A 55777-nucleotide genomic window follows, 5' to 3' on the forward strand; every position below is an offset into this window, starting at 1 on the left:
ACCGCTGATCCGAACTCAACGGACCTTCTCACGAAGGTCTAGGCGCCCGGTTCGTACCCACCCACCCCCCCCCCCCCCCCCCCCCCCCCCCCACGACCCTAGGGCCGCAGCCCGAACGACGGCCGGCCCACCAGCTTCGGCAGCACGGCGTACGCGTCCGGCACCCAGTCGCACAGCCGCGCCCGGGTTTCGCGCGGGTCGATGACGTCGTCCACCGAAAACCGCTCCGCCGTGCGGAACGGCGAGCGCACCGCGTCGAGGCGGGCGCGGATCTCCTCGATCCGCGCCTCGCGGTCGTCGGCGGCGTCGAGTTCGGCGCGGTAGGCCGCTTCGATGCCGCCTTCGACCGGCAGGGAACCCCAGTCGCCGGACGGCCATGCCCAGCGGCGGACCAGGCGGTGCCGGTTGACCTGGCCCGCGCCGCCGACGCCGAACACGCGCCGGACGATCACCTCGGCCATCGGGATCCGCGTCTGGTAGACCGCCGTCACCGCGCGGGCGCCGTGGCGGATCGCGCCCGCGCGTTCGGCGGCCGCGCCGATCACCATGCCCGCCTGGTCGGTCAGCGACACCAGTGGCAGGTGGAAGGTCTCGCAAAGGTCGACCAGCCGCGTCATGACGTCGGCGCCCTCCGGCGTCAGCGTCGCGCCGCGGTACGGGTCGGTGGCCAGCACACCGACCGGGTGGCCGTTCAGCCGCGCCAGTCCCGCGTAGGCCGAGCCGCCCGACACGGCGTAGTCGAACACCGAGCCTTCGTCGAAGACGCCGTCGAGCAGCGGCCGCAACCGGTAGGGATGACGCCGGTTGCGCGGCACCAGCGACAGCAGCGCCTCGTCGGCCCGGTCCACGGGGTCCGCCGTGGACGACACCGGCGGCAAAGAGTCCACTGAGGACGGCAAGTACGACAGGAACTGCTTGGCGACGACGAAAGCTTCCGCCTCCGACGCCACGATCCGGTCGACCGCGCCGCTGCGCCGGTGGACGTCGGCGCCGCCCAGCTCCTCCTTGGTGAGGTCCTCCCCCGTCGCGTGCTTGACCACCGGCGGGCCGGCGACGAACAGCTGGCCGGCGCCTTCGACCAGGACGTTCAGGTGCGACATGACCGCCCGCGCGGCCCCGAGCCCGGCGACCGGGCCCAGGCACAGCGCGATGACCGGCACCGTCGAGAGGTTGTCCACCACGAGGTCCCAGCCCGGGTTGACCGGGACGTAGGTGAACCCGTGCTGCTCCAGCATCTTGACGCTGCCGCCGCCCCCGGTGCCCTCGATCAGCCGCACCATCGGCAGCCCGAGCTCGTTCGCCAGGCGCTCGGCGTGGACCTGCTTCTCCATGATCGCGGCGTCGGCGGCGCCGCCGCGGACGGTGAAGTCGTCGCCGCCGATCGCCACCCGGCGGCCGTCGAGCTTCGCCGTTCCGATGACGAAGTTGGCCGGGGTGAACGACTCCAGTGACCCGTCCACATAGGACGCCGTGCCGGCGAGCGCCCCGATCTCGTCGAAGCTGCCGGGATCGACGAGGGCCGCGATCCGCTCGCGGACCGTCGACCGCCCGGCGGCCTGCTGGCGGGCCACCTTCTCCGGCCCGCCCATGCGCTCGGCCAGCTCACGCCGCCGCGCGATCTCGTCGACCTCCGGCTGCCAGTTCATTCGGCTTCGAGGGCCGCTTCGACCTTGCGCTGCAGCTTGTTCATCCCGCCGAGCCAGCGGTCGGTCTGCGTCGCACGGGCCGCGTAGTAGCCGGCGACCTCGGGGTGCGGCAGCACCAGGAACTGCTTCGACTCGATGGCCGCGAACAGCGCGTCCGCCACCTGCTCGGGCTCGATCGCGGACGCGCCCATCAGCAGCTGGCCGGCGGTGCCGGTGCTCTCCAGCATGGCGGTGCGCACGCCCTGCGGGCAGATCGCCTGCACGGTGATCCCGCGGTGCCGGTAGGTCGCCGACAGGTACTCGGCGAACGCGAGCGCGCCGTGCTTGGTCACCGAGTACGGCGCCGAGCCGAGGCTGGTGAGTAGCCCGGCGGCGGAGACGGTCGCGATGAAGTGACCCCGGCCGCGCTCGAGCCACGCCGGGAGCAGCTGGTTCGCCGCGCGGACGTGGGACATGACGTTGACTTCCCAGGTGCGCGCCCAGACCTCTTCGGGGCTTTCCGCGCCGCCGAAGGGCGCGATGCCCGCGTTGGCGCAGAAGACGTCGATCTCGCCCAGCGTCGCGCGGGCGCTCTCGATCAGCTTCGCGACGCCGTCGACGCTCGCGACGTCGCCGGTGAACGCCGTGCCGCCGACCTCCTTCGCGACTTCGCCGGCCTTGTCGCCGTCGAGGTCGGCCACGACGACCTGGGCGCCTTCGGCGGCGAAGCGACGGGCCAGCGCGGCACCGATGCCCCCGCCGCCCCCGGTGACGACGACGCCGGTCACAGGCCACCACCCAGGGTCACGCCGCCGTCGAGGACCATCGTCTGGCCGGTGATCCAGCCCGCGTCGTCGGACAGCAGGAACGCGACGGCGCCGGCGATGTCGGCCGGCACGCCGAGGCGCTTCATCGGGTAGGCCGCGGCGACCTCATCTTCACGGCCTTCGTAGAGCGCGGTGGCGAACTTCGTCTTGACGACGGCGGGCGCGACGGCGTTGACGCGGATCTTCGGCCCCAGCTCGGCACCGAGCTCGACGGTCAGCCGGATCAGCGCGGCCTTGCTGACGCCGTACATGCCGATGCCGGGCGACGCGCCGAGGCCGGCGACCGAGGCGACGTTGACGACGGCACCGCCGTGCTCCCCCATCCAGGCGTCGCGGGCGCGCTTGGTCCAGCCGAGTGGCGCGAGGACGTTGACGCCGAGGATCTTCGCCGCGGCGGCGGGGTCGATGTCGAGGGTGGGCCCGTAGGCGGGGTTGATGCCGGTGTTGTTGACCAGGTAGTCGAGCCGGCCGAAGGTCTCGATCGTTTTGGCGATCGCCTCGTCCTGGTGGTCGGTGTCGTCGGACTTGCCGGGCACGAACATGGCGACGTCGGGCCCGCCGAGGGAGTTGACGGCCTCTTCGAGGGCCTCGGGCTTGCGCGCGGTGATGCACACCTTGGCCCCGCGCTCGACGAGCGTCTTCGCGATCCCGAGGCCGATGCCCCGGCTGGCCCCGGTGACGATCGCGACGCGATCCTTGAACGAGTTCACGGCTGTGTGTCTCCTTCGCGGTGTGGTACCCGGCACATGCTAAGCGGTCGGTCAGGTGCTCATTATGCGCGATGGGACCATGCTCTCAAGCAGACCCACGTCACACCGGACGACGACCGAGCGTGAGCCCCGGGTACTCAGCGCCAGAACGGCAGGCAGACCCAGTATGCGGCCGCCACGACGGGGACGAGCAGGAACAGCACGGTAGCGGGAACGCCGGTCATCCGCCTCGACGGCAGACGGCCCGCCTCGGCGACGAGCCGTTCGCCCATCCGCAGCCGGATCCTCGGGGAGGCGATCGCGGCGGACCAGCTCGCTTCGAGCCCGGCCTCGATCTCTTCGATGCGCTTGCTGCTGATCTGCCGGACGGCCCGGATCCGCCACAGCATCGCGATCCAGCCGAGGGTCACCAAGAATCCGAAGAACGAGAACAGCACGAGCACGGCGGGCGGCAGCCGGGAGACTTCACCGGAGGCCGCGGAGACCGCGATCAGCGCGCTGTTCAGCGTGATGAGCAGGCCGCCCGTGCGGAAGTAGATCTGGTCTTCGTGGAAGTAGTGCGCGGAAAGCAGTTTGTACTCTTCCAGCAGCCAGGCTTCTTCCCGTTCCGGCAACGGTGACGTCATGTCCCGTCAGTCGCGGACCCCGTCCCGGCGGTAACACCACGCACTCGTTCGGAGCAGCGAACAGCACGACGGGGGCGCTGCCCGTTCAGGCAGCGCCCCCGTTCGATCCGGTCCTACCGGGCCTTGTGCTCGGTCTTGCCCTTGGCCGCGTGGCCGTTGGTGCCGTTGACCGGCTTGGGAGCCGGCGGCTTCGGGGCGTCGGCCGGCTTCGGCGCCGGTGCGGCAGCCGGAGCCGACGCGGGAGTCGGAGCCGCGGCCACCGGCTTGGCCGGCGTCGGCGGCACCGCCTGGTCCGCCGGGGTCACGACCTTGTCCGCCGGCACCGGAGCCTTCTCCTCGGTCTCCTCCACCAGCGGGTTCGACCGCTTCGCCTGCACGACGGCCACCACCGCGGCGGCCACCGCGCCCAGCACCAGCAGCCACGGCCAGCGGGCCCGCCGGGAGCGGTCCCCGCGCGCCACGCTCTTCGCTTCCTCCAGCGCCACGGCCAGGTCACGCTTCGCCGTCGCGACGGCCTTGCGCCGCTTGCGGTTCGACTCGCCCGTCGAGCCCGCCACCGTCGCGATCGCCTGCGCCGCCTTGCGACCGGGGTCGCGCAGCTTCACCGCGCGGGACAGCACCTCGTCGCGGGCGGCGACCGAGTGCTTCAGCACGTCCCGGCGCGAAGACCGGGTGCTCTTGTCGAAGTCCTTGGTCGCCGAACGGCCGACCTTCGCGAGCTCGTCCGCGCTTTCGGACAGCTTGCGGTCGGTGATCTCCACCGCCCGCGCGGCCGCGGCCGCCCCCACTCGTGCCGCTTCCGCGGCGAGATCCCGAACGCCGGCGGCCGCCGTCTTCACCGATCGCCCGACCGGAGCATCGCCCTGGCTCATGTGATCACCTCTCACTAGTCCGCAGGCAGGGCCTGCTCAGCCTCACACCCCTGGGCTACCCACCAAACGGCCTTCCGGAACCTCCGGCCACTCGTCGGTGTCGGTCAGGCCCGCACGTCGGGCAGGCTCTGGCCGCGCTGGAGGCGCCACGCGTCGCCGGCTTCGTCGTGATCCGTGGAGCTGCTCAGGCCGGCCCACTTCGCGTCGGTGTCGACGCGGTGCCGCCACGCCTGGCGGCCGAACTCGTAGGCGTCGCTGCCCGCCAGCAGGCGCAGCGGCGGCTCGTCGAGGCCCGCGACGGTGAGCACCAGGTCGGCGACCTTCCGCGGGTCGCTGTTCGCGTGCCGCTCGAAGTCGGCCATCGCGCGGGCGGACGCGCCGACCGTCGCCTCGTACGGCTCGCTGATCGGCGGCGTGGTCATCGACGCGCCGGCCCAGTCGGTGCGCATCCCGCCCGGCTCCAGAACCGTGATCTTGATGCCCAGCGGGGCGACCTCGGCGGCGAGCGCTTCGCTGAACCCGCCGACCGCCCACTTCGCCGACTGGTACGCCGTCATCCCGGGGCTGCCGACGCGGCCGCCGACGGACGAGATCTGGATGATCCGGCCGCCGCCCTGCGCGCGCAGCACCGGAACCGCGGCCTTGGTGACGTACACCGTGCCGAGGAAGTTCGTCTCGATCTGCCGGCGGAAGACGTCGAGCGTCGTGTCCTCCAGGGACACCCGGTCGCCCTGGCCGGCGTTGTTGACCACGACGTCGATCCGGCCGAACGCGGCGACGCCGGCGGCCACCGCGGTTTCGGCGGCCGCCGCGTCGGTGACGTCGAGCGGCTCGACGTGGACGCGGTCGCCGTAGCGGGCCACGAGCGCGTCCAGGGCGCGCGGGTCCCGGGCGGTCGCGACGACGCGGTGCCCGGCGGCGAGGGCCCGCTCGGCGATCTGCCGGCCGAGGCCGCGCGACGAACCGGTCACGAAGAAGACTGAACTCATCGGAAGCTCCTTTGTTAACGCAATGCCCTTGCGTTAAGGCGAACGTACGCCCGCTGCAGCGTTAAGTCAAAGCGGTTGCGTTATCGTGGACGCGTGCCTCATCCCCGCCAGCGCGCCCGCTCCGACCAGGACAAAGAGGTCCGCAAGACCGCTTTGCTGACCGCCGCGCGCGAACTCGCGGTCGAACGCGGCGTGCGCGAGGTCACCCTCACCGAGGTGACGAGCCGGGTCGGCCTGCACCCGTCGGCGCTGCGCCGGTACTTCGAATCCCGCGAGGAGCTGCTGCTCGAACTGGCGGAGCAGGGCTGGGCCGAGTGGCGGGAGCGGCTGCTGGCGGACCTCGAAGGCCGCCGGCTGGGCCCGGTCGAGGTCGCCGAGGTCGTCGCCGGGTCGCTGGACGCGCTCCCCCTGTTCTGCGACCTGCAGACGCACGTCGGTCTCAGCCTGGAGGGCGCGGTCCGGCTGGAGCGGGCGCGCGGCTACAAGACCGCCGCCTCGGAGGCGTTCGACGCGATGACGGCGGCTCTGGTCGAGACCGGCGCCGGCTTGGACGCCGACGGCGCCCGGACCCTCCTGACGGCGGCGATGAGCTGCGCGGCGTACCTCTTCCAGCTGTCCCGGCCGTCGCCGACCTTGCGCCGGCTGTACGACGAGGTGCCGAGGTGGGCGCACAGCGCGCTGCGGTTCCGCGAGCAACTGACGACGCTGCTGCGGGCGGTCGCCCTGGGCGTGCAGCGCCCGGCCGAGGGGCCGTGAAGGTCAGTGATCGGGCTGCCCCTTGCCCTTCACCGGGCCGTTCCCCCGGGTCTTGCCCTTGGCTTTGCCGTTCTCCGCGGCCGCGGAGTGCACCGCTTCCGGCGTGGGCGGCTGGGGCCTCGACACCGCCGCCGGCCCCGGGGGCGCCGCGGCCCCGCCCTCCTGGGACCCCATCAGGACGGTCGACGCGGGCGGTGAAGAGGCCACCGACGACGGCGCCGGGCTGCTCGGGACGACCGACCCGGCGACGGGCTCCCCGCCCGCACCGGGCCCCGCGGCGTCCGGCCGGGTGAGCAGCACGCCGAGCACGACCGCGACGGCCGCGGTCGCGAGCCCGCCGGCCGCGACCAGCTTCCGCCGGCGCGGCGCGGGCGCCGCCACCGTCGTGGCCGGCTGCCGCAGCAGCCGCACGACCTCCCCGGCCGTGGGGCGCTGCGCGGGTTCACGGACGGTCATCCGTTCGAGGACGTCGGCCAGTGGCGAAGGCAGCCCGGCGGGGACCCGCGGCGGCCGGTGCAGCCGGGCCGTCGCCGACTCGGCCAGGGTGCCGGGGTACTCGCGTTCCGCGGTCAGGCATTCCAGCAGGATCAGCCCGAGCGCGTAGACGTCGGCCGCCGGGCCGGCCTGCTCGCCGACGACCTGCTCCGGGGCCAGGTACGCGGCCGTGCCGGTCACCAGGCCGGTGCCGGTGACGTGCGTGGAGTCCAGCTCGTGGGCGATGCCGAAGTCGGAGAGGAGCGGGCCGTCGCCGCCGAGGAGGACGTTGGCGGGCTTGAGGTCCCGGTGCACGATCCGCCGGTCGTGGACGTGCGCCAGCGCTTCGGCGAGCTCGGCCGCCAGCTCCGTGACCTGCTCGGCCGGCATCGGCCCGGCGAGCAGGCGCTGCGCGAGGTTCTCCCCGGTCACCAGCTGCATCACCAGGTAGGGCCGGTCGCCTTCGGTGCCGCTGTCGTACAGGGCGACGACGCGGGGGTGGTCGATGCTGGCCTGGATGGCCTTCTCCCGTGCCCGGCGCAGAACTTCCACGGCCACCGCGCCCCGCTCGTACACCTTGACCGCGACGTCGCGGCGCAGCCGCTGGTCGAAGGCCTGGTAGACGCGGGCGGTACCGCCGCTGCCGATCAGGCCGCCGACCTCGTAGCGCCCGGCGATCACCTCCGGCGGTTCGTCGCGGGCCCACCACGGCCGCCCGTCGCCGGGCACGTCCAGCGAGTACCGGGGCGAAGTGGGGAGGCCGCTTTCGCCGGTGTGCTCACCGAGCATGGGCGACCGGCCGTCTGTCCGCTGTTCCGGAGAGCACGGGAAGCAACCTCCGCAGGCTGAGTGCGAACGCCGGCCGCGAGGCTCGGCACTGGGCTACGGCTGCTGGGCTGAACCGCGGAACGTGCCGGAACTTTACCTTCGGCCGGGCGCCGACGCAGGTCCTGTGCGGATCCCGACAACGCCGTTTCAGCGGTGCGCCGGCCGGGAAACCTGCTGCCCGAGGTGGGTCCGCGGGTCAGCTCGCCAGGTCCACCGACCGCGCGACATGGTCTCCCTCTCGAGGGTCAGCGGCCGAGGACGGCGCGCAGCGCGGGCTGGAGCCGGTCGCCGTGCGCGCGGACGAGGTCGTCGCACAGCTCGAAGATCCGCTCGACGGGCAGCGTGGCCGCGGTCGCCGGGTCGGTCATCGCGGCGTGCCGGATGTGCAGCGGGTCGTCTTCGACGGCCGCGCGCACGACGAGGTCGTTGGCGCTCAGGTAAGTCCGGTTGAGCGCGGCGAGCTGCGGCGGCAGCGCACCGATCCGGGTCGGCCGGACGCCGGTTCCGTCGACGAGGCACGGCACCTCGACCACGCCGGCGGCGGGCAGGTTCTCGATCAAGCCCCGGTTGACGACGTTGCCGTAGACGGTCCGCGGGGTGCCGGTCAGGACACTGTGGACGATCTGCGGCGCGTACTCGCCGGTGCCTTCGACGGGCAGCGGCTCGTCGGCCGCGACCGCCCGCCGGGTCCGGTCGTACTCGGCTTCGTTCTCCGCGACGATGTCCAGGTAGGCACCGATCGGCAGCCGCAGGCGCTCGATTTCGGAGTCGTGCTTGAGGTACCAGGGCACGTACTCGGCGGAGTGCTCGCTGGTCTCGGTCGGGTAGTAGCCGAGCCGCCGGAGCATGTCGAACCGGACGCGCCGCCGCAGCTGCTCGTCGGACGCGGCCAGCTCCCGCAGCCGCGGGTAGAGGTCGGCGCCCGCGTGCTCGAACCGCAGCACCCAGGCCTGGTGGTTGACGCCGGCCGCGACGTAGGTGACCTCGTCGAACGGCACCCCGACCAGCTCGGCGAGCCCGTGCACGGTCCAGTACACCGAGTGGCACAGGCCGACGACCCGCGTCAGCCCGGTGGCCTCGCCCAGGTACTGGACGTTCATCGCCATCGGGTTCGTGTAGTTCAGCAGCCACGCCTCCGGGCAGACGTCGGCGATGTCGGCACCGAGCGCCTTCAGGAAGGGGAACGTCCGCAGCGCGCGGAAGATCCCGCCGATGCCGAGGGTGTCGCCGATGGTCTGGCGCACGCCGTAGCGCGCGGGGATCTCGAAGTCGGTGCGGGTCGCCTCCCCCATCCCGATCTGGACGATGTTCACGACGAAGTCCGCGCCCGACAACGCTTCCCGGCGATCGGCGTGCGCGGTGAGCACCGGCTTGACGCCCCGCACGGAGGCGATCTGCCGGGCCGCGGCCAGCGCGGTCGCCAGCCGGTCCGGGTCGATGTCGTGCAGGGCGACGTGCACGCCGGCCAGCTCCGGGTAGGCGAACAAATCCGCGAGCAGGCCCTGGGTGAACACGACGCTGCCCGCGCCGACGAGGGTGATCTTGGGGGTCATCGAAATCCGATCCGGTGTGGTCGAAGGGGAGGGCGGACGGGTCAGCCCTTGAGCCCGCTGGAGGTGATGGACTGGACGAACGTCTTCTGCGCGCCGAGGAAGGCCAGCAGCACGGGCAGCACGGTGATGACGTTGCCGGCCATCACCGCGGCCCAGTTCGTGTGGTGCTGGCCCTGGAACGTCGTGAGCCCCAGCTGCAGCGTGTAGGTCGTGTCGTGGTTGAGCACGATCAGCGGCCAGGTCAGGTCGTTCCACGTACTCAGGAACGTCAGCACGGCGACCGTGCTCAGCGCGGGCCGCGACAGCGGCAGCACGATGGTGAACAGCACGCGCAGCCGTGAGCAGCCGTCGATCCACGCCGCCTCTTCGAGTTCCCGTGGCAGCGAGAGGAAGAACTGGCGCAGCAGGAACACCGCGAACGGCGTCACCAGCGACGGCACGATGAGCGCGCCGAGGGTGTCGATCAGGCCGAGCTTCTTCATCACCAGGAACGTCGGGATCATGGTGAGCTGGAACGGGATCGCCATCGTCGCGACCATCAGCGCGAGCAGCGCCCGCGAGCCGGTGAACCGCATCCGCGCGAACGCGTACCCACCCAGCGCGCCGAACAGCAGGTTCGACACGACCGTCACCGCCGAAACGATCAGCGAGTTCGTGAACCAGCGCACGAAAAGCGCGTTCTCGAGGACGTAGCGGTACCCGGCGAAGTCCACATGGGACGGCCAGAGCGCGGGTGGGAACCGGTTGATCTCCGCGTTGCTCATCACGGAGCTGAGCAGCAGCCACACCAGCGGCGCCGCGAACATCAGCGCCAGCGGCACGAGCAGCAGGTGCCACGGGCTGAAGGGCAGCCGGGGCCGGCGCGGCACGGGCAGCACGCGGGTCGCGGGTACTTCGAGCCGGGCCGTCATCGAAGGGCCTTCCCTGGCCGGCGCAGCACGCGCAGGACGAGCACGACGACGAGCAGGGCCAGCGCGAGCACGTAGGCCGAAGCCGCACCGTAGCCGGCGGTGAAGTTCTTGAACGCCTGCTCCCAGACGAAGTAGACGATGACCGTGGTGGAGCCGAGCGGGCCGCCCTTGGTCGTCACGTAGACCAGGTCGAACACCTGCAGCGACGTGATCAGCTGCCACAGCACCAGGAACACCGTCACCGGGGTGATCGCGGGCAGCGTGACGTGCCGGAGCACGCGCCAGGTGCCGGCACCGTCCAGCCGCGCCGCCTCGACCAGCGAGGGTGGAACGTCCTGCAGCGCGGCCAGGTAAACGACGACGCAGAACCCGGTGCCGCTCCACAGCGTGATCCCGACCAAGACCAGCAGCGCCTGCGCCGGGTCGGTCAGGAACCCTTGCGGGGACACGCCGAGGTGGTGCAGCAGCGAGTTGGCCGCGCCGAACTGCGGGTCGAGGATGAAGGAGAACAGCACGCCCTGGGCCGTCGCCGACAGCACGAACGGGACGAACACGAGCGTCCGGTAGACCCCGGCCAGCCGGATGCGCCGGTTCAGCGCCTGGGCCAGCAGGAACCCGAACAGGATGCTGAGCGGGACGTAGAGCACCGTGTACAGCACGGTGTTCCAGACCGCCTGGGCGAAGTGCGGGTCCTGGGCGAGGGCGGCGTAGTTGTCCACGCCGGTCCAGCGGCTCGGCGTGACGAGGTCGTCGACCTGGAAGGACAGCACCAGCGACCAGGCCACGGGCACCACGCCGAGGCCGAGGATGATCAGGACGGCGGGCGAGACGTAGGCCCAGGCGGACGCGGTTTCGCGGCGCCGTCGGCTCTTGGCGGGGTTCCGGGCGGGCGTGACGGTGATGGGCCTCGGCAGTCCGGGCATGGCGGCTCCCTATCGCGGAATGATCAGGGCGGCGTTCGCGGCCGCGGCGCAGTCGCGCAGCGCGTCGGCCGGCGTCGCCTGGCCGAGCAGCACGGCGACGATCGCGGTGCCGACGGCCGCCGACACCTGGGGGTAGGCCGGGTGCACCGGCCGGACGCGGGCGTTCTCCAGCGCGTCGACGAACACCGGCAGGCCCGGGGTCTCCGCCGTTTTCTCCTGCCACGCGGGCAGTTGCTGCGTCCGGCGGCTGAGCGGGAGACTGCCCGCGCCCTCGTCCCAGCGGACGTCCTGGGCCGGGTCCGCCAGCCAGGACAGGAACGTGCGCGCCGCCTCGACGCGCTCCTCGCCGTTGTCGAAGAGCGTCCAGGTGTCCGGGCCGGAGATGGTGATCGGGCGGCCGCTGAAGCTGGGCAACGGAACGATCGCGTAGTCGATCCCGGCGTCGGCGATGTCGGGCAGCTGCCACGGGCCGGTCGGGACCATGCCGATGTGGCCGGCCTCGAACGCCTGGTACATCTGCTCGCTGCCGGTCTTCGGGTCGAGGTAGACGGACTTCGCCGCGGCGAGGTCGCGGACGACCTCCAGGGCCCGCACGCCCTGCTCGGTGAACCCGATGCCGCGCCCGCCCGCGCCGATGACGTCGCCGCCGAGGTCCCACACCATCGGCCACAGCCGCCACACGGTGTCCTCGTCGCCGGTGGCGGGCCAGGCGGTGCCGAAGGTGCCACTGCCCGGGTCGGTGAGTTTCCCGGCCGTGGCGACGAAATCGGCCCACGTCCAGCCCGCGGCGGGCACCGGGATCCCGGCCTGCTCGAACAACGCCTTGTTGCACACCACGGCCAGCGAGTCGAGCAGCGCCGGGACCGCGCGGACGCGGCCGTTGACGGTGACCGCTTCCCGGGCCGGAGCCCAGAAGCCGGGGCCCGCGTCGACGAGGTCGGTGACGTCGACGACGCTCGGGCTGCGCGCGACGCTGGCGAGGTCCGAGCCGAAGACGTAGGCGATGTCCGGGAACGACCCCGACGCGAGCGCCGCGGTGACCTTCTGGAGCATCGCGTCCGAAAGGACGCCACCGCCCAGGTCGATCCGGATGCCGGGGTGTGTCCGGTGGAAGTCCGCGACGAGCGCGTCGAGGACCTTCTTGCCGGTGTCGGTCTGGCCGTGCCAGATCTCGACGGTCACCGGGCCGCCGGTGCTGCGCGCCGGGCCGCAGCCGGCCACGGCCGCGCCGAGGGCCAGACCGCCGGCGCCGCGCAGGAATCCGCGCCGGTCCATCAGCAGGTCTTGCGGACGTAGCCGGCTTCGCCCTCCGGGACGACGTCGTGGTCGCGGCGGACGATGCTCAGCGAGCCGCCCCAGCGGTCGCAGGCGTTGGCCAGGCCGGCGTCGGTGTATTCGATGACGATCACGTGGTCGCCGAACGCGGGCGTGAACTCGTCGCAGTTGTCCTGCTCACCGCATTCTTCGGCGACGGCGAAGTCGAGGCCGTTCGCCTGGCGCTGCCCGGCCAGCTCGGAGGTGTTCTTCTGCCCGATCGCCAGGCCCTTCGCGTGGGCGTGCGCGGACAGCAGGCGGATGTAGGCCTGGGCGTCGCTGTCGGACAGAAGTCCTTCGGAGCGCGTGAAACTGTCGTAGTTGTCGGGCTCGATCGCCTGGTAGCCCCGGGCCGCGCAGTCGTCGACCCAGGCGTTCACCTTGGCCGCGACCCGGGTTCGCTTGTCCGCGGTGCGCAGGTCGAGCAGGGCTTCGTCCCAGTCCTCGTCGACGACCACCTTGCCGTTCGCGTCGCGGAGCAGGAGGTCGTCCCACTCCCCCTCGGCGCCGGGCTGCGCCTGGAAAGCGTTGACGTAGCAGATGTTGTAGACGCCTTGAGCGGGCGAGGCGGTGTGGTCGCGGCTGACGACCTGGACGTCTTTCGCGGGGGTGTACGCGCCGCCGATCTGGTAGTCGAAGCCGGCTTTGACCGGCGGCGGCGTGACGGTGGCCACCGGTGCCGCGGAGGCGGAACACGCGGTGCCGCCGAGGACAGCGGCCGCCAGGGCGGCGCCGGCGAGGAACTGAACGCGGGAAGAGGGCATCATCGAACTCCGGATGATGGTGGGCACGACCCCGCCTCGGACCACGTGCGCGTCCTGGCGACTCAGTCCGGGCTCGCGGCGGAGGCCGACATACCGGCTGGGCGTACCTCTGACGTCGGGGCGTCCGTTCCGACGTGCTCAGCAGTAAAGCGAGCAGGACCGGGCATGTCAAGTGCTCGATTGTGCAGGAAGTTCGCCCTTATTGGACAGAATTGCGCGCCAGGCGACGCCTGGTAGAAACAGTACGTCCGATTTCCGCAGTTCCCGGGGGTGTGATGACGGCCAGCGCGCCGGGGCCGGTCGAGGCGCAGTTCCGGGCGTCGGTCACCCGGTTCGCCGGGCCCGCGCGAGCCGTCGCCACAGCGGTCGTCGGCGTCTTCGGCGTGGTCGCCGCGCCCGGCGGTGTCCTGCCCTTCGGCCTGCTGGCGTTGAGTCTGGTTGCGAGCGCCGCCGACGTCTTCGGTGGGCGGCGCACGTCGTTCGTCTTGTGCGTGCTGCGCGCCGGTGCGGTGGGCGCGTGCCAGCCGTGGATCACGTCGGTGCCGGGCTCGGCGAGCCTGTGGGCGGTGAACGTCCTGACGATCACCGCGATCACCTGGCAGTGGGAGCACCCGCCGCGGCTGACCGGGCCGGCGCTCGTGGTGCTGCTCGCCGTGGGGACGGTCGCCGGCGGCGGGGACTGGCTGCCGGTGGCGCTGCGGGTCGTCGTGGAGAGCGTGCTGGCGCGGCTGGCGTTCGTGCTGCTCGTCCGGTCGACGGCCCGGACGGACGCCGCGCGCGCCGAGCAGGCGGCGCTCGAACAGGCGGCGGCCCTCGAGCGGGACCGTCGCCGTCGCGAGCGCGAGTACTTGGCACTGCTGCACGACACGGCGTCGGCGACGTTCCTGGCGGTCGCGTCCGGCGCGGCGACCGACCCCGGCGCGGTGGCGGGGTATGCGGCCCGTGATCTGGCGATCCTGACCGGTTCGCACCGGGAGGAGGACACGCCAGTCGACCTGGAAGCGGGTCTGCGGGCGACCCTGGTCGGACGCTCGCTGCCGGTGGACGCGGTGTGGGAGCCGGTGCCGCTGATTCCGGCTTCGGCGGCTTTGGCTCTGGTGCGCGCGGCCGAGGAGGCGCTGCGCAACGCCGAACGCCACTCGGGTGCGGACTCCGTGGCGGTGCGGTTGTCGGCGGTGCCCGCCGGGGTGGCGGTCACGATCACCGACGACGGCTCCGGCTTCGACCCGGCTTCGGTTCCCCCGGCTCGGCGCGGGGTCCGGGGGTCGGTGGTGGAGCGGATGCGCGCCGCCGGGGGCACCGCGGAGATCAGCTCGAGCCCCGGCGCCGGGACGACCGTGACGCTGAGGTGGTCTCGTGCGTGAGACGGCGGAAGACCCCGCGGACGGAGCTCAGGGCTCCGGCGAGGCCACGGTGTCGGTGACGAGGCCCGGTTCGGCCGGCTCGCGTGGGCCGAAGGGGACCTTCAGCCCAGCGGTACGGATGCGACTTCGCCGGGACCCCGCGGGCGGGGGTGGGGCGGTGGCCGGTTCGGGATTCCCGGGCGCCGCCGGCCCTTCGGCGCACCCTGCCACGCCCAACGCGGCCGCCGCTCCAGCCGATCCCGCCATCCGGCTCGCTACAGCAATCCGGATCGTGCTGCTCGGCGTGACCGCCATCATCCAGCCCGGGCTCGGGCTCGCTCCCCTTCTCCGCCACCACCCCGCCTACCAACCGCCCGTCGTCGCCGACCTTGCCTACGGTGTCCTCGCCGGGGTCACCGCCCTCTGCGCCCTCTGGGTGCTGCGGCGCAAGCCGATCCCCGCGGCCGTCGCCGCCGGTGGGGCATTCGTCGTGCTCCTCGCCTCCTCCGCCGCGACCGCCGCCCTGCCACCGGACTCCTTCTTCCGCGAGCCGCACTGGTCGTTCGGGCTCGTCGGGTGGCACCTGCTCGTGCTGCTCGCCGACCGGCCGCCCGCCCTGCTGACCGCGCTCGCCGCGCACACCGCCGCCAGCGTCACCCAGTTCCTGCTCGGCGGGACACCCACGCGCACCGAGCTCGGCGACGCCGCGATCGTGCTGTTCGGCGTGACCGTCTTCCAGCTCGCCATCGCCGGGCTGATCCGGCTGCTCGACCGCCGCGCGGGCGAGGCCGCCGCGGCCGCCGCCGAGCGGGAGCGCCTCGCCACCCGGGCCGCCCTCGCCGCGCAGGCCGGGCGCGACCTGCGCACCGGGTTCGCCGAACAGCTCGGTGCCACCCTTCCCCTGCTGGCCGGGCTCGCCGACGGCACCGTCGACCCCCGCACGCCGGACGCCCGCGCCCGCTGCGCGCTGGCCGCCGCGCAGCTGCGACGCCTCTTCGCGGAGAACGACGACGTGCCCGACCCGCTCGTGCACGAGGTCACCGCCTGCCTCGACGTCGCCGAGCGGCGCGGGGTCGCCGTGACGCTGGCCGTGAGCGGTGATGTCGTCGAAGTCCCGGCCGAGGCCCGCCGTGAGCTGACCGGAACCGTGCTCACCGCGCTGGCCGCCGCCCGCACCCGGGCGCGCGTCAGCGTGCTGCGCACTCCCGAACTCGTGCGCGTCGCCGTCGTCGCGGACGGCCGTGCCGAGCCCGAAAGGCAATCGCGGATGGAGGCGCAGTGGCGACCCGAGTGACGGCCGTCGTGGTCGACGACCACCCGGCGGTGCGCGCCGGCGTGGCGTACTGGCTGGCGGCCGGCGACCCGCCGATCGACGTCGTCGCCGAGGGCGAGGACGTCAAGGCCGCCTGGCTCGGCGCGGGCGCGACCGCCGACGTCGTGATCTTCGACCTGCACCTGGGCGGCCCCGCGCCGGCGTTCGGCGACCTGCGGCGCCTGGCCGAGGCCGGGCGCCGCGTGGTCGTCTACTCGATGCGCTCGGACGACGACGTCGCGCTGCAGTGCCTCGAGCTGGGCGCGCTCTGCTACCTGACGAAGGCCGAAGGCGCCGGGCACCTGGTGGAGGCGACCCGGGCCGCGGCGCAGGACCGGCCCTACACCCCGCCGTCGCTGGCCGGGGCGCTCGCCGGGGACCGCTCGGAGACGCGGCCCGCGCTCTCGGCGCGGGAGGCCGAGGTGCTCGTCGAGTGGTTCCAGTCGGAGTCGAAGGAGTTCGTCGCACACCGGCTGGGGATCTCGGCCAGCACGGTGAACTCCCACCTGGAGCGGATCCGCGTCAAGTACGCGCGCATCGGCCGCGAGGCGCCGACCAAGGCCGCGCTCGTCGCCCGGGCCATCCAGGACGGCCTGATCGGCGTCGACGATCTGTGACCTCGGCGTGGTGCGAACGGACCACACCGCCGGTGGCGCGGCCGGGTTAGCGTCCGGCTGACGGAGCCGCGAGGGCGCCCCGTACGGGTCGCCGCGACTGTTCGGGGACGGCCGCGGCGCCCGGCTCCGCCCCGGCCGGAACCTGTCCGGCGGGCTTTCCGAGGAGATCCATGAAGCACGTCCGCACCACCGCCCTGCTCGCCGCCTGCGCCGCCACCCTCCTGCTGTCCGCGTGCGGCGAGGAGTCCGGCCAGGCCGCGCCCGCCGCCCCGACCAGCGCTCCGGCGTCGGACTCGGCGTCGGCCTCCCCGGAGTCCTCGACGGGCGCGGCCGTGCCCGCCGGCGACGTCACGAAGCCCGGGACCGAACTGAAGCTCGGCGAGCGCGCGGTCGTCCCGTTCAAGTACGGCACCACCAAGTCCGGCACGATCGCGATCACCGTGACGGCGATCGAGAAGGGCGCCAACGCCGACCTCGCGAAGTACGGTGACAAGGCGAAGGGCATCACGCCGTACTACCTGCGCGCGACGGTCGAGAACGTGGACGGCGCCGACCTGTCCTACTCCTCGGTGACCCTGCGCGCCCTCGGCGCCGACGGCCGCTCCACCGGCGTGATCATCACCGGCAGCACCGACCAGTGCAAGTCCGGCACGGCGGGCAAGGACTTCGGCAAGGCGGGCGCGAAGTTCGAGACGTGCACGCTGCAGGGCGCCCGCGAAGGCAGCGAAGTCGGCGCCGCGACGTACGACAAGGGCGACGGCTACGACAAGTCCCCGGTGGTCTGGAAGAACTGACCCGCGCTCCGCCGGAGAATCCGCACCGCAATCGCTTGCCCGTACGGCATTCCCTTCCCGCGGCACCACTTCGAATTCCCCCGTCGCCCCGGATCCGGGCCCGGACCGCACTGTCGACGAATTGTCGACGGGTCGTGGAACCGTGGTCCGGTAGCAGAGGAGTCCGGCTAGGCGAGGGAGTTCCCGATGAGCATGCCCGTGCTCAGACCGTACGGTCTCAACGGCGAGGCCGGAGACCCCGTGACGACCGAAGCGGGCGCGATGTCGCCGTTCGCGCCGGTGACCCTGTCCGGTGGCGCCGAGCCGCGGCCGGCGCCGCCGCCCGGGCAGGTGCTGCATTCCCCGTTCGCCGAGGCCGCGTCCGCGGTGGGTGCGGCCGACCTCGGCGCCGAGGCGGCCGGGGCACTGCTGGCCGAGCTCGACGACGTCCGGTTCGCCGAAGCGCTGGAGCTGCTGGAGGACGAGGTCGCCGCGCGGCACCTCCAGTCGGTCGGCACCTGGTCGAACGAGTCCGCCGCGCCCGTGCTCGCCACCGCCGACACCGCGCAGTGGATGGCGGAGCTGGCCGAAGAGGCCGACCGCATGCTCGGTGCCCTGGAAGAACACTTCGGGGACCGGTCGGCGGATTCCGTGCAGACGAGCGAGATCGACGCGGTCGCCGGCTACCGCGAAGCGGACGGCTTCACCAATCCGCTGACCTCCCAGCAGCTTTTCCTCGGCGGTCTGCTGGACAAGGCGAAGAAGCTGGCGAAGGGCGTGGGCAAGCTCGCGAAGAAGGGGCTCGCCTTCGCCGGGAAACTCGCGCTGGGACCGCTGTTCGGGATTCTCCGCAAGCTCGTCCGGCCGCTGTTGCGCAAGGTGCTCGACAGCGCCATCGGCCGGCTGCCCGAGTCACTGCGCCCGCTGGCCACGCAGCTGGCGGCCAAACTGCGGGGCAGCGGCGAACTGTCCGAGGAGTCGTTCGCGGAGGAGTTCGACCGCGAGCTCGCCGCGGCCGTGACCGGCGATACCGGTTCGCTGCCCGCCGAGCACGCGGAGTTCACCGGCGACGACCCCGGACCGGGCCACGATCTGGACGACGCCCGCGCCCGGCTGGCGCGCGAGCTGGCCACCGCCGACCCCGGCGTGCCGCCCACCGAGCAGCTGGAGCAGTTCATCCCCGTGGTCATGGCGGCGCTGCCGCTGATCCGGACGGGGATCGGCATCATCGGCCGCGACAAGGTCGTCGACGCGATCGCCGGCCCGCTCTCACAGCTGATCGCGGGCATGGTCGGCGCGGACGCGGCCAAGCTGCTGTCCCGGCACATCGCCGGCGCCGGGCTGGGGCTGCTCGGGCTCGAGGCCGGCGGCGACGGAACCCTCGGCGGCGAAGCCCTCGTGGCCGCGACCGAGGACACCGTGCGGCAGGTGATGACGCTGCCACCCGAATCACTGGGGCACGAGCTGCTCGTCGAGACCGAAGTGCAGGACGCCTTCGCCGAGGCGGCCGCCCGGCACCTGCCCGCGGCGGTGCTGCGCCCCGAGCTGGTGGAACCCGAGCACGCGGTGTGGGTCATGATGCCGCGCGCCACCAAGCCCTGCTTCCGCTACAAGAAGTACGGCCGCGTCATCCCGGTCCGGCTCACCCGGCCCGTCGCCCGCGCGGTCGTCCTGGCCGGCGGCGAGACGCTCGAGCGGCGGCTGCTCGAATCCGGTGTGCAGGCGTGGCCGGTCGAGGGCGAAGTGGAGCTGTACGAGCTGCTGCCCGGCGGCCGGCCGGGGCACCTCGCCGCGTACGAGTCGGCCGACGGCGCGGCCGAGTTCGAAGAGCTGACGCAGACGGCGGCGACGCTGCTGACGGGCAATCCCCGCTTCGCCGGGACCCACCGGCACGGCGGGCACGGACAGCACCGCCGGGCGGGCAGCCGCTACTTCCGGTTCCGCCGCCAGGGACGCCCGCTGCACCGCGGGCACCGGCAGAGCTTCGTCGTGGGGTTCGACCTGACCGCGCCGCAGCCGGTGCTGCGGGTGAACCTGCTGATCGGCGAGCGGGACAGCCACGAACTCGCGGCCCAGCTCCAACGCCGGCAGCTCGTCCAGGTCGTCTCGACCGTGCGGCGGCTGCTCGACGACGCCGCACTCCAGGCGATCACGACCCGGCTGGAACGGCTGATGACCAAGCACGGCATCACCGCCCAGGCCGGCGTCGGCAGGCAGCTCGCCCAGCGGCTCGCCGACGGGATGCTGCGGACGGTGTCGGAGCAGCTGCCGGCGTCGGCGCAGACGCTCGCCCAGGCGGCTCAGGATCCCGCGCCCGGGGCGACGTTGACCTTCACGTTCTCCTTCGCCGACCGCGCCGCGGTCGCCGCGGGCACGCCGGCGGGCGATCCGGCCGTCAGCATCCGGCCGGGAATGCACCGTGACTGACCTCGCGGCGGACCGGCAGACCGAGTCCGAGCTGGTGCACTGGCAGCTCGCGGTCGAAGCGCTCGCCGATCTCGACACGATGGCCGCACCCGAGGCGTGGCAGGCACTCGAGGACTACCTGCAGCGCCAGGTCCGGGGCCGGCTGTCGGAGGTCGTCACGGTCCTGGTCGCCGAGGGCCGGGCGCTGCACCGCAGGCTCGGCGCGGGCGGCGATCCCGCCGAGGTGAGGCAAGCGGTGCTGCGGTTGCGCGCCCGGTACCTGCAGGTCGAGACGATCCTCGACTTCTACGGCGACGCGGTGAACAGCCGGACGAACCCGGCCCTGCGCGCGCTGCTGCGCGGGTACGACACGCTGGCGGGCGACAGCATGGCCGCCGTCCTGAACCGGCTGGGCATCGAGTCCCCGCCGGCGCTGATCTACCTCGATCGCGGGCTGGGCGCGGCGATCCTGCGCGCCGGGATCCGGCTGTGGGACCACAGTCACCCGTCGCCGGCCGCGGCGATCAAGCTGACCCGGCACAACCTCGCCTACCCGACCGCGCTGCTGCACGAGACGGGCCACCAGGTGGCGCACCTGACCGGCTGGACCACCGAGCTGGCCGACGCGCTGGGCACCGTGCTCGCGCCGCGCTCTAGGGAACTGGCCGAGCTGTGGCGGGGCTGGGCCGGTGAGATCGCCGCCGACGTCCACGCCTTCGCCCAGGCCGGGTGGGCGCCCGTGGCCGCGCTGGCCAACGTCGTCGACGGTCCCCCGCAGGCGGTGTTCCGGATCCGGTTCACCGATCCGCACCCGTTCCCGTTCCTGCGGGTGATGGTCAACGCCGAACTGTGCCGGAGCTGGTTCGGGGCCGGGCCGTGGGATGACGTCGCCGCCGTTTGGCGGCAGCGGAACCCCCTCGCGGACGCCCCCGGTGACGTGGCCGCGCTGACCCGCCTCAGCGTCGCCGCGTTGCCGGACATCGTCGACGTGTGCACCCGCCGGCCGATGGCCGCGTTCGGTGGCGCACCGCTGTCGGCGCTGCTCGATCCGCGCCGCGTGTCCCCGGCCGCACTGGAGTCGCTCGCCCGGCAGGCCGGCCCGTCGTTGCTGACTTCGGCGTACCTGAGGCGGCGCGAACCGTTGCGGATCCTCGCCCACCTCTCCACCCGCGCGGTGCTCGAACCGGCCGCCGCGGCCGAGCACCAGGCCCGGCTCCTGGCCTGGGTCACCGATGTCGGTGCCGACGCCGCACCGCGCTCCCACCACCAAGCCGCTTGACCCGGAGGGGAACAGGAAAACGCCATGACCAATCCGAAGACAGCCGAATCCCGCGTCGCCGCGGGACGGCCGAAAGCGGCCGCCGCGCCGGCGGCCAAGACCGAGAAGCAGCCCGCCACCAAGTCCACAGAGGACAGTCCGGCGGCCGGCCCCGCGCACAACGGGCAGAACCCGGTGCTCGACCAGCTGGTGTCGCTCACCCGCTCGATCAGTGCCCTCGTCCAGCAGAACGTCGAGTCCGGCGACGACCAGCTCACCACCGCGGACACCGACGCCGCGGAGCAGGCACGAGTCGTCTTCGCCTACGACTTCCTCGGCGTCGTGCTCGGCCGGCACGCGCCGAGCGTGTTCCAGCTGACGACCGTGACCGTGGTGCGCGACTTCGGCACCCTGACCTTCACCGGCCTCGGCCCGGCGACGGCGGCCAAGATCCGGGCCGCCGACAACACCGTCCGGTTCCTGGAAGGACTGCGGGACGGCATGCCCGTCACCATCGACCAGGGCCCCCAGGCCATCTCCGACAACCTGCGGATCGACTCGATCATCACGTTCACCGCCCGCGGCGGCACGCCGGTGGCGATCGGGCCGTGCCTGGGTCCGGTCGGCGGAGTCATCGGATAGACAACGGGAGAAACCATCATGTTCTTTCCACTGGCCAAAGCACTCGGCAACCAGAACGCCGAACTCGGGGCGCAGCGCGTGTTCCGCCTCCACCCGACGCAGATCGCTTCCCTCCTCGACGAAATCTGGGATTCGGCGCGAAGAACGCCCCAGATCCCCGATCCGTCCGGGGAAAAGGACCTGGTCTTCTTCGCCCGGTTCTTCGACGACACCGTGCTCGACGCGCTGGACCTGCCGACCCAGCCGGGCGACGACCCGTTCTTCTCGACCGACGGGCTCGACGCCTTCCTCGCGCCGTCCGGCGTCAACACCACCGGGCCGTTCGAGTGGAGCGGCCGGCCGAACGAACTGTTCTGCCCGCCGCTGCTGTGGCACCACCTCGCCTACGCCTACGTCCTGGAGAGCACCGGCATCGTCGAGATCTTCGCCGAAGTGGTCCGGCGGCTCGTCGTCGGCGAGACGATGGGAGTCCTTTCGCCGGACAGCATCGCCTGGCTGCGGGCCACCGAGCAGCTGTTCTTCCGCGACCTGCCGACCTTCTCGGTGGCGAGCGTGCTCAGCCAGGTCCGCCCGTTCGACCGGACCAACCGCCGCAACGCCTACTGGCGGATGTTCGGGCTCGACCTCGCGCACGCGGTGCCGCCGCTGTGGGCCGGCTCGGGGCCGCTGTCCGACTGGAAAGAACTGACCGGTCCGGTGAACCACGACTTCCGGCAGAAGTGGAGCGAGCTGCTCCGGCAGATCTGGATCGGCGTGGAGAACCGGGCCAACAACAGCGGCGCCAACCCGACCGACCCGAGCTACATCGCCCTGCTTTCCCGTGCGCTCAAGGACCTGCTCGGCAACCGCCGCCGCGGCGGCGCTCTCGCCCGCGAAGAGTTCGCCTACGTCGCGATGCTGAACTGGTTCCACCTGACCGTGGACAGCGACACGTCGCTGATCGTCGACCTGCAGGCGCAAGCGAGCAGCTCGGCCGACCGGCTGGGAGCGCTGGGCCAGAAGGTGGGGATCACGCCGGCGTTGCGCTCCCGGGAGCTGTTCGACCTGGCCGAACCGATGTCGACGCTGCTGCGCGGGATCGAGCTCGGGCTGTTCGACACCGAAACGACCGCGGCCACGCTGTTCACCGGCGGGACGAACATCTTCAGGGACGTCCTCGACACGATCAACAACTGGCAGTCGGCCACCGGCGAACGGGTCAAGGAAAGCCCCGCGCGTGCCCTGCCGACCGGCGGGCAGCCGCTGCGGGTGCCGGTGCCGGCGGCGTCGCCGGCCGCGATGGCACCGCTGAACGGCTCGGCCCCGGCCTTGAAGGGGTGAGCGCCGTGCCGGCCGAGAGCCAGACGACCTGGGCGTGGACACCGCCCGATCCGCTGGCGGAGGGAGAGGACTCGGGTTACGAGCCCGAATGGCACGACGAGCCGGGCGGCCCGCTCGCCGAGGAGCCGGAGCGGCGGTGGGCGGGCGAGCTGATCAGCCCGTTCGCGGCCGCTCCCGAGGTGCCCGAGGCCGAGCCGGTGGCGCACGAGGAGGCGGACCCGGGTCCGTTCTCCGTCGAGGGCGAGCTCCTGCTGTGGGCCACCGAGCTGGCCCAGGCACCCCAGCAAGTCCGGGCGGCGTTCGACCGGGAAGAGCAGACGCGAGCTGTGCGCCTGCTCGTCGACAGCGGGGTCCGGGACGAGCGGTGGCTGACCGACCTCGTCTTCCACGCCCGGCACCGCGAGCTCGGCGGCCGGTCGATCGGGCCGGACGAACCCGCGCTGGCGGAGGAGTGGCGGGCCATCCACGACGAGGAGGTCCGGCCACGGCTCGCCGGCGATCCGGTGGAGCGGCTCGAAGGCGAGGGGGGCATGTTCGGCGCTCTCGTGAGCGATGTCCTGGCGACGAACGCCGTGCACGCCGCGTTCACCGGTGGTGAGCGCGACGAGAACAAGCTCACGGACATCGGCTACCGGGCGTTCCCGGGCACCGCCGCGAAGATCACGAAGAACGATCCTCCCGAGTTCAAGGACCGGTGGACCCGGATCAGGGACCGGATCGTGCGCCCCTTCCTCCGCCTGAAGAAGACCGGGCTCGACCGGCTGGTGCCGCGGGGAAGACCGCCCGGGCGCGCGTGTTGCCTGCTCTTCGGTCCCGCTGTCCTCGACCTCGCGGGCCTCGGCACGCACGGGGCCGCCCCGGGCGAGCCGCTCGGGGAGGTCTACACGCGCAAACTCGGCTTCGTCGATCTCGGCCACGCCCGCGAGACCGCGGACGTGACGCTGTGGGCGCTGACGCAGCTGCAGAACCAGGCGACCGCGGGCACGACCGTCCAGCTGTTCCACGGTTCGGCGCGCCTGCTCCACGAGGTACCGCTCGAACGACGGCTCGCCCTCGCGCGGCAGCTGGCGTACGTCGACTCGGTCGAACACGAGATCGCGACTTTCGGCGTCGCCGGCCCGGGCATGGACAACTCGGCGTTCTCGCCGGAAGACCTGCCGTCCAATCTCTTCGGCACGCTGGTCGCCGACGCCGCCTTCCGCGCCGACGGTGGCTCCGACGCGGCGATCACGCAGCAGTTCAAGCAGCTGCTGCAGGCCGCCGGTGCGCAACCCGTGGCGGTGGCGACGACGGTGCAGCACGCCGCGGCCGGCCGGGGCTGGTGGGGCCCCTCGACGCTGTGGTGGGCGGATGCCCCGCTGCGAAAACGGAACTTCACCGCGGACCCCTGGCTCATCGACGAGCACGGCGCGGCGCGGATCGCCCAGGGCGCGCTGCCCGCGGCGCCGCCCCTGGTCGGCGCCGACTTCGAGTACGAGTCGGCGGCGCACCTCAAGAACAGCGACTTCGCGCAGAAGATCGCCGCCATCCGCGCGCAGGTCCCGGCATCGGGCAGGACCCCGTGACCGCCGCGTTCTCCGTGGCGGGTGAGCTGGAGAGCTGGGCGGACACCCTGCTGCGCCTGCCGGCCGGGGCGCGGGCGGCGATCCGGGCCGGGCACGCGGAGGAGGCCGTCCGCCTGCTCGTCGCCGGAGGGCGGCGGGACGAGGGCTGGCTGACCGACGTCGTCTTCCACACGCGCCACCCCGAGCTGCGGGGGCGGGCGATCCGGCGCGGGGAGGCCGCCCTGGCCCGGGAATGGCAGGTCATCCGCACGAGCATCGTGCACCCGCTGCTGGCGGCCCCTCCCGCGCCCGCTCCGGCCGCGCCGCCCCCGGTGGTCTCCGCGGCGCCGGCCCGATCGGTGGCGGACTGGCGGCAACGCGCGCTGCGGTCCGCCGGGATCGACCCGGCGCGGTGGGACCCGGACGCGGGGTTCACCGCCACCAAGCCGATCGTCGAGCGGGTCTACGCCTACGACATGGGGTTGTTCAACCACGACGAAAAGCTCTTGTGGGCCGGGATGGCGAAGCTGGCCGGTGGTCAGGTGTACCGCGGGCTGACCGTCACCCAGGCGACCATGGACGCCGCCGCGATGACGGCCGACCAGGTCGTCTCGGCCGACATCCTCATCGGCTACGCCTCGACCGTGCAGGTGAAGCTGCTCGTCGGACAGCGGGCGATCTTCGACGACCTGGCCTGGCAGCACCAGGCTTTCGTGGAAGGCGGCCTGCCGGCGCTGGAGGCGGCTTCTCCCGCCGGTTTGATCGATGCCTGGCGGGACATCGCCTCCGGCGATCCCGGCCGGGTCCGGCGGGGCAACCGGGCGCTGCTGCGGCGCGAGCAGGAAGTGGTGCTGGCGCCGTTCTACGCGTCGATCCGCGACATCCCGGACTTCGACCAGATCCCGAAGCGCATGTCCGCCGACGCGCTGTCGCCGATCCCCGGCGGGAAACCGTTCCGGGAAGTCGTGCCGGGTGGGGACATCACGGTGTTCGCGGACCGGTGGAAGTGGATCGAGACCGACATGCTCCCGGCCTACGAAGGGCTCACGCCGGCACGTCGCCGTCAGCTGGTCAACACCCCGCTGGCCGACCTCGCCGCCCACCGCTGGCCGCCCGGCTGACCATCTGGGCGTCGCGCCTCGTCGCCTCGCGCTGCCTGCGATGGGCCGCCATCCGCACCGGTGAGTTCGCGGCGCCATCCCCCGCGTAACCGCCGATGCGTTGCACCACCTCGAAAAACACGCGGCCGCCGAGCACCACGGTGAAGAAGTGCAGCAGCTCACCACGCTCGTCGCGGTCGTAGAGCACCGACTGCTGCCGCAAAGCCGTCAGCAGGGAGGGATCCGGAGCCAGCCGGGCGTCGAGGTCGTCGTAGTAGTTGCCGGGGATCTCGAGCAGCGGTGCCCCGAGCTCGCGCATCCGGCGTGCGCTCGCCAGCGCGTCGCCGGTGGTCAACGCGACCCGTTGCGGCTCCCGCACCCCCGGCGCCCACTCGCCCCGCCGCAGCAGGGCCGACTCGAGCGCGATGCGGACCCGGCCGGACGGGTCGGCCACCGTGCGGCTGCGCACCAGGCCGAACGGCGCCGCGAACTCCGTCACCGGCTCCGGCTCCAAGCCGAGGACCGCCCGGTAGAACAGCGCCGCCTCGTCGAAGTGGTCGAACGGCTGGGTCAGGGCCAGGTGGTCGATCCCGGTCACCCCGGCCGCCTCCCCCGCCGCCGGGGTCTCCGTGAAGTCGCCGAGCCAGCTGTCCGCGGTGTCGGCGCCGGTGCGGCAGAAGAAGACCGACGTCCCGTCGGGCGCCGCGATCGCCGACAGGTCCGCCTCGTCCGCGCGGTGGCTGCGCGGCAAGATCGGGGCGAGCAGCCGCTGCGCACGCCGGGCGGACGCGACCGGGTCGGCGCTCTCGACGGCGACCGCACCCACCGACGCGCCCCCGGCACCGGAACCGTTGAGCAGGATCCGCGCGTCCCCCTGCCGCCACAACCGGACGGGCTTCGAGCGGTGGTGACCCGTTTCGGCGAAACCGAGTCCCCGCAACGCGTCCGCCAGTCCGGGTTCCGTTTCGCCGTCGACCGCCAGCTCGACGAACGCGTGCCCGGCGAGCGCCGGGGCGGGCGGCAGGTCCACGAACCCGAGCGTTTCCTGCAGGCCGAGCAGCGACCGCATCGCGTCGACCGCCGCCGGTCCCGGGTCGGCCTGGCGGAAGACGTCGTTGAACACCTCGAGCGACAGCGGCCCGCGGTAACCGGCCGCCAGCACGTGCCCGGTGAACGCGGTCAGGTCGAACGCGCCCTGGCCGGGGAAGAGCCGGTGGTGCCTGCTCCACTGCAGGACGTCCATCTGCAGCCGCGGCGCGTCGGCCAGCTGCAGGAAGAACAGCTTCTCCCCGGGGATCGTGCGGATCGCGGCCGGGTCGCTGCCGCGCGACAGGATGTGGAAGCTGTCCAGGCACAGCCCGAGCGCGGGGTGGGCGGCGCGGCGCACGATGCGCCACGAGTGCTCGTAGGTGTTGACGAACCGGCCCCACGCCAGCGCTTCGTAGGCGATCCGGATGCCCCGCGCGGCGGCGCGTTCGGCGAGCAGGTGCAGCTGCTCGGCGGCGAGATCGTCGTCGTCGACCGCGTCCGGCGACACCGACGAGCACACCAGCATCGTGCCGGCGCCGAGCTGGTCCATGACGTCGAACTTCAGCTCCGCACGCCGGAGGTTCCTCGCGAGCACGTCCGGCGGCACCGCCTCGAAGTCCCGGAACGGCTGGTACAGGTCGATCGACAGGCCCAGCTCGGCGCAGTGCTCGCTGATCTCCTTCGCCGACCACGACGAGGCGACGAGGTCGTTCTCGAAGATCTCCACCCCGTCGAAGCCGGCCCGGGCGGCCGCGGTGAGCTTGTCCTCCAGGGTCCCGGACAAGCAGACCGTGGCGATCGAACGGCGGGCTTCAGTCGAGGACATCGGCGGGCTGCCTTTCCGGAGAAGTGGTGAGGACGGCGAAGTGGCGCAGCATCCGCGCGGCATCGGGTTCGGTACCGGTGAACAGGCCGAAGGCTTCGGCGGCCTGGAACACCGCCATGCGGCCGCCGTCGAGCACCCGGGCCCCGGCGGCGCGCGCGGCGCGGACCAGCTCGGTTTCGAGCGGGCGGTAGACCACCTCGGCGATCCACAGGTCCGGGCGCAGCAGCTCGGCCGGCACCGGGAGGCCCGGGTGGGCGGCCATGCCGGTCGGGGTGGCGTGCACGAGCCCGTCCGCAGCGGCCACCGCCGTCGCGAGGTCCGTTCCGGCTGACGCACGCTCGGCCCCGAACCGGCCGGCGAGGGCGGCGGCGAGCTCCACGGCGCGGCCGGCGTCGAGGTCGAAGACCCGGACCCGGCCCGCCCCGGCCGTGAGCAGGCCGTGGGCCACCGCGGCCCCGGCGCCGCCCGCGCCGAGCAGTACGACCGAGCCGAGTTCGACGTCGGGGAGTCCGGTGCGGAGTCCTCGCGCGAAGCCGGACCAGTCGGTGTTGTGCCCGACCGCGCGGCCGTCCTCGAACACGACGGTGTTGACCGCGGCCAGCGCGGCGGCCTCCGGGGACAGCTCGTCCAGATGCTCCAGCACGACCTGCTTGCACGGGTGCGTGATGTTCAGCCCGCGGTACCCGGCTTCGCCAGCCGCGGTCAGCAGCGGACCGACGGCGGTGGCCGGCACGCCGAGGTCGTCGAGGTCGATGCGGGTGTAGACCAGGTCCAGCCCGAGCCGGCGCGCTTCGGTTTCGTGCAGCGGCGGGCTCAGCGACGGCCCGATGCCCGCGCCGATCAGTCCGGTGAGCACCGTGTCCGGGGTCGCCCGCGCGGCGTGCGCGCGGATCGCGTCGGCGGCTGAAGACAAGGTCACGAGCACTCCCGTAATGTACGAACCAGTACGTTATTTGTACCTCATGGTGTCGCCGCCGTGAAGGGCCCGGATCCGCGGCGACGTCCTACAGTGGGCACATCAGCTGAAGCGAGGAAGGAAGTCCGTGGCAGCACCATCGTCGGACGCAGTGGCCAGCGGCGGACCCGGGCGCATCCGCGACGCGGACCGCACGCGCGCCGAGATCCTCGACACCGCCGCCCGCGAGTTCGCCGAGAAGGGCTTCGACGGCGCCCGGGTGGACGAGATCGCCGCGAAGACCCGCACCACGAAGCGGATGATCTACTACTACTTCACCAACAAGGATCAGCTGTTCGTCGAGGTGCTCGAACGGGCCTACACGGTCATCCGCTCCCTCGAACAGGACCTCGACGTCGACCACCTCGACCCCGCCGAGGCGATCCGGCAGCTCGCCGGGCTCACGTTCGACCACCACGAGTCCCACCCGGACTTCGTGCGGCTGGTCAGCATCGAGAACATCCACCGCGCCGAGCACATCGCCCGGTCGACCGCGCTGTCGAACCTGGCGAACCCGGCTCTCGACGTGCTCACCCGCATCCTCGCGCGCGGCCGCGAAGCCGGGCAGTTCCGCGACGACGTCGACGCGCTCGACGTGCACATGGCCATCAGCGCGTTCTGCGTGTTCCGGACCGCGAACCGCTACACGTTCAACGCCATCTTCGACCGCGACATGCTCGACCCCGCCTTCCGCGACCACCACCGGCGCATGGTCGCCGACCTGCTCGTCAGCTACCTGACGACGCGCTGAGCCGCACGATCCGGTCCGCCACCGGCGGGTACCGGGCGAGCACGGCCGGATCGTGCCCCGGCACCACCAGGCCGGCTCCGGCGAGTTCCCTGACCCGGTCGAAGGCGCCGTAGACGCCGGTCGTCGAGTGCAGCAGCGGCGCCGGGCGATCGTCCTCGATGTTCTCGTGGAAGTGACTGGCGTCCGACGCCAGGACCACCGCGCCGGCCGCGGTTTCGACGCGGACGACCTGCATCCCGGCGGTGTGCCCGCCGACCAGGTGCACGCTCAGCCCGGGCACGACCTCGGCGTCGCCCTCGACCAGGTCGACCGGCCCGGCCCGCACGTGGTCGAGGGCCACTTCGTCGAGCAGCCACCGCTCCCGCTCGATCCGCTTCGCCCACGGGCCGGTCCAGTAGTCCATTTCGGACTGCTGGACCACGAACCGCGCTCGCGGGAACTCGGCGACGGTGCCGCAGTGGTCGTAGTGCAGGTGCGTGAGGACGACGTGCCCGACCGTCTCCGGGGCGACGCCGAGGTCGGCGAGCAGCCTGACGGGCTCGACGTACTCGAGCCCGTCCACCTCCCGCGCCCGCTCCGCCCGGATGCCCGCGTCGACGAGCACCGTGTGCTCCGGCGACACCGCCAGCCAGACGTAGTAGGCGGTCGGGTGGGGTTCCGCGGAATCCCGGTCGTAGCCGAGGAAGTGCTCACCGCGGTACCCGATGCGCCGGCCGTAGCCGAGCGCGTAGACCTCGAATTCGCTCACCGCGGCACGCCGACCTCGCTCCGAACCGGGTCCTCGAGGCCCAGCCGCGCGGTCGGCACCCGGTAGGTTTCCTTCCCGGTGGCCACGGCGATGATGTTGACCAGGCACAAGGCGGCGGTGAAGACGGCGACGCCCAGCCACGCGCCCCGGCCCGTTCCGGTGACCCCGACCGCGATGGTGGGCAGGAACCCGCTGATCGCGAACCCGATCTGGGTCCCGATCGCGGTGCCCGACAAGCGCACCCGCGCGGGGAACATCTCGCCGTAGAACGACGGCCACACGGCGCTGGTGGCGGTGTAGACGATGCCGAACATCCCGATGCCGACGACGAAGATCCAGAGGTAGCTGCCGGCCGCGATGGCGCCCAGGTACGGGAAGATCAGGATCGCGCAGCCCAGCGACCCGGCCATGAAGATCCGCTTGCGCCCGAAGCGGTCGGAGAACTTGGCCCACAACGGGATCGAGATCACGGCCGCGACGTTGGCCAGCACGCCGACCCACAGCATCGGGGTCTTGTTCAGCCCCACGGTGTTCACGGCGTAGCTGAGCGCGTAGACGGTGAAGATCGTGCTGACGGAAGCGATCAACGCGGCCACGACCACGCGCAGGACGTCGGCCCAGTGGTCACGCAGCAGCACGGCCAGCGGCAGCTTCGCCACTTCGCCGCTCGCGACCTCTTCCTGGAACACCGGCGTCTCGTCCAGCGAGCGGCGGATGTAGTAGCCCACCAGCACCACGACGGCGCTGAGCCAGAACGGGACCCGCCAGCCCCAGGACAGCAGCTCTTCCTGCGGCAACGCGGCCACCGGCAGGAACACCGCGGTCGCCAGGATCTGCCCGGCCTGGGTGCCGCTGAGCGTGAAGCTCGTGTAGTAGGCGCGCCGGTGTTCGGGGGCGTGTTCGAGGCTCATGGAGTTCGCGCTGGCCTGCTCCCCGCCGGCGGACAGGCCCTGCAGCAACCGCAGCGCGACCAGCAGGATCGGCGCGGCCACGCCCAGCGTCCCGTAGCCCGGCAGGCAGCCGACGAGCACAGTGGACAGTCCCATCAGCAGCAAGGTGATCAGCAGCACCCGCTTGCGGCCGAACTTGTCCCCCAGGTGCCCGAGCAGCAGCGCCCCGAGCGGCCGCGACACGTAGCCGACGCCGAAGGTCGACAGGGCCAGCAGCGTGCCCGTCGCCGGCGAGGAGGCCGGGAAGAAGATCTTGTTGAAGACCAGCGCGGCCGCCGTGCCGTAGATGAAGAAGTCGTAGTACTCGAGCGCGCTGCCGATCCACGCGGCCAAGGCGGCCTTGGCGGGCCGGCCCACGGGCGGGGCTGCGTTGTCCGATACTGCGTTGTCCGATACTGCGTCATCCGGACGATCGGTCACGTCAATCTCCTCCGCGGGTGCGCCGGTGCAGTCCAAGTAACTAACCGGTCAGGTATGTACCGTACGGTTAATTAGAGAGATTGAACGGCGGTCGCGGGCTTGTCAAGTGCCGATTTTCCGGCGCCGAGGGCCGAGTTGATCGGCTCGGTCCTCGGCGCATAGGCGTCCGGCGTCATGAACGAGTCGTTCATGACGTCCGGGCCGTCAAGCGCGCAGGCTGGCGCCCTTCGTCTCCGGGAGTGTGCGGTCGCCCTCCAGCGCCGGATGTCGCGTCCGGCGGGACGGGAAGACGACGTTCGTCGATCCTCAGGAGCCCGGGTGGTCGCGGTACGCGGCGGCGATGACCCGCAGCTTGAGCCCGAGGTGCAGCATGAGCCGGTCGTCGCCGGAGTCCAGGCTGCACCCGGTGATCTGCTCGATCCGCTTGAGCCGCTGGTACAGCGTGGCGCGGTGGATCCGCAGGGAGTCGGCGGTGCGCTGGATGTTCCCGCCGTGGTCGAAGAAGTCGGTCAGCGTCGCGATCAGCACGTTGTGGGTGTCCTCCCGCTCCACCGCCGCGAGCGCCGGCACCGAAGACGCGTCGAGGAGGTCTTCGGCCGGGAGCTTCAGCAGGAGTTCGTACGGACCCAGTTCGCCCCAACGGGCGAGTTCGCCGATGCCGGGCAGCAGCAACGCCGCACGCGCGGCCAGCAGCGCCTGCTGGTAGGACGTGACAACCTCGCCGAGCGTCGTGACGGTGCCGCCGAGCCCGAAAACCGGCCGGGCGGCCTCGTCGCCGAGCCGCCGGAAGCGGGTGGTGATCCGCTCGGCGATCGCCTCGACCAGGCCGCGGGACGGCGGGACCCGCTGCACCAGCAGGATCCAGGCGCGCGACCGGTTCGCCGCCATCAGCGCGACGTCGTCGGCGACCGCGCGGACGCCGTCTTCGACCGCCGCCTCGAACGCCACCTCTTGCGGCGCGGCGATGGACCGCGAAGCCGGGCATTGCACGGCGAGCACGGTGAAGCAGGTTCGCTCGTCCCCGAAGAGCTGTTCGGCACGCAGGTCGTCGATCGCCTGCGCGCGCACCGCGAGGTCGCCCGAGACGAGCTCGCGCAGGATGCCTTCCTGCCGCGCCTTCGAGCGTTCGTGGAGCAGCAGCCGGCGCAGCAGCATCGCGCCGGCGGTGGCGGCGGCCTCGCCGGCGGCCGCCATCTCGTGGTCGGTGAACGTCCCGTCCTTGTCGATCAGCCACAGGTACCCGAGCAGCATGCCGTTGCAGCGCACCGGTGCGCACAGCCTCGGCGCCGCGCCCTCGACGTCGACGACGCCGGGCGCGACCCAGCGGGCGATGCCCTCGGCGAGGATGTGGTCGACGATCTCCGGTGCCACCGACCGGTTCATGACCGAGCTGACCCGCAGGGCGTCCTCGTCCCCGAAGTGGCGGCTGGCGGCGAGCAGGCGGATGGCGGGGTCGTCGATCGCGACCGACCGCCGCAGGCGCTCGGCGAGTTCGTCCACGATGGACTGGAGATCGCGGTCGGCCACGGCGCCCCCTTCCCGGCTGCCGTCCACGGTAACCGCTCAGCCCATCACCGTGCCCGAGCTGCCGGTGTTGCGCGCGCGCCTGCGGGAGAACGCGCCGAGGTCGATCTCCAGGCCCGTGTGCACCCCCTGGTACTTCACCGGATCGGTGTCGTGGTCGGCACCCGACTCGACCTGGTCGATCAGCGTGGCCATGAGCCGGCCGACGACGGGGGCGTTCTTGAACTGGTTGCCGCTGGTGCCCATCGCGACGTAGAACCCCGGCAGCTCCGTGCGGTCGTAGATCGGCGTCCAGTCGTCGGCGGCGTCGTACACGCCGACGACGCCGCGCGCCCGGTTGGGCACCCGCAGCCCGGGCAGCCGGCGCGCCGCCCGCGTCACCTGGGCTTCGAACACCGCCATGGTCGGGTTCGGCTGGGCGTCGTCGGGGTCGTCGAGCCACTGCAGCGGGTCGCATTCCGGCTCGGTGCCGCCGACGAGCAGGCCGCCGCCGACCTCGCCGCGGAAGTAAGTGCCGAGATCCATGTCCGCCACCGACGGGCCCACCCCGCCGGCCGGGTGGTAGCCCTCGGGCGCGAGCACGTGGGCGACCTCCTGCCGCAGCGGCCGCACGCCGATCGTGAAGTCCGCCCCGACCCCGGCCAGGGCGTTGAGCTTGCCCGACCACGGTCCGGCGGCGTTGACGACGACCGGTGCGGAGATCTTCGTGCCGTCGGCGAGGACCACCGCGCTCACCCGGCCGCCGCGGGACTCCACTCCGGACACCGTGGCGCGGAACCGGAACCCCGCGCCTTCCTTCGCGGCCGCCGACGCCAGGTTCTGTGCGGCGAGCTGCGGGTCGGTGATGTACCCGGCGTCGGGGGTGTGGACCCCGCCGAGCGTCTCGGTGGCGTCGGCCCCGAAAGCGTCGTCGTCGATGCGCTTGGGCGGCCAGAACCGGCCGGGGTCGATCCCCGGGACGCGTTCGGCGAGGGTCGCGCTGTCCCACTCCTCGTAGCGCACGCCGGCTTCGTCGAACAGCGGCAGCCAGGCGGCCCTCGGGGCGGCCGCGACGTCGAGCACGACCAGGCCACTGCGTTCGAACCGGGCCAGGTCGCCGACGTCGTGGCCGAGGTGCTCGGCCCACGCCGACCAGCAGAAGTGCGACTCCCACGCGGCGGCCACCCCCGCGAAGGTGGAGAAGTTGTACCGCACCACGGCACTCGACGCGCTCGTCGAGCCCTGCCCGGCCCCGCTCGCACGGTCCACCACCACGACGCGGCGGCCCGCCCTGGCCAGTTCGAGCGCGATCGCCGATCCGATCACGCCGGCGCCGATCACCACGACGTCCGCGCTGACTTCCGAGCTCATCGTCTTCGTCCTCCCTGTGCTCCCGGCGTCCCAGTGTGCGGGCGGCGGCGCCTGCCGTCGCCCGACACCTGTCGCGATCCGGGCGCGCAGCGGTCAACGGATGTCGATTGGCCCCGGCCGGGGCCGAGAGTGGTCGGCAAGCTCGCCGACTTGGTCGTGTTCGGGAGCGACCCGCTGGCGGACCCACTCGTCTTCGACGACCCCGATCAGGTCCAGCTCGTGCTGCAGCGCGGCCGGATCGTCGAGGACATCCGCTGACCAGCCATCCGAGGAGGACGGCGACCTCCGTCACCGGTGACCCGAAATTCTTGCCGGGACCCGGCGGCCGCGAGTTAAGGTGACGTCGTGCCCCTCACCGTCCGCTTCGCCCGTGGCCGCCGGCCGCGTGGCTGCCAGGCGCCCGCCCGGCGCGTGCGCGGACGCCGGGTGCGGTACGCGATCGGCTCCGAGGCGGGCCAGGTCGACGGGATGCGATGGCAGCGTGCGCCGCGCGTCGCGTGGGTTCGCTGAGGGAGTTCTTCCCCCGGTGATCCCGCGTGTTCGTGCGCTCCGGTGATCCCCGACCAGCCACGAACCCACCCAGGACTCCCCGGGTCAGGAGCACATCTGCCATGAAGCACGCCTTCTTCTTCCCGGCCGCGCCGGGAACCCTGCCCACCGCCGAGGGGTACTTCGGCGCCTTCGGCGGCCGGTTCGTCCCCCAGGCGCTCGTCGCCGCCGTCGACCAGGTCGCCGCCGAATACGAACGGGCGAAAGCGGATCCCGCCTTCGTCGCGCGGTTCGAGGACCTGCTCGCCCACTACGTCGGGCGGCCGAGCGCACTCACCGAGGTGCCGCGCTTCGCCGCGCACGCCGGCGGCGCGCGGGTGTTCCTCAAGCGCGAAGACCTGAACCACACCGGCTCGCACAAGGTCAACAACGCGCTCGGCCAGGCGCTGCTGGCCCTGCGGATGGGCAAGACCCGTGTCATCGCCGAGACCGGCGCGGGCTCGCACGGCGTCGCGACCGCCACCGCGTGCGCGCTGACCGGCCTGGCCTGCACCGTCTACATGGGAGAGACGGACATGCGCCGCCAGGCGGTCAACGTGGCGCGGATGGAGCTGCTCGGCGCCGAGGTCGTGCCGGTGACGTCGGGATCGCGCACCCTGAAGGACGCCATCAACGAGACGTTCCGCGACTGGGTCGCCCACGTCGACGACACGCACTACCTGTTCGGCACGGTCGCCGGGCCGCACCCGTTCCCCGCCATGATCCGCGACTTCCAGCGCGTCATCGGCGTCGAAGCGCGCCGCCAGCTCCTCGATCGGACCGGACGGCTGCCGGACGCCGCAATCGCTTGCGTCGGCGGCGGGTCCAACGCGATCGGCCTGTTCCACGCGTTCCTCGACGACCCCGGCGTGCGCTTGATCGGCTGCGAAGCCGCCGGGCACGGCGTGCGGAGCGGGAAGCACGCGGCGTCGCCGTCGGCGGGCGAACCCGGTGTCCTGCACGGCTCCCGCTCCTACGTCCTGCAGGACGACGAAGGCCAGATCCTCGAAGCCTGGTCGATCTCGGCCGGGCTCGACTACCCCGGCGTCGGACCGGAACACGCGCACCTGCACGACTCCGGCCGCGCCGGCTACCGTCCGGTCACCGACGACGAGGCGATGCACGCGTTCCGGCTGCTCGCCTCGACCGAGGGCATCGTCCCGGCGATCGAGAGCGCGCACGCGCTGGCCGGCGCCCTGGAAGTCGGCGCCGAGCTCGGCCCGGACGCCCTCCTCCTGGTGAACCTCTCCGGCCGCGGCGACAAGGACCTCGACACCGCCGCCGTCCACTTCGGACTGGAGGGCGCGCGATGAGCCTGCGGCTGCTCACCGAGACACTCGCCCGGACGAAGGCGGCCGGGCGGGCCGCACTCGTCACCTACCTGCCCGCCGGGTTCCCCACCGTCGACGGCGGGATCGCCGCACTCCGGGCGACCCTCGACGCCGGCGCGGACATCGCCGAAGTCGGCCTGCCCCACAGCGATCCGGTGCTGGACGGCCCGGTCATCCAGACGGCCGACGACATCGCGCTGCGCGGCGGCGTCCGGATCGCCGGTGTCCTGCGCACGGTGCGCGAAGTCCACGCCGCCACGGGCAAGCCGGTGCTGGTGATGTCGTACTGGAACCCGGTGTCCCGCTACGGCGTCGAGCGGTTCGCCCGCGAGCTGGCCGAGGCCGGCGGCTCGGGCTGCGTGCTGCCGGACCTGCCGGTGGCCGAGTCCGCGTCGTGGTGCCGGCAGGCGGCCGAGCACGGGCTGGCCACGGTGTTCGTGGTCGCGCCGAGCAGCACGGACGCCCAGCTGGCGGAGACCGCCGCGGCCGGGTCCGGGTTCGTCTACGCGGCCGCGCTGATGGGTGTCACGGGAACGCGGGCATCGGTGGACGAGGCGGCCGGCGTCTTGACGCGCCGCCTCCGCGCGGTCACCGAGCTGCCGGTCTGCGTCGGCATGGGGATCGCGGACGCCGGCCAGGCCGCCGAGGTCGCCGGGTTCGCGGACGGCGTGATCGTCGGCTCGGCGTTGGTGGAGACACTCCTCGACGCGCGCGACCGGGCCGAGGGGACGGTGGCGCTCGAGCGGCTGACGGAGCAGCTCGCGGCCGGGGTGCGCGGGGCCTGACGGGTGCCGGGCCGCGCCACCGTGGCGCGGCCCGGCTCCGGGTCAGGCGACCGCTACGCTGGTCAGAACGGAGGAGGAAGCGTGGACCAGCAAGGCTTGGTGACCGTTCCGAGCAAGTGGCCGGTGGACACGACCGTCGAACGGCTCGAGCAGGCCATCACGGCGGCCGGGCTCGTGGTGTTCGCCCGGGTCGACCACGCCCGCAACGCGCGCGAGGTCGACCTGCCCCTGCGGCCGACGTTCCTGCTCATCTTCGGCAACCCCCGCGGCGGCACCCTCCTCATGCAGGAGAACCAGGTCGCCGGCCTCGACCTGCCGCTGAAGTTCCTCGTCTGGGAGGACGAGCACGGCCAGGCCCAGGTCACCTACAACGAGGTCGGCTGGATCGCGCAGCGGCACGGCTTGTCCGCGGAGACGGCCGGCGTCGTCTCGGCGACCGCCTCCGCCGTCGAGGACCTGGCGCGCCACGCGACCCAGGACTGACCCTTCAGGCGGTCGCGCGTCGCAGCACCAGCCACGCCGCGCCGCCGAGGGCCAGCGCCAATGCCACCGGGTAAGCGGTGAACAGCGCGAACGACGGCTGGCCGCCGAGGAAGTCGCCGATCGCGGGCCACCAGCTCCGCTTCGCCACCAGGACCTTGATCCCGGCGATCAGCGCGACGGCACCGGCGAGGGCCAGGTAGATCCCGGTCTGGCGCCAGCGCTGGAACACCACGCCCGCCAGCACCCCGATCGCCGACACCGCGACCAACGGTCCACTGTAGACGAACCACAGCGCCGGCGGGCCGTGCTCGCCCAGCGCCGCCGGCCCGAAGATCCGCGCCTCCCGGCCCCAGCCGCCGGTCGACCGCTCGACGACGTCGAGCGCCACCATCACGAGCCCGAGGAGCAGGGCCTGCCCGAGGACGACCAGCGCGGTGGCCGCGGCGAACGTCCGGCGGGTCACGCCGAGGCCCAGCGAGAAGGGGAACACCTGTGTCATCGACTGCAGGTGCGCGGGGGCGACCACGCCCCACAGCGCCGGCAGCAGGTAGATCTCGTGCGCGCCCAGCGCGCCCGCGCCGTTGGAGACGTCGATGCCCCAGCCCAGCAGCGGCATCGCGGCCAGCATGGCCAGCGGGTAGGCGAGCAGGACCGGCCAGTTGACCAGCTGGATCCGCGCGACGTCGAGCACGCGTTTCATCGGGATTCCTTCCCGGCGGCGACCGGCCCGCCGCGGCCTTGGGTGGTGCGGACGACCAGCTGCTGCAACGAAACCGGCTCGAAGTCCAGCCCGGGCTCGTACCGGTCCCGGGCACCGGTGAGGGTGACGCGCAGGGAGCCGCCGATCCGCTCGCGGTGCAGTTCCTCGTGGCCGGCGGCGAAGCGCTCGACGGCCTCGGCGGGCCCGGTCACCGCGACGGCCTCACCGCGCAGCGACTCGGCGTCGGTGTCGATGAGCACGCGGCCCCGGTCGAGCAGCACGACGTGTTCGATCAGGTCGCTGACCTCGTCGATCAGGTGCGTGGAGAGCACGATCGTGCGCGGGTACCCGGTGTAGTCGGCGAGCAGCCGGTCGTAGAACAGCTGGCGCGCGACGGCGTCGAGGCCGAGGTAGGGCTCGTCGAACAGGGTCAGCGGCGCCCGCGACGCCAGCCCGATGATCACCCCGACCGCGGAGAGCTGGCCGCGCGACAGCTTGCTGATCCGCCCGCCGGCCGGGACGGCGAAGTCGTTTAGCAGCGCCGCGGCGTAGGCGTCGTCCCAGTTCGGGTAGAGCAGTTCCGCGGCCCGCAGCGCGTGCTTCACCCGGAACTTCTCCGGGTAGTGCTGGCTTTCCTTGATGAAGCAGACCCGCGAAAGCACGTCGGCGTTCTCGTAGGGGTGCTGCCCGAAGACCTCCACCGTGCCGCCGGTGGCGAAGGCCTGTCCGGTGAGGATCCGCATCAGCGTGGTCTTGCCGGCGCCGTTGCGGCCCAGCAGGCCGTGGATCGTGTTTTCGGCCAGCTCCACGCTCACCCCGTCGAGCGCGGCGAGCGGGCCGTAGCGTTTGCTCACCCCGGTGGTGCGGACCACGTTCATCGCTGCGGCTCCCAGACGTCGATCAGCTTCTTGATCTCCTCGGCGCCCATGCCGAGCTGGCTCGCCTCCGCCATCAGGGGCGCGAGGAACTGCCGCGTGAAGTCCCGGCGCCGCCGCTCCAGCAGCTGCGCGCGGGCGTCCGTGGCGACGAACATGCCGATGCCTCGTCTCTTGTAGAGGATCCCGTCGGCGACGAGCTGGTTGATGCCCTTGGCCGCGGTCGCCGGGTTGATCCGGTGGAAGGCCGCGAGCTCGTTGGTGGAGGGCACCTGCGTGTCCGCGGCCAGGCTGCCGTCGACGATCGAGCTCTCGATCTGCTCGGCGATCTGCAGGAACAGCGGCCGTCCGTCGTCCTTCACGCCGACCACCGCACGGGGCGGTCCGTCGGTTCATTACTCATGTAACTAACCATGGAGGCTCGGGTGGGCCTCTGTCAAGGCCGAGGGTCGAGAGGCGCGGGAAAACAGGCAGGCCGCCCGCGCATCGCGGACGGCCTGCCGGGTGCGTCGTCGCTCAGCCCGTCAAATCACCTTCCCGCTCATTGCGGCCGGCGTAATGAGCCAGCTTGTCTTCGTCCACCGTCACGCCCAGCCCCGGCCCGGACGGCACGCGCAGCCGGCCACCGGTCAGCTCCAGCGGCTCGACGATGTCGTCCTCGTGCAGGTAGTACATGCTGTCGATCGCCCGGGAGAGCACCGGGGTGCTCGCCACCACCGCCAGGTGCGCCGCCGTTGCGATGCCGAGCTCGCCGCCACTGTGCAGGTTCATCCCGAGGCCGAACGTCTCGCAGTGCGCGGCCAGTGCCTTCGTCGCCGCGATGCCGCCCCACTTGTAGACGTCACCGTGGATCACGTCGACCGCGCCGAGGCGGACCGCCGGGGCGAACTCCTCGAAGCGGACCACGCACATGTTGGTGCACAACGGGATCCGGACCTTCGCGCGCACCTGGGCCATCCCCTCGATGCCGACGCAGGGGTCCTCGAGGTACTCCAGGTCCAGCTCCTCCAGCGCCAGCCCGGCGCGGATCGAGTCGGGGACCGACCACGCCGCGTTCGGGTCGACGCGCAGCTCGACGTCCGGCAGGGCGCGCCGCAGCTCGCGCATGATCGCGACATCGCCGCGGACGTCCGTGGTGCCCTTGAGCTTCACCGCCGTGAACCCGCCCTGCGCCACCACCTTCGCCGCGTGTTCGGCGAGCCCCTGGGCCAGTTCGCGGCCCGACGCGCCGGGGGCGTCGGCGCGCGTGACGAGCGCGGTGATCGGCACCTCGTCGCGGACCCGGCCGCCGAGCAGGTCGGTCACGGACTGGCCGGTGACGTGCCCCATCAGGTCCCAGCACGCGACGTCGAGAGCGGCCAGCGCCGCGTAGCCGAGGTAGCCGTGGAAGAACGGCACCATGTGGTGGCGCCGGTGGAAGGCCTCCAGCTCGAACGGGCTCCGGCCGATCAGCTCCGCGCCGAGCTTGCGGACCAGCTCGGCGACCGGGCGGCCCCACATGGTCTCGCCCCAGCCGGTCACGCCGGTGTCGGTGCGCAGCCGCACCACCGTGCGGGTCTCGCCCGTCTTGGTCTCGAACGAGCTGGTGAACGGGTTGGTCAACGGCAGGTTCACGACCCAGGCGTCGACTTCGGTGATCTTCATGCCTCCCCTTCGGCGTGGGTTGCGCGGGTGGCCGCGTCGAACGCGCGGATCGCGTCCGCCAGCGCGGTCGCCCGGTCTTCGAGCAGGTCGGCGCCGCCCTCGGCGGTCGCTTCGCGTGCGTCGTCGGTGCTGCCGCCGGCGCGGGCCCATTCGCCGTGGCGTTCGGCGGTCAGGCCCGGGTACGGCGGCTCGGCGAACAGCGGCGGTGGTGTCACGTCGGGCCGCGACTCGCGCGGGCGGACGAGGTCCGGGTGCGCGGCGAGCATCAGCGACGTCTCGTAGTGGCCCGCGTGCCCGGGTGACCCGGTGTGCTCGCCGAGCGAGAAGTAGGAGCACGCGCCCAGGGCGACGTCGGCCCGCAGCGCGTATTCCTTGACCGCGAGGCGCATGATCTCGTCGTTGCCGCCGTGGCCGTTGACCACGAGGACGCGCCGGAACCCGCTGGTGGCCAGGGAGTCCAGGACGTCGGCGAGCACGGCTTGCAGCGTCGCCGCGCGCAGCGACACCGCGGCGGCGAACAGGTGGTGCGGGCTGTGGCCGAACGGTAACGCGGGCAGCCGCACCACGGCCGGTCCGCCGCCGAGACGTGCCAGCGCACGGTCGGTGACGGCCTCGGCGAGCATCGTGTCGGTGCCCATCGGCAGGTGGCCGGCGTGCTGTTCCTGCGAGCCGATCGGCAGCACGGCGATCGCCGTCCGGCCCGCCGAGCGCACCTCTTGCCAGGTCATCCCCGTCAGTTCGGGCATCTGGTCTCCCCTCTCGTCGCCGGTCGTGGCATCGTGGCCGCATGAGCACCGGCGAACGCCCGGCCCTGCGGCTGGTCCCGGCGCCGGCCGCGACCGAGGCCGGCGGCCCGCTGCTGGGTGCCGTCGAACTGCTGCCCGGCCGGGTCCGGGCGGCGCTGGTCGAGCTGTCCGGCGCGGTCGTGTGGCGCGCGGAAGCGACGTACCCGCGCGGCACCGCCGACCGGGCCGAGATCGACGCGGCCTTGGCCGCGGTCGCGCGGTTCCCCACCCGGCCGGTCGGCGTCGGCGTGGCCGCGGCCGGGCTGGTCGACGCCGAGGCGGGCGTGATCATCGAGGTCAACGAAGTGCCCGCACTGCACGGATATCCGGTGGCCGACGTCCTGTCCACTGTGGCCGGTGCGCCGGTCCACGTCGAGCACCGGGCGCGGCTGCAGGTCCTGGGCGACCGCTGGTTCGGCGAAGGCCGCGGCCGTACCGCGTTCGCGTCCGTCTCCACCGGCGAGGTGCTGGGCGTGGGGATCCTCTACGGCGGCGAGGTACTGGCCCCGCCGGGCGGCCGCAGCGGCGCGCACATGACGGTCGCCGCGAGCGGCCGCCCCTGCACCTGTGGCGCGCGGGGCTGCTGGAAGACCGTCGCGACGACGCCGTGGCTGCGCGCCGAGGCTTCGCGGCGCGGCCTGGCCGCGGACTCGGTGCGCGAGCTGGCCGGGCACCCCCTGCTCGACGAGTACGCCGCCAACATCGCGCTCGGGCTGGTGAACATCCAGCAGCTGTTCGCGCCGGGCCTGTTCGTCCTGCACGGCGAGGCCGCCGACGGCGGCGAACACTTCCGCTCGCGCATCGAAGAGCGGTTGCGGGAAGACTCGTCGTGGGCGAGCGGGGCGGCGCCGCCCCGGGTGGTGGTCAGCCCCGGCCCGGCCGACGACGTCGCCTTGCTCGGCGGCGCCGGTCTCGTGCTCTCGCACCACTGACCCGCTCACCCGGACACCCGCCGACGGGCGAGCCGCGGGTCCGGGTTGGGCACCGCGTCCAGCAAACTGCGCGTGTACTCGTGCGACGGCGCCCGGAACAGCTCCTTCGACGACGCCAGCTCGACGATCTTCCCGGCGCGCATCACCGCGACCCGGTCGGCGATCTGCTGCACCACCGCGAGGTTGTGCGACACGAACACGTACGTCAGGTCGAGCCGCTTCTGCAGGCCCGCGAGCAGGTCCAGGACCTGGGCCTGCACCGACACGTCGAGCGCGCTGGTCGGCTCGTCGAGCACCACCAGCCGCGGCTCCAGCGCCAGGGCCCGCGCGATGGAGATGCGCTGGCGCTGCCCGCCGGAGAACTCGTGCGGGTAGCGGTCCTGCACCTGCGGCGGCAGGCCGACCGCGTCGAGCAGCTCCGCGACGCGCTCGCGCACCCGGGCCCGCCCACGACGTCCGCGCAGGGCCGCGTCGTGCGTCACCAGCGGCTCGCCCACGATCTCCGTCACGCGCAAGCGCGGGTTCATGCTCGAATACGGGTCCTGCAGCACCACCTGCATCTCGCGCCGCACCTTCCGCAGCCGGCGCGGTGGCAGCGCCGACAGGTCGTCGCCGTCGAAGCGGACCGTGCCCGCGGTGGGTTCCGCCAGCCGCAGCAGCAGCCGGGTGAGGGTCGTCTTGCCGCTGCCGGACTCCCCCACCACGGCCAGGGTTTCGCCCGCGACGACGTCGAGGTCGACCCCGTCCACCGCGGGCAGCGCGCCGTAGTCCTTGCGCAGCCCGCGGATCTCGACCAGGTTCGTCATACCCGCTCCAGCTTCGGTGTCGCACGCAGCAGTTCGCGCGTGTAGTCCTCTCGCGGTGCTTCGAACAGCGGCACCACGTCGCCGGTCTCCACGACCCGCCCGGAGTTCATGACCACGACCCGGTCGGCGACTTCGGCGACGACACCGAGGTCGTGGGTGATGAGCAGGATCGCCATGCCGTGCCGCCGCTGCAGGTCCACCAGCAGCTCGAGGATCTGGGCCTGCACGGTGACGTCCAGCGCCGTCGTCGGCTCGTCGGCGATGAGCACCCGCGGCCGGCCGACCAGCGCCATCGCGATCATCACGCGTTGCCGCAGGCCGCCGGAAAGCTGGTGCGGGTACTGGGAAGCCCGGCGCTCGGGGTCCGGAATCCCGGCTTCCGCCAACGCGGAGACGGCCGCCGCGCGCGCCTCGGCCCGCGAAGCGCCCCGGTGCTTCCGGACGACTTCGGCGACCTGGGCACCGACGCGCTTCACCGGGTTCAGGCTCGTCATCGGGTCCTGGAACACCATGGCGACGTCGTTGCCGCGGATCTTGCGCAGCTCTTTTTCGGGCAGCCGCAGCACATCGCGGCCGTCGAGGAGCACCGAACCGCCCGCGTAGACGCAGGGTGGCTCGGGGTTGATCCGCAGAACCGACAGCGCCGTCGCCGTCTTGCCGCTGCCGGACTCCCCCACCAGCGCCAGGGTCTCCCCTTCGGCCACCGACAGGCTCACGCCGTCGACGGCGGTCACCGCGCCGGTGTCCACGTGGAACTCGACGCGCAGGTCGTTGATCTCCAGCAGGCTCATGAGCGGTACGCCTTCGGGTCCGCGACGTCGCGCAGCACGTCGCCGGTGATGTTGACGGACAGCGCGGTGAGCATCAGCGCGATCCCGGGGAACACGGCCACCCACCACGACGTGCCGAGGTACAGCTGGCCGTCGGCGAGCATGCCGCCCCAGGTCACGGTCTGCTTCGGCACGCCGAGGCCGAGGTAGCTCAGGGACGCCTCCGCCACGATCGCCGCGGCGACGTGCAGGGTGCCGATGGTCGCCAGCGGCGCCATGACGTTCGGCAGCAGGTGCCGCCGCATGATCGTGAGGTCGGTGACGCCGATCGCGCGCGCCTCGGTGACGAACTCCCTGGTGCGCAACGAAAGCACCTCGGCGCGGATCACGCGGGCGTAGGACACCCAGCCGGTGAAGCCGAGCACCAGCACGACGTACCAGAGGCCGGAGCCGAGGAAACCGACGATGGCCAGGGCCAGCAGGATCGACGGGAACGCGAGCTGGATGTCGGCCAGCCGCATGAGGATCCGGTCGAACCAGCCGCCGAGGAACCCGGCGACCAGGCCGATCGCCGCGCCGACGACCCCGGCGAGCAGGGCCGCGCACGCGCCGACCAGCAGCGAGACGCGGGCGCCGTAGCAGAGCCGGGACAGGATGTCGCGGCCCAGCTGATCGGTGCCGAGCAGGTGCGAGGCGTCACCGCCGGCCGCCCACGCGGGCGGGTGCAGCCGCACCAACAGGTCCTGCGCCCCCGGGTCGTAGGGCGCGATGAGCGGTGCGAACAGGGCGACGAGCACCATCAGGACCAGCACGCCGAGCGCGACGACGCCGAGCTTGCTGCGCAGGACGGCACGCACGGCGTTCGGGCGGGCGGCCCGGGCCGCGGGAAAAGCGATGGCGGTCATGCGGTCACCCTCACCCTCGGGTCGAGCAGCGTGTAGGACAGGTCGACCAGCAGGTTCACCACGACGAACGTGGCGGCGAAGAACAGCACCGCGGCCTGCACGAGCGGGAAGTCGCGGTTCTGGATGGCCTCCACGGTGAGCCGGCCGAGGCCGGGCCAGGAGAACACCTGCTCGGTGAGGATCGCCCCGCCGAGCAGTGAGCCGACCTCCAGCCCGACGACCGTGACCACCGGCAGCGCGGCGTTGCGCAGGCCGTGGGCGAAGACGACGCCGCCCGTACCGAGGCCCTTCGCGCGGGCGGTGCGGATGTAGTCGGCGCCGAGCACGTCGATCAGCGACGTCCGCAGCAGCCTCGCGATCACCGCGACCGAGTACACCGCCAGGGTCACCGCCGGCAGCACCAGGTGCTCGAAGCCGCCGTAGCCGGAGGCGGGCAGCACCTGCAGCCGGACGGCGAAGACGAGGATCAGCAGGATCCCGACCCAGAACGCCGGGGTCGACTGGCCGACGAGGACGCCGGTCATCACGCCGGTGTCGCCCGCGCGGCCCCGGCGCAGCGCGGCGAACGTGCCGGCCGGGATCGCGATCAGCAGGGCCAGCAGCAGGGCCGCGCCGGCCAGCTCCAGCGTCGCCGGGACGCGGGCGAGCAGCACGTCGGCGACCGGCTGGTCGTAGACGAGCGACGTGCCCAGGTGCAGCCGCGGCAGGCCGCCGAGGTAGTCGAGGTACTGGGTGAGCAGCGGCCGGTCGAGCCCGAGGCTCGCGCGCAGCGTGGCCTCCTGCGCCGCGGTGGCGTCCGGCGGCAGGATCAGCTTCACCGGGTCGCCCGAGAGTCGGACCAGGAAGAACGCCGCCGTGGCCACGAAGAACAGCACGATCACGGCGGTCAGCACCTTGGCGGCGACCGTGCGCAGCACGCCGGTCCCGGCCGCCGGGCGGCGCGTGAGGGCGACGGTGGTCACGAGGTCACCTCCGCCTTCGCCATGTTCAGCACGCCGACCACGCCCGGTGTCCACTGTGGACGCGTGTTGACCGCGCAGACGCTGTCGATCTGGTAGAGGAACACGAACGGCGCCTCCTGCTTGAGCAGCTGTTGCAGGCCGGTGAAGGCCCGCTGCCGGTCGGCGGGTTCAAGCGACTGCTCTTCGGCGTCGACCAGACGGTCGGCGTCTGGGTTGTGCCAACGGCTCTGCCGCCGGTCGTGGCGGACGTTGGACTGCACGAGGCTTTCGGCGTCGAGCGTCCAGCCGGTGCTGGCGGCCAGGTAGATCGGGCCGAGGGCGCCGCGGTTGCTGGAGGTGAGCCGGCTGCTGTACGTGCCGGCGTCGACCAGGTCCACGCGCGCGCGGACGCCGACGCGGGCGAGCAGACCGGAGATCGCCTCGGCGAGGTTGCCGTCGGCGGTCTGCGCGGTGAGCGAAGTGTCGAAGCCGTCCGGGAATCCCGCCTCGGCGAGCAGCTGTTTCGCCAGGCCGACGTCGCGGGTGAACGGCGTGATCGACGGGTCGAAGCCGAACGACTCGCGCGGGAACATCGTCGGCACCTCGCGGGCCTTGCCGTCGAGCACCGCCTTGATCAGCAGCGGCACGTCGACGGCGTGGTTGAGCGCCCGGCGGACGCGCACGTCGCGCAGCGGGCCGCTGGTGGTGTCGAGCGACAGGTACGACGTGCGGATGCCGGGGAAGTTCCGGATGGCGACGCCCTTGTAGCCCTTCAGCTGCAGGGCGGCGTCCGGGGTGAGGTTGGCGACGATGTCCACCTCGTCGCTCTGCAGGGAGGCCAGCGCCGAGGACGCGTCGGCCATCGGGAGGAACACCAGCTCGTCGTAGGCCGGCTTGCCGCCCCAGTACGCGGGGTTCGCGCGCATCTTCAGCTGGTGGTCGCGCTGGAACTCGACGAACGTGAACGGGCCGGTGCCGACGGGGTGCTTCGCGAACCCGGCGTTGCCGACCTGCTTGAGGTACCCGGGCGGGACGGCGACCCCGCCGAACAGCGACACCTTCGCGGGGATGATCGGGTCGGGCTGGGCGCAGCGCAGGTCCACGGTCAGCGCGTCGACCGCCACGGCCCGCTTGACGTAGCGCAGCTCGACGATCGGCGACTTCGTGGCGGGGTCGAGCAGCCGGTTGATGCTGAACGCGACGGCGTTCGCGTCGCACGGCTCGCCGTTGTGGAACTTGACGCCGGGGCGCAGCTTGAAGCGCCAGGTGAGCGTGTCGGGCGAGGACCACTCGAGCGCGAGACCGGGCGCGAGCCGGTTGTCCGGCCCGCGGGTGGTGAGCGTGTCGAACATGTTGGTCAGCACGTTCATCGAGGTCATGTCGCCCTGCTTCTGCGGGTCGAGCGTCTTGGGGTCCGACGTCTGCGCGACCCGCAGCACGCTGCCGGTGGCACCGGCGGCGGTGCCGCACGCCGACAGCAGGCCCGGCAGGGCCAGTGCGGGGAGCGCGAGCCCGCCGAGCCGTAGGGCGTCGCGGCGCGACAGTGGGGACACGGCGCCTCCTTTCCGTCTTACGGAAGAGCGTTCCGTCACATGGAACGCGATTGCGCTAAGCTAGGCGCCGTGAACCACGCTGTCAACGCTTCCCCCAGCACCCGGGGCGCGGTCGAGAAGGCCCTGGAGGTGCTCGCGACGCTGGCGGGCCCCGGCGGGCCGCACCGGCTGGCCGACCTGGCGCAGGCCTGTGACCTGCCGAAACCGACCGTGCACCGGATGCTGCAGACGTTCGCCGAGGCCGGGTACGCGGTGGGCGCGGGCAGCGGGCACTACGCCGTGGGCCCGCGACTGCTGGGGCTCTCGGCGGCGGCGCTGGCGGGCACGCGGCCGCTGCGGCCGGTGCTGGCCGACCTGCAGCGGCGGACCGGCCACACGGTGCACTACGCGGTGCGCCACGGCGACCGGGCGGTGTACGTCGAGAAGCTCGAGCCGGAGCAGGCGTACCAGCTCAACACCCGGCCCGGCGGCGAAGTGCCGCTGTACTGCACGGCGGTCGGCCGCGCGATTCTCTCGCGCCTGCCCGAGGCCGAGGTGGACGCGGTGTTGCACGCCCCGCTCGCGGCGCGGACGGCGAAGACGGTGACCGACCCGGCATCGCTGCGGGCCGAGCTGGCCGCCGTCGACAGCGCCGGTTACGTCGTGGACGACGAGCAGTTCGAGGCGCACGTGCGCTGCCTGGGCGCCCCGGTGCTGGACGCCGGCGGCGCGGTGGCCGGCGCGGTGAGCGTGTCGGGACTGACCTTCACGCTGCAGCCGTCGAGCTTCGCCGTGCTGGGCCCGCTGGTGGCCGAGGCGGCGAACCGGCTCTCGGCGGTGCTCGCCGGGACGCCGTTGCGAGCGGTCGATGCTCGCTGAGCTGCTGGCCCGGGCGCGGGACGCGCGGGTCTTCTCCGCGGCGGCGTGGTCGGTCGGCACGGCGGACGACGTGCTCGACCAGGGAACGCTGGGCGCGCGTTGGTGGGACGGACCACCGGTCACGGAGGCGAGCCGCTGGGACCTGGCCTCGGTGACCAAGCCGATCGTCGGCCTGGTGGTGGCCGCACTGGCCGAGCGCGGCGAGCTGTCGCTGGACGACCCGCTCCCGGAGTTCCTGCCGTCCTACGCGGGCACCGACAAGGCGTCGATCACCGTGCGGCAGCTGCTGACCCACACGTCGGGCCTGCCCGGCGGGACACCGCTGTGGCGCACTTTCCCGACGCGGACGAAGTTGCTGGAAGCCATCCGGACGACCCCGCTGCCGGCCCCGCCCGGCAGCCGGGTGGAGTACTCGTCGCAGGGGTTCATCCTGCTGGGCCTGATCGCCTCGGCGGCTTCGGGCCGGCCGCTGGACCGCCTGGTCGCGGACCTGGTGACGACCCCGGCGGGCCTGCCGGACACGGGGTTCGGCCCGGTGGACGACGCGGTGGCCACCGAGGACTGCCCGTGGCGCGGCCGGGTCGTGACCGGCGAAGTCCACGACGAGAACGCGGTGGTGCTGGGCGGGATCTGCGGGCACGCGGGCCTGTTCGCGCCGCTGTCGGACGTGGCGCGCCTGGGCCGGATCCTGGCGACGGGCGCATCCCCGCTGCTGAAGCCGGAGACGCACGCGGAGATGATCGCTTGCCACACGCGGGGGTTGCGCCGAGGGCTGGCGTGGCAGGGCCTGGACGTCCCCGGTTCGCCCGTCGGTACCGCGCTGCAGCCGGATTCCTACGGCCACACCGGGTTCACCGGCACGAGCCTGTGGGTCGAGCCCGTCCGCCGCCGGTACTACGTGCTGCTGACGAACCGCGTGCACCCGAGCCGGGCCCAGGACGTCTCGGCGGTCCGCCGCGCGTTCCACGACGCCGCCGTGCGCCTCGGGTAGCCCGGGCGCCCGTTCGTGGTGGACCCGCGTCTGACATCGTGGGGTGCCGGGAAAACCGTGGTCTGGGGGAAATCGATGCTCGTCCGCTGGGTCGAGGACGGCGAAGAGCTGACCGCCGAGTGGCGGTCGGAGAACAACGCGCCGCCGCCGTCGGAAATCGTCGTGGCCGACGACGACTTCACCGCCGACGAGGCCTACCGCCTGGCCGTCGAGGGCACGGCCGTGTTGTGGCGCGGCGACTTCCAGAACGCGCGGCAGCTGCTGAAGGCCGTGGGCAGGCGGATCGACCGGGCGGGCAAGCGACGTCCGGCGAAGAGCGCCGCCGAGGGGTTCCACCTGCACCGCCAGCGGCAGGCGCGGCAGGCCCAGCTGCTGGGCAAGCTGCTCGTGCCCGTGGAGCCCGGGCACGTCGTCCCCCTGCGCCGGGCGCCCGACGTGCGGGAGGCGTGCACGGAGGCCTACGGCCCGGCGGACCGGCCGTCGGTCGTGTCGTTGCGCGAACTGCTCGGCGTGATCGGCGCGCACGAGTGGCGGCGCAAGGGTGTCGAGGTGCCCGGGCTCGGCGCTCGCATCCACCCGCACTACGGGGTGTTCTCGCCGGCCCGCGGCGAGTACGTCGACCTCGTGGCCGCGGCTCCGCTCCCGTCGACCAGGCTCGCGTTCGACATCGGCACCGGCTCCGGCGTGCTCGCCGCGGTGCTGCTCGGCCGCGGCGTGGAATCCGTGGTGGCCACGGACCTCGACCAGCGGGCGCTGGACTGCGCACAGGACAACCTCGACCGGCTCGGGTTCGCCGACCGCGTGCGGTTCGTCAAGGCGGACCTGTTCCCACCCGGCGAGGCACCCCTGGTGGTCTGCAACCCGCCGTGGCTGCCGGCCAAGCCGACGTCGCCGATCGAGCACGCGGTGTACGACCCGGGCAGCCGGATGCTCCGCGGGTACCTGGATCGGCTGGGCAAGCACCTCGAGCCCGGCGGCGAGGGATGGCTGGTGCTGTCCGACCTCGCCGAGCACCTCGGGCTGCGGTCGCGGGCCGATCTCCTCGAAGCGATCGACGCCGCCGGGTTGACGGTGGTCGGCAAGACCGACACGCGGCCGCGCCACCCCCGCGCGTCCGATCCGGACGATCCGTTGCACGCAGCGCGCGCGGCCGAAGTCACTTCGCTCTGGCGGCTCGCCGTGCACCGCTGAACGGCGCGCGAAGGTCCTCGACTGTCCACCGCCGGCACAGCGGGAACGCAAGGAACTCAAGGCCTGAATCAGCGCGGTCATCCGCCATTACTCACGATCCGGTGGAGCGCTTTCCGGCGGGCGCAAGCAAAACGGAACGAAATCCGCGCTCAGCCGAATCGAGGGATCACCGGGTGTCGAGTTCGTCGTCCAGTGCGGCTTCGACCTTCGCCGCCGCGCGCACCAGCGCCCGGTAGGCCAGGACCGAGGCACCGGCCACGGCGAACACCGCGGCCATCGCCCACACGTCACCGCCGTCGTCGGCCGGGACGACCGCGGCGGTGGCCAGAGCGAGGAGCAGCCACCGGTTGCGCGCCGCGAGCCGGGGTCGCCACCGGTCGGAGACGTGCCCCCTGGTGGCCAGGAACGTCGGACCATGAGCACCCATGGGCGACCGACCTTTCGTCCAGGATCAGGCACGGAATGTGACCGACCACGAATGAGAGACGTCCCGACAGTCGTGAGATCCGCCATCGGAGTTACCAGTTTCAGCCCGAGTGACCCATCGTGAGTGGTAGTCCACTCGAAAGAGTGAGATGCGCAGTTGTTGCCCTCTTGTGACCCGATCCGGAATTGCCCCGACGCCAAAAACTGATTCATATTGTCCGGGTGAATGTCCGCCGGGGCCGCCGCGTGGCCGGACGCGGGTGGGCGGTTCGCCCGCCGGAATGCTTGAACAGCCGCCATCTGGGGTAACCGGCGGCTCACCGGCGATCGGCCGGAACCGCCGAAGGGAAACCGACATGAGCCTGAACGACGACGACATCTCCACCAGCTCCACCAGCGGTCCGGAAGGTCCCGCCGACTCCGGTGCCGGCGGAGGCACACCCGGCCAGCACGACGGCGGCGCGGACAGCGGCGCCGAAGGACCGGCCGACTCCGGTGCCGGCGGGGGCACGCCGGGCCAGCACGACGGCGGAGCCGACGGCGGCGCCGAAGGACCGGCCGACTCGGGCGCCGGCGGAGGCACGCCGGGCCAGCACGACGGTGGAGCCGACGGCGGCGCGGACAGTGGCGCGAACTGACCTGAACGAGCCCACCGCCGGCACCGAGCCTTCCTCGGTGCCGGCGGGCGCTCCGCCGCACGGGAAGGTGCTGCCGCGCCTGGTCGGTCCCGACGTCGACGCCTTCGCCGCGCAGCACTGGGGCCGAACCCCCCTGCTGCGTCGCGCCGCCGACGCTGCCGGCTTCCGGGACCTGCTCGACCTCGACGGCGCCGACGAACTGCTGTCCCGCCGCGGGCTGCGGACGCCCTTCCTGCGTCTGGCCCGCCAAGGCGAGGTGCTCGACTCCCGCTCGTTCACCGGGGGCGGTGGAGTCGGCGCCGAGATCGGGGACCAGGTTCGCGACGACAAGGTCGCCGCGCTGTTCGCCGACGGCAGCACGATCGTGCTGCAGGCCCTGCACCGCACCTGGCCCGCCGTCGTCGACTTCGCCGTCGGCCTCGCCGACGAGCTCGGCCACCCCGTGCAGGCCAACGCCTACATCACCCCGCCGTCGTCGCAGGGGTTCTCCGCGCACTACGACGTGCACGACGTGTTCGTGCTGCAGCTCGCCGGCCGCAAGCACTGGTCCGTGCACGCCCCCGTCCACCCCGCCCCGCTGCGCACGCAGCCGTGGAGCGCGCACGCCGACGCCGTCGCCGCCCGCGCCCGCGACGACACCCCGGTCATCGACGCCGTGCTCGAACCCGGTGACCTGATGTACCTCCCCCGCGGCTGGCTGCACTCCGCGACCGCGCTCGGGGACGTCTCCGCCCACCTGACCATCGGCATCCACGTCGTCACCCGGTTCGCGCTCGTCGAAGCGCTCGCGGCGCTCGTCGCCTCCGACGAGCGCCTGCGCGCCTCCCTGCCACTGGGGATCGACGTCGCCGACCCCGGCCAGGCCGCCGAGCACGTCGGGCCGGTGCGGGACGCCCTGATCGAGGCGCTGGCGCGCGTCCCGGCCGAGGCCGTGGCCCGGCACGTGCGCGACCGGGTGTGGCCGGGCGGGCGGCCCGAACCCGTCCGCCCGATCGCGGCCGCGGCCTTCGCGCGGGACCTCACCGCCGGGGACGCCGTGCGCCGCCGCACCTGCCTGCGCCACCGCGTCCAAGACACCGCCGACGGCCGCACCGTGCTGGAGCTGACGGACCGGCGGATCTCGTTGCCCGGCACCACTTCGACGGCCGTGCGCGCGTTGCTCGACGGGCGGACCTGGCACGTCGGCGCGATCCCGGGCCTCGACGAACCGGACCAGCTCGTCCTCGTGCGCCGGCTGCTGCGAGAAGGCGTGCTCGTGGCCGGCTCCGCATGAGCGCCCCCGCGTGGGGGCGCTGCGCCGATCTGGCGGACGCCGCCGGCGACCGCCGTGAAGGCACCGCACCTCCGGCCGACCACTGGCTGCTGATCGAGCACCCGGGCCCGTGGGAGCAGCTGGCGCTGACCAGCCCGGGCCTCGAGCCCGCCGCGCTGACGACCTGGGCGGCCCGGTACGGCGGCCGGGTCGCGCTCATCCGCCGTCCGGGCCGCCGGCGCGACACCGGGCCGCGCCGGTGGTTCCGGGTCGACTCCCGGCCCGGTCACGAAGGCATCCTCACGGGCGAATACCGGGACACCACCGAGCTCGCGACCCTTCCGTTCCACAGTGGACGGTCTTGGGCGCGGCCGCTCACCCTGGTGTGCACGCACGGCAAGCACGACCCCTGCTGCGCGGTTCGCGGCCGTCCGCTCGCCGCGGCACTGGCCGGCGCGGACCCGGACGGCACGTGGGAGTGCAGTCACCTCGGCGGGTGCCGGTTCGCTCCCGCGGTCGTGCTGCTGCCGCACGGTTTCACCTTCGGCGGCGTCGACCCGGCCGAGGCGGCCGGCATCGTCCGCTCCTACGCGGAGGGAATCCTGGAGCCGGCCAAACTCCGCGGCCGGTCGTCGCTGCCCCCGGTCGTCCAGACGGCGCACCACCACGCCCGCGCCGCCACCGGCGCGCGTGGGGTCGACGACCTCCGCCTCGTCGCCGCCGAGCGTGACGGCGACGAGCGCTGGCGGGTGACTTTCGACGACCCCGCGTGCACCGTGGTGCTGCGCGAACGGTTCCGCTCCCTCGACCGCCCGCTGACCTGTGCCGCCCGCCGGCCGGGCCGCGTGCAGGTCTTCGACCTGCTCGAAGCCGGTCCCTGACCGGGCACGCAAACCGCCGGGTGCCGCTCGGCGGCTCCGCTCACCGGTCCACGACGGCGGTCACCTCGGCTTCGACCAGGATTTCCGGGTCGAACAGGATCTCGACGCCGATCAGCGCCGCGGGTGGCGCCGTGGTGATGTCCAGTTCCTTCACCGCCTGCTCGACGCCGGCCCGGAAGGCGTCGTACATCTCGCGCCGCCACCCGGCCGCGTACCAGGTGAAGCGGACGACGTCGGCGAACGTGGCGCCCGCCGCGGCCAGCGCCTTGGCGACGTTCCGGTACACCTGCGCGACCTGGCCCGTGAGGTCGCCGGGTGCGACCAGGGTGCCGTTCCCGTCCCAGGCGACCTGGCCGGCGATGTGGATCTGCTTGCCGCCGGTGGCCACGGCGACGTGGTGGTAGTCCGGGACCACGACGTGCCCGTCCGGGTTGATCAGCGCAACGGCCATCCTGCTCACTCCTTGAGTTCAATATTGAAGTAATCCCAGTCTGCCGTCACTTCAAGAGTGAAGTCAAGGCGGGGCGGTACAGTGGCCCGATGGCCTCGATCACCAGCCCGGGTCCCGGCGGCGCCGCGGACGAGCCGCGGTGGCTCGACGCCGCGGAGAAGGAAGCCTGGACCGGCTTGATCTCGCTGGCGCTCCTGATGCCCGGCCGGCTCGAGGCGCCGTTGCAGCACACCGCGGGCCTGACGCTGTTCGAGTACATGACGCTCAGCCAGATCTCCGAGGCCCCGGACCACCGGATCCGGATGAGCGAGCTGGCCTACTTGACCAACGGGTCGCTCTCCCGGCTGTCCAATGTGGTCAAGCGCCTGGAGAACCGCGGCTGGGTCACCCGCTCCCCCGACCCCGCCGACGGCCGCTACACGCTCGCCGCCCTCACCGACGCCGGCCACGAGGTCGTCGTCGCCGCGGCACCGGTCCACGTGCGCTCGGTCCGCGAGCTCGTGCTCGACCCCCTCACGAAAACCGACCGGCTGGCACTCGCCCGGATCGCGGCCAAGCTCCGCACCCGCCCGGCCGATTACGGTGACGAACTCGCCTGAACACCGGCCCACTGAAATACTGCTGGCTATTTTCGTGAATGCGTGGCAATACTGGAGATCCCCTACCGAAGAGGTGGTTTCCGGCGATGACAAAAAAGACACTGACGATCGCGGCGATAATCCTTTCCCTGATTTCCGGCAGCACTGGTACAGCCGTCGCGGAAATGGATTCCTCCGCACACCGGCCGATTTCGGTCTGGTCGCCGAGCATGACGATCGGCGGGCCGAACTTCACCGATCAGACGCTGCGGATGGTCGTGCACCCCAGCGTCGGCGGGGACGGTCTACGTCTGCACCTGTCCAACTTGCGCGGCACCACCCCCCTCGCCGTCGGCGCCGTCAGCGTGGCGCTGCAGTCCGAGAAGGCGACCGCCGTCGAAGGATCCCGGCGCGCGGTGACGTTTTCGCGGGCGAGAACGCTGACGATCCCGGCGGGCCAGGAAGCCGTCAGCGACCCGGTCGCGATGTCGGTGCGCGCGGAGCAGAACCTGCTCGTGAGCCTGTACCTGCCCCAGGCGACCAGCTCGGCGACCTGGCACTCCGACGCGTTCGACGTCTCCTACCTCTCGAAGCCGGGCGACCACGCGGCCGACACCGACGACGGGAACTACGTCGCCGCCACGACTTCCTGGTACTACCTGTCCGGTTTGGACGTCGTCTCCCCCACCGCGCGCGGCACCGTGGTGGCGTTCGGCGACTCCATCACCGACGGCTACAACACCCCGGCGAGCGCCTACCGCCGCTGGCCGGACGACCTCGCCCGCCGGCTCGCCGGACCGCGGCCGACCGCGGTGGTCGACGCCGGGATCGGCGGCAACCGGGTGCTGACCGACGTGCCGAACATCTGGCAGGGCGTCAGCGCGCTCAAGCGGTTCGCCCATGACGCGCTGGCGCAGCCCGGTGTCCGGACGGTGATCCTGATGGAGGGCATCAACGACATCGGCAACAACGCCGGCCCCGGCGGCGTTCCGCTGACCGCGCAGCACCTGATCGACGGGTACGGCGCGCTGATCCGGCAGGCGCACGCGGCCGGGGTGCGGATCATCGGCGGGACCATGTCGCCGGACAAGGGATCGGGCGGCTACAGCGAGCACGGCGAGTCGATCCGCCGGGCGGCGAACGCCTGGATCCGCACCAGCGGGCAGTTCGACGGCGTCGCCGACTTCGACAAGGCGCTGCAAGACCCCTCCGATCCTGCGGCGCTGCGAGCCGGCTTCGACTCGGGTGATCACATCCACCCGAACGAAGCCGGCATGCAGGCCATGGCCGACGCGGTCGACCTCCGGTCGCTGGACTACTGAGCCGCTACCGGACGCGGAAGCCGTCCACCAGGAAATAGCTACCGCTCAGTTTCGACACGGTCAGCGTGTGCCGCCCGGCGGCGAGCCCGGTCACCGAATAAACGGGGACCT

56 protein-coding genes (1 of these 56 only partly in view) are annotated in these 55777 nt (G+C 72.7%); 25 read left to right on the forward strand and 31 right to left on the reverse strand.

Annotated elements, in window-relative coordinates; all coding sequences use genetic code 11:
• Positions 1–98: 98 nt before the first annotated feature.
• The 6 genes from AB0M59_RS26630 to AB0M59_RS26655 form a co-directional block, all read right to left on the reverse strand.
• Positions 99–1646, reverse strand: coding sequence for a carboxyl transferase domain-containing protein (locus AB0M59_RS26630; RefSeq protein ID WP_364619884.1), 1548 nt, complete (start codon positions 1644–1646; stop codon positions 99–101).
• Positions 1643–2413: an SDR family oxidoreductase gene (locus AB0M59_RS26635; protein ID WP_364619887.1), complete on the reverse strand. Its 771-nt coding sequence runs from the start codon at positions 2411–2413 to the stop codon at positions 1643–1645. The genes AB0M59_RS26630 and AB0M59_RS26635 overlap by 4 nt, the downstream gene beginning before the upstream one ends.
• Entirely contained in the window at positions 2410–3162 is a 753-nt protein-coding gene (locus tag AB0M59_RS26640; RefSeq protein WP_364619890.1) for an SDR family oxidoreductase, read from the reverse strand. Before AB0M59_RS26640 ends, AB0M59_RS26635 begins: the two co-directional genes overlap by 4 nt.
• Positions 3163–3299: 137 nt before the next feature.
• Positions 3300–3788, reverse strand: coding sequence for a hypothetical protein (locus AB0M59_RS26645; RefSeq protein WP_364619893.1), 489 nt, complete (start codon positions 3786–3788; stop codon positions 3300–3302).
• A 113-nt stretch (positions 3789–3901) separates the two neighbouring features.
• Positions 3902–4660, reverse strand: a complete 759-nt coding sequence (locus AB0M59_RS26650) for a hypothetical protein (protein ID WP_364619896.1) — start codon at positions 4658–4660, stop codon at positions 3902–3904.
• A 104-nt stretch (positions 4661–4764) separates the two neighbouring features.
• Positions 4765–5649 carry an SDR family NAD(P)-dependent oxidoreductase gene (locus tag AB0M59_RS26655; RefSeq protein ID WP_364619898.1) on the reverse strand — a complete coding sequence of 295 codons (885 nt, stop codon included), beginning with the start codon at positions 5647–5649 and terminating at the stop codon, positions 4765–4767.
• A 93-nt stretch (positions 5650–5742) separates the two neighbouring features.
• Here AB0M59_RS26655 and AB0M59_RS26660 point away from each other — a divergent pair, with 93 nt between their 5' ends.
• A complete protein-coding gene (locus AB0M59_RS26660; RefSeq protein WP_364619901.1) occupies positions 5743–6405 on the forward strand; it encodes a TetR family transcriptional regulator in 663 nt (220 codons plus the stop codon).
• A 3-nt stretch (positions 6406–6408) separates the two neighbouring features.
• Here the strand turns inward: AB0M59_RS26660 and AB0M59_RS26665 are convergent, their stop codons facing one another.
• From AB0M59_RS26665 to AB0M59_RS26690, 6 genes are all read right to left on the reverse strand, one after another.
• Complete coding sequence (locus AB0M59_RS26665) at positions 6409–7668, reverse strand: serine/threonine-protein kinase (protein WP_364619904.1); 1260 nt, start codon at positions 7666–7668, stop codon at positions 6409–6411.
• A 284-nt stretch (positions 7669–7952) separates the two neighbouring features.
• Entirely contained in the window at positions 7953–9260 is a 1308-nt protein-coding gene (locus AB0M59_RS26670) for an alpha-glucosidase/alpha-galactosidase (RefSeq protein WP_364619906.1), read from the reverse strand.
• A 41-nt stretch (positions 9261–9301) separates the two neighbouring features.
• Positions 9302–10171, reverse strand: coding sequence for a carbohydrate ABC transporter permease (locus tag AB0M59_RS26675; RefSeq protein ID WP_364619909.1), 870 nt, complete (start codon positions 10169–10171; stop codon positions 9302–9304).
• Positions 10168–11094, reverse strand: a complete 927-nt coding sequence (locus AB0M59_RS26680; protein ID WP_364619912.1) for a sugar ABC transporter permease — start codon at positions 11092–11094, stop codon at positions 10168–10170. Before AB0M59_RS26680 ends, AB0M59_RS26675 begins: the two co-directional genes overlap by 4 nt.
• A gap of 9 nt (positions 11095–11103) precedes the next feature.
• On the reverse strand, positions 11104–12369 hold the full coding sequence (locus AB0M59_RS26685; protein ID WP_364619914.1) for an ABC transporter substrate-binding protein: 1266 nt from the start codon (positions 12367–12369) through the stop codon (positions 11104–11106).
• Entirely contained in the window at positions 12369–13199 is an 831-nt protein-coding gene (locus AB0M59_RS26690; protein ID WP_364619916.1) for an endo alpha-1,4 polygalactosaminidase, read from the reverse strand. Before AB0M59_RS26690 ends, AB0M59_RS26685 begins: the two co-directional genes overlap by 1 nt.
• 248 nt (positions 13200–13447) lie before the next feature.
• Between AB0M59_RS26690 and AB0M59_RS26695 the strand changes: the two genes are divergently transcribed.
• The 10 genes from AB0M59_RS26695 to AB0M59_RS26740 all read left to right on the forward strand — a co-directional run bounded on the left by AB0M59_RS26695 (position 13448) and on the right by AB0M59_RS26740 (position 25508).
• Positions 13448–14536 carry an ATP-binding protein gene (locus AB0M59_RS26695; RefSeq protein WP_364619918.1) on the forward strand — a complete coding sequence of 363 codons (1089 nt, stop codon included), beginning with the start codon at positions 13448–13450 and terminating at the stop codon, positions 14534–14536.
• A 157-nt stretch (positions 14537–14693) separates the two neighbouring features.
• Positions 14694–15809 (forward strand): hypothetical protein, encoded by a 1116-nt coding sequence (locus AB0M59_RS26700; RefSeq protein WP_364619921.1) that lies wholly within the window; start codon positions 14694–14696, stop codon positions 15807–15809.
• Positions 15794–16444 (forward strand): response regulator transcription factor, encoded by a 651-nt coding sequence (locus tag AB0M59_RS26705; RefSeq protein WP_364619923.1) that lies wholly within the window; start codon positions 15794–15796, stop codon positions 16442–16444. The genes AB0M59_RS26700 and AB0M59_RS26705 overlap by 16 nt, the downstream gene beginning before the upstream one ends.
• A gap of 170 nt (positions 16445–16614) precedes the next feature.
• On the forward strand, positions 16615–17238 hold the full coding sequence (locus AB0M59_RS26710; protein WP_364619926.1) for a hypothetical protein: 624 nt from the start codon (positions 16615–16617) through the stop codon (positions 17236–17238).
• Positions 17239–17424: 186 nt separating this feature from the next.
• On the forward strand, positions 17425–19644 hold the full coding sequence (locus AB0M59_RS26715; protein WP_364619929.1) for a hypothetical protein: 2220 nt from the start codon (positions 17425–17427) through the stop codon (positions 19642–19644).
• Positions 19637–20902 carry a hypothetical protein gene (locus AB0M59_RS26720; RefSeq protein WP_364619932.1) on the forward strand — a complete coding sequence of 422 codons (1266 nt, stop codon included), beginning with the start codon at positions 19637–19639 and terminating at the stop codon, positions 20900–20902. Before AB0M59_RS26715 ends, AB0M59_RS26720 begins: the two co-directional genes overlap by 8 nt.
• Positions 20903–20926: 24 nt before the next feature.
• On the forward strand, positions 20927–21523 hold the full coding sequence (locus tag AB0M59_RS26725; protein ID WP_364619935.1) for a hypothetical protein: 597 nt from the start codon (positions 20927–20929) through the stop codon (positions 21521–21523).
• 18 nt (positions 21524–21541) lie between these two features.
• A complete protein-coding gene (locus tag AB0M59_RS26730) occupies positions 21542–22843 on the forward strand; it encodes a hypothetical protein (RefSeq protein ID WP_364619938.1) in 1302 nt (433 codons plus the stop codon).
• A gap of 5 nt (positions 22844–22848) precedes the next feature.
• On the forward strand, positions 22849–24408 hold the full coding sequence (locus AB0M59_RS26735; RefSeq protein ID WP_364619941.1) for a DUF4056 domain-containing protein: 1560 nt from the start codon (positions 22849–22851) through the stop codon (positions 24406–24408).
• Positions 24405–25508, forward strand: coding sequence for a hypothetical protein (locus tag AB0M59_RS26740; RefSeq protein WP_364619943.1), 1104 nt, complete (start codon positions 24405–24407; stop codon positions 25506–25508). The genes AB0M59_RS26735 and AB0M59_RS26740 overlap by 4 nt, the downstream gene beginning before the upstream one ends.
• Here AB0M59_RS26740 and AB0M59_RS26745 read toward each other — a convergent pair.
• Together AB0M59_RS26745 and AB0M59_RS26750 are read right to left on the reverse strand one after the other, a co-directional pair.
• Entirely contained in the window at positions 25459–27342 is a 1884-nt protein-coding gene (locus AB0M59_RS26745) for a TIM barrel protein (RefSeq protein WP_364619945.1), read from the reverse strand. The two genes, AB0M59_RS26740 and AB0M59_RS26745, sit on opposite strands and share 50 nt — an antisense overlap.
• Positions 27329–28255 carry a shikimate dehydrogenase gene (locus tag AB0M59_RS26750; RefSeq protein ID WP_364620261.1) on the reverse strand — a complete coding sequence of 309 codons (927 nt, stop codon included), beginning with the start codon at positions 28253–28255 and terminating at the stop codon, positions 27329–27331. Before AB0M59_RS26750 ends, AB0M59_RS26745 begins: the two co-directional genes overlap by 14 nt.
• A 130-nt stretch (positions 28256–28385) precedes the next feature.
• Here AB0M59_RS26750 and AB0M59_RS26755 point away from each other — a divergent pair, with 130 nt between their 5' ends.
• Positions 28386–29048, forward strand: coding sequence for a TetR/AcrR family transcriptional regulator (locus AB0M59_RS26755; protein ID WP_364619947.1), 663 nt, complete (start codon positions 28386–28388; stop codon positions 29046–29048).
• Here the strand turns inward: AB0M59_RS26755 and AB0M59_RS26760 are convergent.
• From AB0M59_RS26760 to AB0M59_RS26775, 4 genes are all read right to left on the reverse strand, one after another.
• Positions 29026–29796, reverse strand: a complete 771-nt coding sequence (locus AB0M59_RS26760; protein WP_364619950.1) for an N-acyl homoserine lactonase family protein — start codon at positions 29794–29796, stop codon at positions 29026–29028. The genes AB0M59_RS26755 and AB0M59_RS26760 overlap by 23 nt on opposite strands.
• Positions 29793–31103 (reverse strand): MFS transporter, encoded by a 1311-nt coding sequence (locus AB0M59_RS26765; RefSeq protein WP_364620264.1) that lies wholly within the window; start codon positions 31101–31103, stop codon positions 29793–29795. The genes AB0M59_RS26760 and AB0M59_RS26765 overlap by 4 nt, the downstream gene beginning before the upstream one ends.
• Before the next feature lie 369 nt (positions 31104–31472).
• Positions 31473–32693, reverse strand: a complete 1221-nt coding sequence (locus tag AB0M59_RS26770) for a helix-turn-helix domain-containing protein (RefSeq protein ID WP_364619953.1) — start codon at positions 32691–32693, stop codon at positions 31473–31475.
• A 36-nt stretch (positions 32694–32729) separates the two neighbouring features.
• A complete protein-coding gene (locus AB0M59_RS26775; protein WP_364619956.1) occupies positions 32730–34040 on the reverse strand; it encodes an FAD-dependent oxidoreductase in 1311 nt (436 codons plus the stop codon).
• A 345-nt stretch (positions 34041–34385) separates the two neighbouring features.
• Here AB0M59_RS26775 and AB0M59_RS26780 point away from each other — a divergent pair, with 345 nt between their 5' ends.
• The 4 genes from AB0M59_RS26780 to AB0M59_RS26795 all read left to right on the forward strand — a co-directional run bounded on the left by AB0M59_RS26780 (position 34386) and on the right by AB0M59_RS26795 (position 37167).
• Positions 34386–34550: a hypothetical protein gene (locus AB0M59_RS26780; RefSeq protein WP_364619959.1), complete on the forward strand. Its 165-nt coding sequence runs from the start codon at positions 34386–34388 to the stop codon at positions 34548–34550.
• Between the two features lie 101 nt (positions 34551–34651).
• Positions 34652–35881, forward strand: coding sequence for a tryptophan synthase subunit beta (gene trpB, locus AB0M59_RS26785; protein WP_364619961.1), 1230 nt, complete (start codon positions 34652–34654; stop codon positions 35879–35881).
• Positions 35878–36684 carry a tryptophan synthase subunit alpha gene (trpA, locus tag AB0M59_RS26790; RefSeq protein WP_364619963.1) on the forward strand — a complete coding sequence of 269 codons (807 nt, stop codon included), beginning with the start codon at positions 35878–35880 and terminating at the stop codon, positions 36682–36684. Before trpB ends, trpA begins: the two co-directional genes overlap by 4 nt.
• An 81-nt stretch (positions 36685–36765) precedes the next feature.
• Positions 36766–37167 (forward strand): DUF302 domain-containing protein, encoded by a 402-nt coding sequence (locus AB0M59_RS26795; RefSeq protein WP_364619965.1) that lies wholly within the window; start codon positions 36766–36768, stop codon positions 37165–37167.
• Between the two features lie 4 nt (positions 37168–37171).
• Here the strand turns inward: AB0M59_RS26795 and AB0M59_RS26800 are convergent, their stop codons facing one another.
• The 5 genes from AB0M59_RS26800 to AB0M59_RS26820 form a co-directional block, all read right to left on the reverse strand.
• Positions 37172–37867 (reverse strand): hypothetical protein, encoded by a 696-nt coding sequence (locus AB0M59_RS26800; protein WP_364619968.1) that lies wholly within the window; start codon positions 37865–37867, stop codon positions 37172–37174.
• The gene (locus AB0M59_RS26805; RefSeq protein WP_364619971.1) at positions 37864–38745 is read right to left on the reverse strand and encodes an ABC transporter ATP-binding protein; all 882 of its coding nucleotides are present in this window, start codon (positions 38743–38745) and stop codon (positions 37864–37866) included. The genes AB0M59_RS26800 and AB0M59_RS26805 overlap by 4 nt, the downstream gene beginning before the upstream one ends.
• Positions 38742–39113: a GntR family transcriptional regulator gene (locus tag AB0M59_RS26810; RefSeq protein WP_364619974.1), complete on the reverse strand. Its 372-nt coding sequence runs from the start codon at positions 39111–39113 to the stop codon at positions 38742–38744. The genes AB0M59_RS26805 and AB0M59_RS26810 overlap by 4 nt, the downstream gene beginning before the upstream one ends.
• A gap of 145 nt (positions 39114–39258) precedes the next feature.
• The gene (locus AB0M59_RS26815; protein WP_364619977.1) at positions 39259–40386 is read right to left on the reverse strand and encodes an enolase C-terminal domain-like protein; all 1128 of its coding nucleotides are present in this window, start codon (positions 40384–40386) and stop codon (positions 39259–39261) included.
• Positions 40383–41132 carry a creatininase family protein gene (locus AB0M59_RS26820; RefSeq protein WP_364619979.1) on the reverse strand — a complete coding sequence of 250 codons (750 nt, stop codon included), beginning with the start codon at positions 41130–41132 and terminating at the stop codon, positions 40383–40385. The genes AB0M59_RS26815 and AB0M59_RS26820 overlap by 4 nt, the downstream gene beginning before the upstream one ends.
• A gap of 41 nt (positions 41133–41173) precedes the next feature.
• Between AB0M59_RS26820 and AB0M59_RS26825 the strand changes: the two genes are divergently transcribed.
• Positions 41174–42103, forward strand: coding sequence for an ROK family protein (locus AB0M59_RS26825; protein WP_364619981.1), 930 nt, complete (start codon positions 41174–41176; stop codon positions 42101–42103).
• 5 nt (positions 42104–42108) lie between these two features.
• Here the strand turns inward: AB0M59_RS26825 and AB0M59_RS26830 are convergent, their stop codons facing one another.
• Genes AB0M59_RS26830 through AB0M59_RS26850 form a run of 5 tightly spaced genes read right to left on the reverse strand, consistent with a single transcriptional unit; the run spans position 42109 to position 47078 of the window.
• A complete protein-coding gene (locus AB0M59_RS26830) occupies positions 42109–42909 on the reverse strand; it encodes an ATP-binding cassette domain-containing protein (protein WP_364619983.1) in 801 nt (266 codons plus the stop codon).
• Positions 42906–43700 carry an ABC transporter ATP-binding protein gene (locus tag AB0M59_RS26835; RefSeq protein WP_364619986.1) on the reverse strand — a complete coding sequence of 265 codons (795 nt, stop codon included), beginning with the start codon at positions 43698–43700 and terminating at the stop codon, positions 42906–42908. Before AB0M59_RS26835 ends, AB0M59_RS26830 begins: the two co-directional genes overlap by 4 nt.
• Positions 43697–44584 (reverse strand): ABC transporter permease, encoded by an 888-nt coding sequence (locus AB0M59_RS26840; RefSeq protein WP_364619989.1) that lies wholly within the window; start codon positions 44582–44584, stop codon positions 43697–43699. Before AB0M59_RS26840 ends, AB0M59_RS26835 begins: the two co-directional genes overlap by 4 nt.
• Positions 44581–45546, reverse strand: a complete 966-nt coding sequence (locus AB0M59_RS26845) for an ABC transporter permease (protein ID WP_364619991.1) — start codon at positions 45544–45546, stop codon at positions 44581–44583. Before AB0M59_RS26845 ends, AB0M59_RS26840 begins: the two co-directional genes overlap by 4 nt.
• Positions 45543–47078 carry an ABC transporter substrate-binding protein gene (locus AB0M59_RS26850; RefSeq protein ID WP_364619994.1) on the reverse strand — a complete coding sequence of 512 codons (1536 nt, stop codon included), beginning with the start codon at positions 47076–47078 and terminating at the stop codon, positions 45543–45545. The genes AB0M59_RS26845 and AB0M59_RS26850 overlap by 4 nt, the downstream gene beginning before the upstream one ends.
• 69 nt (positions 47079–47147) lie before the next feature.
• On the opposite strand from AB0M59_RS26850, the gene AB0M59_RS26855 reads away from it, so the two are divergent.
• The 3 genes from AB0M59_RS26855 to AB0M59_RS26865 all read left to right on the forward strand — a co-directional run bounded on the left by AB0M59_RS26855 (position 47148) and on the right by AB0M59_RS26865 (position 50118).
• Positions 47148–47936 carry an IclR family transcriptional regulator gene (locus tag AB0M59_RS26855; RefSeq protein ID WP_364619997.1) on the forward strand — a complete coding sequence of 263 codons (789 nt, stop codon included), beginning with the start codon at positions 47148–47150 and terminating at the stop codon, positions 47934–47936.
• Complete coding sequence (locus AB0M59_RS26860; RefSeq protein WP_364620000.1) at positions 47926–48927, forward strand: serine hydrolase domain-containing protein; 1002 nt, start codon at positions 47926–47928, stop codon at positions 48925–48927. The genes AB0M59_RS26855 and AB0M59_RS26860 overlap by 11 nt, the downstream gene beginning before the upstream one ends.
• A 75-nt stretch (positions 48928–49002) precedes the next feature.
• Positions 49003–50118: a class I SAM-dependent methyltransferase gene (locus AB0M59_RS26865; RefSeq protein WP_364620267.1), complete on the forward strand. Its 1116-nt coding sequence runs from the start codon at positions 49003–49005 to the stop codon at positions 50116–50118.
• Positions 50119–50284: 166 nt separating this feature from the next.
• On the opposite strand, the gene AB0M59_RS26870 is transcribed toward AB0M59_RS26865, so the two are convergent.
• Positions 50285–50545 carry a hypothetical protein gene (locus AB0M59_RS26870; RefSeq protein WP_364620002.1) on the reverse strand — a complete coding sequence of 87 codons (261 nt, stop codon included), beginning with the start codon at positions 50543–50545 and terminating at the stop codon, positions 50285–50287.
• Between the two features lie 355 nt (positions 50546–50900).
• Between AB0M59_RS26870 and AB0M59_RS26875 the strand changes: the two genes are divergently transcribed.
• From AB0M59_RS26875 to AB0M59_RS26885, 3 genes are read left to right on the forward strand one after another with little or no spacing between them, the layout of a single operon-like run.
• Entirely contained in the window at positions 50901–51182 is a 282-nt protein-coding gene (locus AB0M59_RS26875) for a hypothetical protein (RefSeq protein ID WP_364620005.1), read from the forward strand.
• A 37-nt stretch (positions 51183–51219) separates the two neighbouring features.
• A complete protein-coding gene (locus AB0M59_RS26880) occupies positions 51220–52455 on the forward strand; it encodes a cupin domain-containing protein (RefSeq protein WP_364620007.1) in 1236 nt (411 codons plus the stop codon).
• Positions 52452–53315 (forward strand): sucrase ferredoxin, encoded by an 864-nt coding sequence (locus AB0M59_RS26885; RefSeq protein WP_364620009.1) that lies wholly within the window; start codon positions 52452–52454, stop codon positions 53313–53315. The genes AB0M59_RS26880 and AB0M59_RS26885 overlap by 4 nt, the downstream gene beginning before the upstream one ends.
• Positions 53316–53355: 40 nt before the next feature.
• On the opposite strand, the gene AB0M59_RS26890 is transcribed toward AB0M59_RS26885, so the two are convergent.
• A complete protein-coding gene (locus tag AB0M59_RS26890) occupies positions 53356–53766 on the reverse strand; it encodes a RidA family protein (protein WP_364620012.1) in 411 nt (136 codons plus the stop codon).
• Between the two features lie 89 nt (positions 53767–53855).
• Here AB0M59_RS26890 and AB0M59_RS26895 point away from each other — a divergent pair, with 89 nt between their 5' ends.
• On the forward strand, positions 53856–54365 hold the full coding sequence (locus AB0M59_RS26895; protein ID WP_364620014.1) for a MarR family transcriptional regulator: 510 nt from the start codon (positions 53856–53858) through the stop codon (positions 54363–54365).
• An 86-nt stretch (positions 54366–54451) separates the two neighbouring features.
• Entirely contained in the window at positions 54452–55666 is a 1215-nt protein-coding gene (locus AB0M59_RS26900) for an SGNH/GDSL hydrolase family protein (protein ID WP_364620017.1), read from the forward strand.
• A gap of 4 nt (positions 55667–55670) precedes the next feature.
• Here the strand turns inward: AB0M59_RS26900 and AB0M59_RS26905 are convergent, their stop codons facing one another.
• A protein-coding gene (locus tag AB0M59_RS26905; RefSeq protein ID WP_364620020.1) for a hypothetical protein crosses the window boundary here: on the reverse strand, positions 55671–55777 show its 3' end. It continues 2500 nt past the right edge of the window; only the last 107 of its 2607 coding nucleotides appear in the window; the start codon falls outside the window, past its right edge; it ends in the stop codon at positions 55671–55673.

It is taken from the genome of Amycolatopsis sp. NPDC051371 (assembly GCF_040682155.1).
Classification (GTDB): domain Bacteria; phylum Actinomycetota; class Actinomycetes; order Mycobacteriales; family Pseudonocardiaceae; genus Amycolatopsis.

What these genes read in the sequence shown, in the direction of transcription:
- AB0M59_RS26665 (WP_364619904.1), bottom strand. Translation starts at nt 7,668, where the DNA reads ATGCTCGGTGAGCACACCGGCGAAAGCGGCCTCCCCACTTCGCCCCGG.
- AB0M59_RS26715 (WP_364619929.1), top strand. Translation starts at nt 17,425, where the DNA reads ATGAGCATGCCCGTGCTCAGACCGTACGGTCTCAACGGCGAGGCCGGA.
- AB0M59_RS26835 (WP_364619986.1), bottom strand. Translation starts at nt 43,700, where the DNA reads ATGAGCCTGCTGGAGATCAACGACCTGCGCGTCGAGTTCCACGTGGAC.
- AB0M59_RS26630 (WP_364619884.1), bottom strand. Translation starts at nt 1,646, where the DNA reads ATGAACTGGCAGCCGGAGGTCGACGAGATCGCGCGGCGGCGTGAGCTG.
- AB0M59_RS26825 (WP_364619981.1), top strand. Translation starts at nt 41,174, where the DNA reads ATGAGCACCGGCGAACGCCCGGCCCTGCGGCTGGTCCCGGCGCCGGCC.
- AB0M59_RS26875 (WP_364620005.1), top strand. Translation starts at nt 50,901, where the DNA reads ATGAGCCTGAACGACGACGACATCTCCACCAGCTCCACCAGCGGTCCG.
- AB0M59_RS26655 (WP_364619898.1), bottom strand. Translation starts at nt 5,649, where the DNA reads ATGAGTTCAGTCTTCTTCGTGACCGGTTCGTCGCGCGGCCTCGGCCGG.
- AB0M59_RS26870 (WP_364620002.1), bottom strand. Translation starts at nt 50,545, where the DNA reads ATGGGTGCTCATGGTCCGACGTTCCTGGCCACCAGGGGGCACGTCTCC.
- AB0M59_RS26730 (WP_364619938.1), top strand. Translation starts at nt 21,542, where the DNA reads ATGTTCTTTCCACTGGCCAAAGCACTCGGCAACCAGAACGCCGAACTC.
- AB0M59_RS26860 (WP_364620000.1), top strand. Translation starts at nt 47,926, where the DNA reads ATGCTCGCTGAGCTGCTGGCCCGGGCGCGGGACGCGCGGGTCTTCTCC.
- AB0M59_RS26645 (WP_364619893.1), bottom strand. Translation starts at nt 3,788, where the DNA reads ATGACGTCACCGTTGCCGGAACGGGAAGAAGCCTGGCTGCTGGAAGAG.
- AB0M59_RS26695 (WP_364619918.1), top strand. Translation starts at nt 13,448, where the DNA reads ATGACGGCCAGCGCGCCGGGGCCGGTCGAGGCGCAGTTCCGGGCGTCG.
- AB0M59_RS26680 (WP_364619912.1), bottom strand. Translation starts at nt 11,094, where the DNA reads ATGCCCGGACTGCCGAGGCCCATCACCGTCACGCCCGCCCGGAACCCC.
- AB0M59_RS26830 (WP_364619983.1), bottom strand. Translation starts at nt 42,909, where the DNA reads ATGACGAACCTGGTCGAGATCCGCGGGCTGCGCAAGGACTACGGCGCG.
- AB0M59_RS26710 (WP_364619926.1), top strand. Translation starts at nt 16,615, where the DNA reads ATGAAGCACGTCCGCACCACCGCCCTGCTCGCCGCCTGCGCCGCCACC.
- AB0M59_RS26685 (WP_364619914.1), bottom strand. Translation starts at nt 12,369, where the DNA reads ATGGACCGGCGCGGATTCCTGCGCGGCGCCGGCGGTCTGGCCCTCGGC.
- AB0M59_RS26800 (WP_364619968.1), bottom strand. Translation starts at nt 37,867, where the DNA reads ATGAAACGCGTGCTCGACGTCGCGCGGATCCAGCTGGTCAACTGGCCG.
- AB0M59_RS26840 (WP_364619989.1), bottom strand. Translation starts at nt 44,584, where the DNA reads ATGACCGCCATCGCTTTTCCCGCGGCCCGGGCCGCCCGCCCGAACGCC.
- AB0M59_RS26885 (WP_364620009.1), top strand. Translation starts at nt 52,452, where the DNA reads ATGAGCGCCCCCGCGTGGGGGCGCTGCGCCGATCTGGCGGACGCCGCC.
- AB0M59_RS26675 (WP_364619909.1), bottom strand. Translation starts at nt 10,171, where the DNA reads ATGACGGCCCGGCTCGAAGTACCCGCGACCCGCGTGCTGCCCGTGCCG.
- trpA (WP_364619963.1), top strand. Translation starts at nt 35,878, where the DNA reads ATGAGCCTGCGGCTGCTCACCGAGACACTCGCCCGGACGAAGGCGGCC.
- AB0M59_RS26670 (WP_364619906.1), bottom strand. Translation starts at nt 9,260, where the DNA reads ATGACCCCCAAGATCACCCTCGTCGGCGCGGGCAGCGTCGTGTTCACC.
- AB0M59_RS26775 (WP_364619956.1), bottom strand. Translation starts at nt 34,040, where the DNA reads ATGAGCTCGGAAGTCAGCGCGGACGTCGTGGTGATCGGCGCCGGCGTG.
- AB0M59_RS26865 (WP_364620267.1), top strand. Translation starts at nt 49,003, where the DNA reads ATGCTCGTCCGCTGGGTCGAGGACGGCGAAGAGCTGACCGCCGAGTGG.
- AB0M59_RS26900 (WP_364620017.1), top strand. Translation starts at nt 54,452, where the DNA reads ATGACAAAAAAGACACTGACGATCGCGGCGATAATCCTTTCCCTGATT.
- trpB (WP_364619961.1), top strand. Translation starts at nt 34,652, where the DNA reads ATGAAGCACGCCTTCTTCTTCCCGGCCGCGCCGGGAACCCTGCCCACC.
- AB0M59_RS26820 (WP_364619979.1), bottom strand. Translation starts at nt 41,132, where the DNA reads ATGCCCGAACTGACGGGGATGACCTGGCAAGAGGTGCGCTCGGCGGGC.
- AB0M59_RS26805 (WP_364619971.1), bottom strand. Translation starts at nt 38,745, where the DNA reads ATGAACGTGGTCCGCACCACCGGGGTGAGCAAACGCTACGGCCCGCTC.
- AB0M59_RS26895 (WP_364620014.1), top strand. Translation starts at nt 53,856, where the DNA reads ATGGCCTCGATCACCAGCCCGGGTCCCGGCGGCGCCGCGGACGAGCCG.
- AB0M59_RS26890 (WP_364620012.1), bottom strand. Translation starts at nt 53,766, where the DNA reads ATGGCCGTTGCGCTGATCAACCCGGACGGGCACGTCGTGGTCCCGGAC.
- AB0M59_RS26815 (WP_364619977.1), bottom strand. Translation starts at nt 40,386, where the DNA reads ATGAAGATCACCGAAGTCGACGCCTGGGTCGTGAACCTGCCGTTGACC.
- AB0M59_RS26650 (WP_364619896.1), bottom strand. Translation starts at nt 4,660, where the DNA reads ATGAGCCAGGGCGATGCTCCGGTCGGGCGATCGGTGAAGACGGCGGCC.
- AB0M59_RS26725 (WP_364619935.1), top strand. Translation starts at nt 20,927, where the DNA reads ATGACCAATCCGAAGACAGCCGAATCCCGCGTCGCCGCGGGACGGCCG.
- AB0M59_RS26745 (WP_364619945.1), bottom strand. Translation starts at nt 27,342, where the DNA reads ATGTCCTCGACTGAAGCCCGCCGTTCGATCGCCACGGTCTGCTTGTCC.